The sequence below is a fragment of the Streptomyces sp. NPDC057287 genome (assembly GCF_042667905.1).
In the GTDB taxonomy this organism is placed as follows: domain Bacteria; phylum Actinomycetota; class Actinomycetes; order Streptomycetales; family Streptomycetaceae; genus Streptomyces.
This window is the reverse complement of sequence record NZ_JBHUYV010000004.1, coordinates 418,251-474,449: the sequence shown is the minus strand read 5'-3', so window position 1 is coordinate 474,449 and position 56,199 is coordinate 418,251. Positions and strand designations below refer to the sequence as shown.

Sequence of the window (56,199 nt, the reverse complement as noted above, 5' to 3'; positions counted from 1 at the left end):
GCCCGGCGCCTCGGTGAGCACGGCGGTGATCGGCTCCCCGGCCAGCGTGTCCGCGGTGACCTGCTCAGGGGAGAGCCTGGCCAGGACCGCCTTCTGCTCCCGGGTCGCGGGGGCGTCGATCCGGGCGTAGGCCGGATCGCCGAACCGGGCGGTGAGCTCGCCGTAGTGCTGGGAGGGGGTGGAGCCCGTGACGGCGGTGATCTCCGAGGCCAGCAGGGCGAGCAGGATGCCGTCCTTGTCGGTGGTCCAGACCCGGCCGTCACGGCGCAGGAAGGACGCTCCGGCGGACTCCTCGCCGCCGAAACCGAGGGTGCCGCCGAAGAGCCCGTCGACGAACCACTTGAAGCCCACCGGCACCTCCACCAGCCGGCGCCCGAGGTCCTCGGCGACCCGGTCGATCATGGAGGAGGAGACCAGGGTCTTCCCGATCCCCGTCCCGGCCGGCCAGCCCTCCCGGTGGGAGTAGAGGTAGCGGATCGCCACGGCCAGGTAGTGGTTGGGGTTCATCAGACCGCCGTCGGGCGTGACGATGCCGTGCCGGTCGGCATCGGCGTCGTTGCCGGTGGCGATGGTGTAGGTGTCGCGCTGCTCGATCAGGGAGGCCATGGCGTACGGCGAGGAGCAGTCCATCCGGATCTTCCCGTCCCAGTCCAGCGTCATGAACCGCCAGGTGGGGTCGGCGAGCGGGTTGACCACCGTGAGGTCGAGACGGTGGCGCTCGGCGATCCGCCCCCAGTACCCGACCGAGGCGCCGCCGAGGGGGTCCGCCCCGATGCGGATCCCTGCATCGCGTACGGCGTCCAGGTCGAGGACGGCCGGGAGGTCGTCGACGTAGCCGGTGAGGAAGTCGTGCCGGCCGGTGCTGTCGGCTGCGAGCGCCCGGGCGTAGGGGATTCTCCGGACCTCCTTCAGCCCGCCCTCGATCAGGGCGTTGGCACGGTCCTGGATCCAGGAGGTGGCGTCCGAACCTGCCGGGCCGCCGTGCGGCGGGTTGTACTTGAACCCGCCGTCGGCGGGCGGGTTGTGCGACGGGGTGACGACGATGCCGTCGGCGAGGCCGGCCGTGCGGTCCCTGTTGTAGGTGAGGATCGCGTGCGAGACGGCCGGGGTGGGTGTGTATCCGTCGTCGGTGTCGATCAGGACCGTGGCGCCGTTGGCCGCCAGCACCTCCACGGCCGTGATCCGGGCGGGTTCGGACAGCGCGTGGGTGTCCGCGCCCAGGAACAGCGGCCCGTCGGTGCCCTGCCGGGTGCGGTAGTCGCAGATGGCCTGGGTGGTGGCGGCGATGTGGTCGTCGTTGAAGGCCGCCGCGAGCGCCGAACCGCGGTGGCCCGAGGTTCCGAAAGCCACGCGCTGGCCGGGTTCGGCCGGGTCGGGGTGAACCGTGTAATAGGCCGTCACCAGCCGTGCCACGTCCACCAGGTCTCCGGGCTGCGCCGGCTGACCGGCCCGTTCGTGAACCATCGCTTCTCCTCTGTCCTCATCGGCCGTTCGCGGACCGTCACAGGGCGGACGATCATCACGAGTCGTACCCGATACTGCCTCGTCGGCAGCGCTCCCGGGTACGGGGCCTCAGCAGCAGTACACCCGGAGCGCGGTGGCTCCCGGGGCCGGTCCACCGCGACCGGCCGGTTCGCACGGAATGCACGCCGGGAGACGGACGGGGCGGGGGAATGCCGCACCCGAACGGCCGAAACGTGTCATCAGGAATTGTGCCGCTCAACTCGACCGGAATTGCAGCGCATTACCGCACGGGTATACACGGCCTCGTGATTCCAGCGGATGCGTACGGCAGCGTCATCATGCGATGCGGCCGCGGACAAGGGCAGGCATAGCCGTCTGACACGCCGCAGCATTCGCGTGACCGACTGCCGGAGACCTGACCTCACGATGCACGGAATCAGTGGTCGGAGGCCTGGTCGCAGGTGATCCAAAAGGACACGAGGGCGAGTCCTGCGCGTTTTCCCACTCATGGTCTGCCACAGTGCATTTCGGTTTTACCGCTTGATCTCCGCCACCATTTTCCTTGCCGCCGGTGTTTAACCGAACCGGCTCTTCGGGGGCTTGTGAAAGAGAGCCGTGCGTGCTGCAGAAGAGTTGCTCCGATGAAAGTCGCCTGACCGTCCTCCACTTGGTCCAGCCGGTGGAGGGAGGAGTCGCACGAGTCGTGACCGACCTCGTGGCGGCGCAGGTCCGGGCAGGGCTGCGGCCCGTCGTGGCCTGCCCTCCGGACGGGCCGCTGGCGGCCGGGGCGGCCACCGCCGGCGCCCGGGTCTGCGCCTGGCCGGCGGACCGCGCCCCCGGCCGTCGGCTGGGCCGGGAGGTATTCACGGCGGCCGGTCTCGTCAGGGACTGCGCTCCCGACGTGGTCCACGTCCACAGCGCGAAGGCCGGGCTCGCCGGGCGGCTGGCCGTGCGGGGCGCGGTTCCCACCGTGTTCCAGCCGCACGCCTGGTCGTTCGAGGCCCTGGAGGGCAGGGCCGCCGGACTGGCCGCGGCGTGGGAACGGTTCGGGGCACGGTGGAGCGACCGCATCCTCTGCGTCAGCGAGTCCGAACGCCGGACCGGGCAGCGCGCGGGCATCACGGCACGCTGGTCGGTGATCCACAACGGCATCGACCTCGGCCGCTTCCGGCCGGCCTGCGGGGACGCCGCCGCGTCGGCCCGTTCCTCGCTCCCGCTGCCCGGCGGGATCCCGGCCGGGGTGCCGCTCGTCGTGTGCGTCGGGCGCCTGAGCCGGCAGAAGGGCCAGGACGTGCTGCTGCGCGCCTGGCGGGCGGCGGCGGTGGGCGGTGCCCGGCTGGTCCTGGTGGGCGACGGGCCGCACGGGGACGAGCTGCGGCGCGCAGCCCCTCCAGGAGTGCTGTTCACGGGCTCCAGCGCAGACGTGCGGCCCTGGATCCAGGCGGCGGACCTGCTGGTCCTCCCTTCGCGCTGGGAGGGGATGGCTCTGGCCCCCCTCGAAGCCATGGCCTGCGGCACGCCTGTCCTGCTGACCGATGTCGACGGGGCGAGGGAGAGCCTGCCACCCGGACACCTGCCCCACTGCCTCGTGCCGCCCGAGGACCCCACGGCGCTTGCGGCGGCACTGACCACGCTGTTGAGCGACCCGGCGCTTCGGGCGGAGCTGGGCCGCACGGCGCAGAGCCGCACGCGGTCGGTCTTCGACGTGACGAAGACCGCCGGAGCGGTCCTGCGCCTCTACCAGGAACTTGTCGGCCAGTCCCGCCCCACGACGAGGAAGCGCACCCAGCGATGACGACGGAGAGTGCACCTGCCCCCCGAGCCGCCCAGGCGACTGCCGTACGGCGCGCGGCTTCCGCGATCCGCCCGCCGCGCAGCGGCGGGGAGGACGCTCCCGCCCCACGGAGCGCCGGAGGTGTCACGCGCCGGCGGGCCCCGGCGGCTCTGATGGTCTCCGACGCCTTCGCGCTCGGCCTGGCCGTGGCTCTGGTCGCCCCCGGGCCGTGGCCACCGGTCGTCGTCCTCCTCCAGGCCGCCGCCCAGCTGCTCCTGCACGCCTACCGGGGCCTCTACCGGACCGGACTGTCCCCGTCCGCTCTGGCGGAGCTGCCCGCGCTCGCCGGGCTGGCCGCGGTGCAGTGGTACGTGACCGCCGAGGCGGTGTCCACGTACGACCCGCGCCACGCCGCCGGGTGGGCGGCGCTCGGCTGCGCGGCCGGCGTCCAGATCCTCGTGAGCTGCGGAGCGAGGGCCGTCGTCCACCGGTCCCGCCGCTGGTCGGCCGCGCGCCATCCGCAGTCCACCCTGGTGGTGGGAGACGGCCCGGTGGCCGACCGGGTCATCGCGGTCCTGCAGGAGCACACGCGGTACGGGATGCGGCCGGTCGGCCGGGTCGTGGGCTCCGGCACGGAAGCGGACGAGGCGGCGGAAGCTCCGCCCGGCGAAGCGCCTCTGCCCGTCCTGGCCTCGGTGCAGGACGCCGGCCGGGCGGTCGTGCAGAACTCCGTACGGCACGCCGTCTTCACACTGCCGCCCGAGACCGTGCCGGACGGGGAGGAGCTCTTCGCGCTGTTCGCCAGGCACGGGTGCCAGGTCTGGCTGATCACCGATCAGGTATCGGTCGCACGGTACCGGACCGCGCCACGGCCGGACCACGTCTGGGGCTTCGCGGCCCATTCGCTGCACGCGGGGCCGGGCCGTCCCGCGGCCCATCGGGTGAAGCGCGCCATGGACGCCGTCCTGGCGGCGGCCGCCCTGGTCGCGGCGTCCCCGGTAATGGCGGCGTGCGCACTCGCCGTGCGGGTGTGCGACGGACCGGGCGTCATCTTCCGTCAGGAACGCATCGGGGAGTCCGGACGGCCCTTCGTCCTGCTGAAGTTCCGCACCCTGAGACCGGCCGACGAACACGAGTCGGCCACCCGCTGGAACGTATCTGCGGACGGGCGCATGAGCCGGGCGGGCAGATTGCTGCGCCGGACCTCGCTCGATGAGCTTCCGCAGTTGTGGAACGTCGTCCGCGGCGACATGAGCCTGGTCGGCCCCCGCCCCGAACGCCCGTACTTCGTGCAGCAGTTCAGCCGTATGCACCCGGGGTACCGGACACGGCACCGGATGCCCGTAGGCATCACCGGGCTGGCGCAGGTGCACGGCCTGCGCGGCGACACCTCGATCGAGGACCGGGCGCGCTTCGACAACCGGTACATCGAGACGTGGTCGCTCTGGCAGGACCTGTGCGTGCTGGCGCGCACGGCCGGCTCGGTGTTCCGGCTCGGAGGCAGCTGACCCGTGACCCTCACCCTGACCGCGGCGCCCGCCGTACCGACCGCCCGGGAGAAGGCGCCCCAGAGCGGGTGGCGCCGCCGACTGACCTTGCTGCCGCTGATCGCGACGGTCCTGCTCGTGGCCGTGCCGGCCGACGGCAGCGGGGCCGGGACCCTGTTCGGCGTGCCGGCGGCCGACCTCCTCTCGGGAGCGGCCGTGCTCGTCTGCGCGGGCCGCCTGCTGTACCTGCGGCGCCGCCCGCTCACAGCGGCGGCGGCGGTCGTGCTGGGACTGCCGGCGGTGGGCCTGGCCCTGGCCACGGTCACCGCCGCGGACCCCGTGGCGGCCCTGCCGGGATTCGTGCGGTACCTGCAGATCTTCGTCCTGGTGCCGGCCGCCGTCCTTCTCCTCGTCCGGGACGCCCAGGGGTTCCGGGCCGTCGCGGGGGCGCTCGTGCTGCTGGGGGTCGTGGAGGGCGCGACAGGCGTACACCAGTACGTCACGGGCTCCGGCGCCTCCTACATGGGTGAGGACATCCGCGCCGTCGGCACGTTCGGCCCCGGCGATGTGATGGGGATGGCGACGGTGGTCGGCTACGGGCTGATCGCGGCTGCCGCGTACGCGCTCCGTACCCCGGCCGGCACGCCTCGCCGCCTGAGGCCGTGGGCTCCGGTGACAGCCGCACTGCTGGTCGTCCCGCTCACGCTCTCCTTCAGCCGCGGGGCGTGGATCGCGACGGCGGCCGGGGCCCTCGCGGTGATCGCGCTGACCGGACTCCAGCAGGCTGTCCGGGCCCTCGCGGTGCTGGGCGCGGCCGGGGTCGTGCTGGTGGGGGGATTCGGCGTCGGGTCCGAGATGATCTCGCAGCGGCTCACCAGCATCACGGAGGTGACCAGCGCTCCCGACCGGTCCGTCAACGACCGCTACACGATGTGGGCCGCCGCCGCGGGCATGTGGCGCGAAGAGCCGGCGACGGGCGTCGGTCTGAAGGGCTTCCCGGCCCACCGGGACGGACACGCCTCCATCGGGCTCTCCTCCGGCAGCGACACCGCGGGGGCCGGGCAGGAGTTCCGCAAGCAGCCGCTGCTCTCCCCCCACAACATGTACCTGCTCGTACTGAGCGAGCAGGGGCTCATCGGCTTCGTCGCACTGGTGGGCTCCTGGGCCGCGCTCCTGGTCGGCGGGGTGCGCCGGCTCGTGCTCGCACGGGCCCGGGTGGCCGCGGCGGTCGACTGCGGTCTCGCCGCCGTCGGGCTGATGACCTGGCAGACGGTCGACTTCCTCTACGCGGACATCGGCGGCCCGTCCACCGTCCTGACCGGGATCGTGCTCGGCCTCGCCGCGTGGTGGGCCCTGGCCGGACCGGAGAGGACGAGCGCCGCGTGAGCGGGACCACCACCGGCAGGGCCGCGGAGGAGACCGTCACGGAGACGTCCGTACCCGACGCTCCCGCCCGGCCCGGAAGCTTCCTGGCCCGTGCGGCGGGCGGCGCCGCGGGACTGACCGTGGTCGCCGCCCTGTTGGGGCTCGTCCGGGACCAGGCCATCGCCAGGCTCTTCGGCGCCAGCCACGCCAGCGACGCCTTCCTGATCGCCTGGACCGTGCCGGAGATGGCGGCCACGCTGCTGATCGAGGACGGCATGGCGCTGCTGCTCGTACCGGCGTTCAGCCTGGCGCTGACCCGGCGGGCCGCCGGCGGCCACACGCCGGATCCGGTCCGGTCGCTGGTGGCCGACACCCTCCCCCGGCTGTTCGCCGCGCTGGCCCTCGCCGGCGGACTGCTGGTCTGGGGCGCCCCTTGGGCCGTCGGCGTCCTGGCACCGGGACTCGACGATCCGCGGCTCGCCGTGGACTGCACGCGCCTGACGGCCGTCACGGTGCTCACCTTCGGCGTCACCGGGTACTTCAGCGCGGCGCTGCGCGCGCACGGCCGCTTCCTGGCTCCGGCCGGTGTCTACATCGCGTACAACATCGGCATCATCGGCATGACCCTGGCGCTGCATTCCCTCTGGGGGGTGCGCGCCGCGGCCGCGGGCGTCGCCGTCGGCAGCCTGCTGATGATCCTCACCCTGCTGCCCACGTTCGTACGGCTGGTGCCGGGGCGGCGGGAGCCCGGACGGCAGGGGAGGAAGGCGGCGCGGGAGCGCGGTTCCGCCCTGCTGAGTGCCACGGTCCTGGCGCCGGTCGTGCTGTTCGTGGTGAGCCGTCAGTCGCAGGTCTTCGTCGAGCGGTTCCTCGCCTCGTCCCTGCCCGACGGGGCCATCTCCCACCTCAACTACGCGCAGAAGGTGGCGCAGCTCCCGATGGTGCTGTCCATGATGATCTGCACCGTCACCTTCCCGGTCGTCGCCAGGGCCATGGCCGCAGGGGACGGGGAGGGCGCTCGGCGGCGGGTGGAGCGCGATCTCGCCCTGGCCGGGACCGTGGTGCTGCTCGGCGCCGCGACGGTCCTCGGCTGCGCGCCCCAGATCGTCGAAGTCCTCTTCCAGCGGGGCGCCTTCGACGCTGCGGACACGGCCGCGACCGCCGGTGTGATGCGGGTCTACGCGCTCGGCCTGCTCGGCCACACGCTCGTCGGCGCCCTGTGCCGGCCGTTCTTCTCGGCAGGGCGACCCACCTGGTACCCCCTCGGCGCGATGGGAGTCGGCCTGCTGGTCACCATCGTCGCCGGGCTTCTCCTGACCGGCCCGTTCGGCGTCGACGGCATCGCCGCCGCCAACGCCCTCGGCATCAGCACGGCCGCCCTGCTGATGCTCCTGGGGCTGGGCTCACGGGCGGTCGCCGTCCGGTCCGGTGCCGTCGCCCTCTCCCTCGCCCGTCCGGCTGCCGCGGCGGCGGTCGCGGCAGCCGCCTGCCGGCTGGCCACCGGCCTCGTGCCGGGAGCGCCGGCCGGTCTGGCGGCCGGCTGCGTCGTCGTCCCCACGGCGTTCCTCCTCACGGGGCTCGCACTCCGAGCGCCCGAAGCCGTTCATCTGCTGGCACTCATCCGACAGAGGTTCCCTCATGGCCGCTGACACCTCGGCACCCCCCGCCCGGTCGCTCCCCCTCCGGTCCCGGCCGTGGATTCTGACCTATCACTCGGTCAGCGATCCCACGGACGACCCGTACGGCATCACCGTCTCCGCCGACCGCCTGGACGAGCAGCTGACCTGGCTGCACCGCCGGGGGCTCACCGGCACGGGGATCGCGGAGCTGCTGCGCGCGCGGGCCGCCGGACAGCGTGGGCTGGTCGGGCTGACGTTCGACGACGGGTACGCCGACTTCGTCGACGAGGCACTCCCGGTCCTGCTCGCGCACGGCTGCACCGCGACGGTGTTCGTCCTGCCCGGCCGTCCCGGTGGCTCCAACACCTGGGATCCGCTCGGCCCGCGCAGACCGCTGCTGACCGAGGAAGGCATCCGTACCGTCGCCGCGGCGGGAATGGAGGTCGGCTCGCACGGCATGCTCCACCAGGATCTGACGACGCTGTCCGACGACGAGCTGCGCCGGGAGACCCACGGAAGCCGGGAAGCGCTGCACCGCATCCTCCGGCAGGAGCCGTCCGGCTTCTGCTACCCGTACGGCACGGCCGACCGCCGGGTGGCCGACTCCGTCCGGGCCGCCGGATACACCTACGGGTGCGCCCTGGTCCCCGGCCCCCTGGCGGGCCCACTCGCTCTCCCGCGCACGCATGTCAGCCACGCCGACCGGGGTGCCCGGCTTCGGGCCAAGGAGGTGCGGCACCGGCTGCGGTACCGCTCCGCCGGGCCGGGTGCGGCCGGGTGAAGGCGCTCCACGTCATCACCGGCCTCGGTGTCGGCGGGGCCGAGCAGCAGCTGCGTCTGCTGCTGCGTCATCTGCCGGTGCGCTGCGACGTCGTGACGCTCACCAACCCGGGGGCGGTCGCGGAAGGGCTGCGCGCCGACGGCGTCCGCGTCCACGACCTCGGGATGAGGAGCAACCGGGACCTCGGCGCGGTGCCGAGGCTCGCCGGGCTCATCCGCCGCGGCTCGTACGATCTCGTGCACACGCACCTCTACCGGGCCTGTGTCTACGGCCGGATCGCGGCGCGCCTCGCCGGGACCACGGCGGTGTCGACGGAGCACTCCCTGGGGCGGGCGGAGATCGAGGGACGGCCGCTCACCCGCGGCACCCGCGAGCTCTACCTGCGCACCGAACGGCTCGGCGCGGCGACGGTCGCCGTCTCGGACACCGTCGCGGGCAGACTGCGCGCCTGGGGTGTACCGGCCGCCCGGATCCACACCGTGCCCAACGGCATCGATGTGGCCGCCTTCCGCTTCGACGCGGCGCGACGCCGCTCCACGCGGGCGCTGCTGGGCCTTCCCGAGCCGGCGTTCGTGGTGGGAGGCGTGGGCAGACTGGTCCCCGGCAAACGCTTCGACGTCCTGATCCGGGCCGTCGCCGCCCTCCCCGGCGCCTGGCTCGTCCTGGCCGGGGACGGCCCCGAGAAGGCGTCGCTGCGCGCCCTCGCCGCCCGGCTCGGTGCGGCCGGCCGCGTCAGGTTCCTCGGCGAGTGCGGCGCCCCGGGCGCCGCTCCGGGCATTCCCGAAGTGCTGAGCGCCGTGGACACGTTCGTCTCGGCGTCGCGCGAGGAGTCCTTCGGCCTCGCCGTCGTCGAGGCCCTGGCCGCCGGGCTGCCCGTGGTGCACGCGGCGTGCCCCGCCATCGAGGACCTGCCGGCCGGCCGGGTGCCGGGTGCCACCCGTATCGGATCCGCCTCCGGTGCGGCGGATGCCACGGACGAGCTGACGGCCGCGCTGCTGCACCGCATGGACGACGGCCACCGCCGGCTGCCTCCGCCCCCCGCCGTCGACCACTACGACATCAGGCTCAGCAGCCGACGCCTCATGGACGTCTACGCACAGGCCGTCGACACCGCCCCAGTCCCCCCGACCGAGAGAGCACACCCATGACCGAGTCGCCCGAGCAGCAGCCGGCCGTCCCCGGACGGTTCCGCAGGCTACGCCCCGCATCCGTACGGCCCAGTTGGTGGCCCCTGCCCGCCTGCATCCTGCTCGGAGCCGCCTGCGGATTCTCGTACGGAATGCTCGCCACGCCCCAGTACGCGGCCACCAGCTACGCCATGGTCACCGCCGGCAAGGACGTCGACCCGGCCGCGGCACTGGGGTACGCGCAGTCGTACGGGCGGCTGGCCACCAGTGACGCCACCCTCACCTACGCCAGGGGAGCAGCCGGGGAGCCGGTGCGCGAACTGCGCACCCATGTACGGTCCGAGACCTCCCCCGACTCGCCGATGATCGCGGTCACCGGCACGTCGGCGGACCGGAACCGTGCGGCGGACATCGCCAACGCGGTGGCCGAGGCCGTGGTCGTCAGCAGCGGGCACGTCGCAAAGGACACCGGGGTGAAACTGATCAAGTTCTCCCACGCCGTGCCGCCGGCCGACCCCGTGTCCCCCTCGGTGCCGCTCGGCACGGCCGTCGGTGCGAGCGCGGGCGGACTCGTCGGAGGGCTGGTCCTGCTCGTCCGCCCGCGTCCAGGGCGCCGCGACGTCACGGCCCAGGTACCGGGTCCGTCCCAGGGCGGCGCCGCCGAGGAACGGGAGCTCGTCCGATGAACACCGATCGTCGTGGGCGGCTCACCGTCACCCTCTGCCGGGACCTGCCGGACTTCGCGGACCTCGCGGCGGAGTGGGACGCGCTGCACCGCCGCTGCCCCACCGCCACACCGTTCCAGAGCCACGCGTGGCTCCACTCCTGGTGGCTCTCCTACGGGACCTCGGGCCGGCTCAGGGTCGTACTGGCACGCCGGGACGGGCGGCTGATCGGCGCGGCCCCGCTGATGCTGGTCCACCGCCCCATGCCGCTGCTGGTACCGATGGGCGGGTCCATCTCCGACTTCTTCGACATCCTGGTGGACGGCGACGACACGGCCGCGGCGGTGACCGCGCTGGAGCGCGGACTCCACCGGGCCGCAGCGCACACCGTCGTGGACCTGCGTGAGGTACGGCCCGACGCATCGGCGAACCTGCTGTTCGAGGCGTGGTCGGGCGCCCGGAGCAGCCTCACGGACTCGACCTGCATGGAACTGCCCGCCGAGCCGATCGAGGCCCTCATCGGCCGGATGACCGGTTCGCGGGCCCAGCGGGCCCGGGCCAAACTGCGCAGGATCGACACCCTGGGCATCGAGTGCCGCCCGGCACCGGTGCACCGGGTGGCGGGCGCGATCGGCACCCTGCTGCGCCTGCACGAGCTCCAGTGGCTCGGGAGAGGGGTCAACCCGGAGCACCTGCGGCCCCGCTTCTGCGCGCATCTGGTGCGCTCCACCCGCCGGATGGTGCGCGACGGCGAGGCCTCGGTCCGGGAGTTCCTCCTCGACGGGGAGGTGGTGGCGGCCGACCTGTCGTTCCGGTCCGCCCGGTTGACCGGGGGTTATCTCTACGGGGCCGATCCGCGCCTCAGGGAACGGAAGGTGGACGTCTCCTCGATGCTGCTCCGCGAGATCGCGCGGGAGGCCGAGGGGCTGGACCGGGGGGTGCTGAGTCTGCTGCGCGGCGCGGAGCAGTACAAGGGCAACTGGGGCCCCGTGCCGGTCGTCAACCAGCGTCTGCTGATGGCACGTTCCACGCTCCAGCCGCTGATGCGGCTCCGCGAGACGCAGGTGACGGTACGGGACCGGGCCGCGGACACGGTGAAGACCCGCTTTCCCGCAGCCCGGGACTGGCGTGGCCGGCTGAGTGAGCTCCCAGCCGCCGGGCTTGCGTTCATCGGCCGGAGTTGAGCCGGGATGATGACTTTTAAGGCGATCCGTTACCGTCTGTCGACTTCCGCGTTGTCCAGGCATACCGGCCGCAGCACGGCAGCCGGGTCCGAACTTCTCAAGGAGAACTGATGTCGCGTATCTCGAAGGTGGCCGCCGTCATGGCAGGTACCGGTGCCCTGATCGCCGGCGGCGCCGGCATGGCCACCGCCGACGCCGGTGCGGGGGCCGTCGCCGCCCACTCCCCCGGTGTCCTTTCGGGCAACGTGGTCCAGGTGCCCGTCCACATCCCGGTCAACGTGTGCGGCAACACAGTGAACGTCATCGCCCTGCTGAACCCGGCGTTCGGCAACACCTGCGCGAACGTGTCGGACAGCCACGAGGAGGTCCACGAGGACAGCCACGACGACAAGGGTGAGGGCGAGTACGGCTACGGCCACTGATCTCCCCGCAGCACCTTCCGGGCCTCCCCTCCCCGCCTCCGGGCGCGGAGGGGAGGCCCGGTCCGTTCCGCGCGTTCAGACGTACCGGTAGAACCGGGTGTGGTCCATGAGCCCCGAAGGCGCGACGTCCCAGGGCGGCATCGGCCGATCGAGCGCGAAGACCCACTCACCGTGCGGGTCGTCCGCCGGGAGCGCGCGGGCCGGCAGGTAGCGGGAGCGCGGATGCGCCCTCTGCCAGCGCGTCCAGAGCAGGTCGATGTACGCGTGATGCAGCCAGAAGACCGGATCGTCGGGCGACGCGGCACCCGCCATCGACCCGCCGATCCAGCGGTGCACCCGGTTGTGGTTGGCCACGCCCCTGCCGCCTCTGATGCCCCAGCCCTCGATCCTGTTCCGGAAGCCGGTGGCGCTGACGCTGTTCCAGGGCGCGGTGTCGTAGACGGGGTCGTCCAGCGCCCGGCCCACCTCCGCCGCGCCGGGCAGCGTGACGGGTGAGGAGGGCCGGCCGAGGTTGCGCCGCAGGAAGGGGTCGTCGGTGACGCCGCCGCTGATGCGCCAGTTCCCCTGCCGGAAGGCGAAGGGCCCGGTCATGACCTGCCGGTCACCGGGCCTGCCGTTGCCGCCGAGGAAGTCCTCCGCCCAGAGCGAGGCGCCCGCCGTCCGGTCCCGCGTCCAGTCCCAGTACGGGATCGACACACGGGGGTCGACGCTCTGCAGCGCCTCCTCGAACTCCAGCAGGTACCTGCGGTGCCAGGGGAAGAAGGACGGGGTCATGTGGGCGGGCCGTGGCCTGCTCTCGGCATCGGTGACGTAGAACTCCCGGTGCAGGCTGACGAAGTCGTCGTAGCGTCCCGAGCGCTTGAGCTCGAGGATCGCGTCGACGAGTCGTTTCTTCTCCGTGCGCGTGAGATCACGCTGATTCTTGCGGCTGTACACCCGTGCTCGTCCTTAGGGCTCAGATCGTGTGGGGGGAGACGGCGGACAGCTGGGCGGTGCCGAGCTCGTCGACCGCCGCGCGCGCCGTCTCGAGGAGGGTCGGGAACGACTCGTAGTGGTTGACGGTGCTGAGATAGCTGCCGTCGGCGCGCCGCATCACGTGCAGGGCCCGCCCGTCGACACGGACGTCGATTCCGGGCGCGGCGACGGCTCCCGCACCACCGGAGCGGGGCTGTGCTCCGGCCGGGACGACGGCCGTGGCGGTGCCGCTGATCTCGCGGCCCCGGTACAGCTCGGAGAACCGCTCCGGACCCACGGCGTCGCGTTCCTGGGCAGGGCCCGGGGACTCCGGGCCGTCGATGAGGACCGGGGCGAGCGCGCCGCCGGTGCCGGCGATCACGGCCGCGGTGAAGACGGTGCGCAGCACCGCGCGGCGGGCCGTCCGCGGGGCCCCGGCCGGCTTCCCGCTCGTGCCGGTGGTCGGTTTCATGCTGGGTGTACCTCCCTCTCGTCGGCTCCTGCGAGGTGTCTCGCTCGAATGCGCAACGAGACGGGGCGCGAACGGTTCTCGTCCGCCGGGGATCGGGCGACCGTGGGAATTCTCCGGCCCGCCCGGCCGTGTCGGCCGCTCCGCGCCGCCCGCCGGGCCAGCATGGCGGTCCGAGCTCCCGGAGGTTGTGATGAACGCGCCGACACAGGTGCCCACGGACCGCGTACGAGGGACGGCCGGTGCCGATCTGGCCGACCCGGCGTTCTGGCGACTGCCACGGTCCGAACGTCTGTCCGCGTTCGCGCGACTGCGGGAGCTCGGCGCGCCGGTCCGCTTCACGCCCCGCACCGGGTCGCGTACGCCGTTCCTCGCGCTGGTGACGCACGCGGACGTGAAGGCGGCCAGCCGTCAGCCGCAGGTCTTCGCCAGCGCACCCGGTGTCACCGTCCCGGAACCCGCCCTGTGGGCCAAGGCGGTGTTCGGCAACTCCATGGTCAACATGGACGGCGCCGAGCACGCCGGGCTGCGCAGGACCATCTCGCGCGCCTTCACCCCGAGGCTGCTCGCCGCGGCCGAGGAGAACATCGGGGCCGTGGCCCGGCGGCTGGTCGACGAGATGATCGCCGAGGGCCCGGGGGACTTCATGCGCTCGGCGCCCGCCCGCATGCCCTTCGAGGTGATCTGCGACCTGATGGGCATCCCCGCGCGCCATCGGGCCGGCATCGCCGCCCGGATCGACCACGCGTCGGAGTACGTGGGGGTGCAGAGGCGCGGGCGGGCCCGTCTCCGGGTGCCGGGACGCGGCCTGCGCTCACTGGCCCGCATGCAGCTGGAGATGGCCGGCATCGCCCGTGAGAGGCGCCGCGTACCGGCGGACGACATGATCTCCGCGCTGGTCCGTGCGGACGTCGGCGGGCAGGCCCTGTCCGCGCGTCAGCTCGGTGCCTTCTTCTCGCTGCTGCTCGTGGCCGGCGTGGAGACCACCCGGAACGCGATCGCCCACGGGATGGTCCTGCTGAGCGCGCATCCGGAACAGCGGGCGCTGCTGGAGTCCGACTTCGAGCGCTACGCCGACGGCGCGGTGGACGAGATCGTCCGCCACTCGACGCCGATCATCCAGTTCCGAAGGACCGTGGCAGCCGAATGCACGGTCGGCGGCCACACCTTTCTCCCCGGGGAGAAGGTCGTCCTCCTCTACGCCTCCGCGAACCGCGACGCGTCGGTCTTCGAGGACCCCGACGCCTTCGACATCACCCGGTCGCCCAATCCGCACCTGGGATACGGCGGCGGTGGTCCGCACCACTGCCTGGGGGCGCATCTGGCGAAATTGGAGATGAAAGCCCTCTTCCGCGAAATGCTCACACGGCTGGACGGCGTTCGGACATCGGGTGAACCGGGCCTGGTCGATTCGAATTTCGACAACCGCGTCGGATTTCTTCCCTTCACCTTCGGAAAAGATCACCCGAACGGCCCGCTCCGAATCTCCGCGTGTCGCTAATGGTCTATCCGCGGGTGGTCCCCCAGCCCATTGTCGAATCATTCTCCTTAGGGTCGACAGGGTCGGAGTCAGGCCGTAATCCAAAGGAGGAGCCGTGCCCGCACAGCGCCGTCTCATCAATTTCGGCATCGGGGCGACCGCCTTCTGCCTCCTCGTCGGCGGTGCGGTCCTCACCGACCACGACGCCGCGGACACGCAGGCCGGGAAGGGCGCCGCGCAGGGGGCGCCGGAGCCCGGGGCGACGACCGCCATCGGGGCCTATCTGGACTACGGGCCGAAGGGCGTCCAGCGGATGGCGGAGCTGTCGCGCTGGCTAGGCGGTACGGAGCTGCGCGTCGGGCACAGCTATCTGCCGGGCGACCTGTGGGAGAACATCGAGGGCCGCCCCGGCTTCCTCGCCTCGTGGGCGGCCTGGCGGAAAGCCGCCGATGACCGGATGTTCGTCCTCAACACGCCGATGCTGGAGCGGAACGAGGAGCACGTCTCCGACGACGAGGTGCGCGGCCTGCTGCGGGCCGGTGCCGCGGGACAGTTCGACGCGCACTTCCGCAGACTCGCCGAGCGCCTCGTCCTGCTGGGCGTCCCGGACACCGTCATCGTCCTCGGCTGGGAGATGAACGGGACGACGTACACGCACCGGTGCGGTCCCGACCCGGACGCGTGGAAGGCGTACTGGAACCGCATCGTCACCACCATGCGGTCCGTGTCCGGGCAGGAGTTCCGCTTCGACTTCGCACCGAGCAGGGGACGGGACGCCGTGCCCTGGACGGAGTGCTATCCGGGCGACGACGTCGTGGACATCATCGGGATGGACTCCTACGACCAGCCGCCGGCGCTGACCTTCGACGAGCAGGTGAACGAACCGTACGGGCTGCAGAAGCAGGTCGACTTCGCGGCCGAGCGCGGCAAGCCGATCTCCTTCCCCGAGTGGGGGCTGTTCCGCAACGGCGACAACCCCGAGTACATGCGCCGCATGCTGGAGTGGATCGAGCGTCACAAGCCGCTGTACCAGACGATCACGGACTACTGCCCGCACGGGGTGTGGCAGTGTGCGGAGAACCCGGAGTCCTCACAGGTGTTCCGCGAGATGCTGAGCGGGCTGCCGGACGCCCCCGAGCCCTCCGAGCCCGCCACCGACCCCAGCGGAACGCCGACGGCGCCCAAGCCGGACAAGCCCACGCCGACCGTACCCACGCCGGACACGAACGAGCCGGGATGGTGCATCACCGTTCCGCTGAGCGACTGGTTCGGCCAGTGGCTGACCGACCGTGAGTTCTGCGTGCGCTACTGAGCCGGGTCGCCCGCGATGTCACATCCGCGGCGGCGGCCCCGTCGTGGAGGTGCGCGGAGTCGGAAGGCGTCTGCCCGGGAACGGTGTTCCCGGGCACACGCCGGTGTACCGGCACCGGAGCTCGCGGGGCCGCGGGTCGAGCAGCTCGTCGACCTGGCGCGCCGGCTGCTCGCGGCCCGTCACGAGCGCAGGCTGATGGTGCCGGCGAGAGTTCCCGGCGCCACGGGCGCGGCCATGGCGGGCAACGGGCAGTTACCGACGGGGCCCGGACCGCGGGGCGGCCTGACCTTCGACGCGTGGCTGGCCGGCGCGCGCTGAGGGCGACGCGGCCACCGCCGCGGAGGCAGGCAGGCAGGCAGGCGGGGCGTCGCCGCACGCCTCCTCACCATCCGGTCCACAACAGGTGGTTGATCAGCAGCGCGAGGACGGCCTGGGCGGTGAGCCAGCCGCGCCGGCCCGTGTCGGGCAGCAGGGCGGCGGCCGGCAGCAGCCAGACCATGAACGGCTGCCAGATGCGTTCGGTCTCCGCCTTGCTCATCCCGGACAGGTCGGCGACGAGGAGTGCCAGGAGCGCGGTCAGGGTGACGAGCGCGAGCCGCTGCACGGCGGTCGTGGTGCCGGAGGGCAGGGCGCGTACGGCGGCGGGGGCGGCAGCCGCCGTACGGCGCAGACCGGCGAGGGTGGCGAGGCCCACGGCGAGGGTCGTGCAGGCGAGGTTCGCCCAGACCCAGTAGGAGTAGGGCCGGACGCCGCCCGCGCCCTGGTAGTAGCGCTCGACCAGCAGGTGGTAGGCCTCCCACCAGTTGAACCCCGCTGCCGTGAAGGCCACCGGAGCCGCGAGGGCACCGAGCAGGAACGGACCGAGCGGGCGTGCCGTCCGGGTGATCGCGAGGACCGCGACGAGCAGGGCCGCGGCGAGCGTCAGACCGTAGCTGAGGTAGCAGGTGAAGCCGAAGAGGAGTCCGGCGCCGAGCCCGGCGGCCGCGGGGAACCGGGTGGTGCGGGTGGCGGCCAGCGCCAGCAGGGCCACGGACCACGCGGCGACAGCGGCGAAGTAGCCGTCCGCCGAGGTGCCGGTCCAGACCGCGAAGGGGGCGAGGACGAGGAAGGGCGCCGCACGCCGGGCGAGGTGTTCGCCCGTCAGGGCGCGCAGGGCGACCAGGACGGCCACCGCGGCGGAGCCGCCGAGCACGATGCACCAGATCCCCGCCCAGGCCCCGCCCCCGAGTCCGATCCGGTCCAGGCCGACGAAGGTGAGGGTGGCGCCCGGCGGGTGCCCGGCGACGTGGGCCGGCCAGTTGCCTGGCGGGCCGATCACGATGTGGTCGGTGAATCCGCGCAGGGCGGCTCCCACGTCGTCGAAGCGGTCGATCACCCGCAGGTACTCGTGCTTGGTGGTCAGTCTGCGGGCGACTCCCCGGTACCAGCCCTCGATGAGGGCCAGCGAGAGGATCCAGGACACGGAGACGGCCCAGGAGCCCAGGAGCAGACGGCGCCAGGGGAGCCGGGCGGCCAGGCGGGGACCGTACGCGACGACCGCCACCGCCACGGCGAGCGCGGCGGGTGTGCCCGGGCCGAGATGCGGATCCCAGGAGGCCAGGAGCGGAGGCCAGTGGACCTGCAGGCTGCCGTTGCTCTCCTGGACGGCCCATCCCAGGACACAGGCCACGGCCACCAGCACGGCTCCCGCGGCCGCGGCCGTCAGGTCCCGGCGGTGGCCGGTACGGCCCACGCGCGTGGTGGGGCGGGCGGGTCCGGTGGGGTCGAGTGCCCGGACGGGGTCGCTGCGTTCCTCGGTCGTCACGCAGGCACGCTACGCATCGGGAGGGCCTCTGAGGCGGTACGACGCCGCCGCGTCACACAACCGTCAGATCCTGCGCCGCGGACACACCGCCGGACGGACGGCGACGTCAGACTTTCGTCAGGAGTCGTAACCGGCTCGGAGCGTTGTCCCCGGCATAACGTCGGCCTCATGGGCGACACACGTCGGAAAGCCGCAGCACACCTCTCCTCCCTGCCCCTGCCCACCGAGCCCGCCTTCTGGCGCAGTCCGGTGCGCGGGGTCAGGTTCACGGCCGTTCTCGGTGTGGTGCTCCTCGCAGGTCTGACCCTGCTGTTCGTGACGGGTCTGCTGTCGTACGCGGCGTACAACCCCGATCTGGCCGCCGTGAACGACAAGACTCCGGCGAAGGGGTGGCTGGGTTTCTACCTGTTCGACTGGCCCACGGGGCCCCACTGGCTGTACCGCCTGAACCAAGGGGTGCACGTCACGCTCGGCATCGTGCTCGTGCCGGTGCTGCTGGCCAAACTGTGGTCGGTGATCCCGAAGCTCTTCCGGCTGCCGCCGGCACGGTCGGTGGGACACGCCCTGGAGCGCGTCTCCCTGCTGCTGCTGGTGGGCGGTGCCCTCTTCGAGTTCCTCACCGGGCTGCTCAACATCCAGTTGGAGTACGTCTTCCCGGGTTCGTTCTATCCTCTGCACTTCTACGGGGCGTGGGTCTTCTTCGCCGCGTTCGCCGCCCATACCGCGCTGAAGCTCCCCCGGGCGCTGCGCGTGCTGCGTGACGGGATCCCTCCGGCGGAGAAGGACGAACTCGCCTCGCCGGATCCGGCGGAGCCGACCGTCTCGCGGCGTGGCGCCCTGACGATCGTGGGGACGGGGTCGCTCCTCCTCCTTCTGACCTCGGCGGGCCGGAGCTTCGACCCGCTGCGGCCGACCGCGCTGCTGACGCCTCGCGGCGGCGCCGAACCGGGGCCGGGGCCCAACGGATTCCAGATCAACAAGACCGCCGCGAAGGCCGGCATCGTGTTGGCCGACACGGGGGAGCGCTGGCGGCTCACGCTGGTCGGACCTGCCGGGGAGGTCCGCCTGTCACGGGATCGGCTCGCTGCCATGGAACAGTTCAGCGCGGCCCTGCCGATCGCGTGTGTGGAGGGCTGGTCGACGTCCGACCAGTGGTGGCGCGGGGTGCGGCTGCGCGATCTCGCCGCGCTCGCGGGCTTCCCGGACGACCCGCCGGGGGTGCTGGTGGAGTCCCTCCAGCGCAGCGGGCCCTTCCGGACGGTCGCGCTCCGGGACAACCAGGTGCGCGACGCCCGGTCGTTGCTGGCGCTGGGCGTCAACGGTGAGGCGCTGTCGCCGGACCACGGCTACCCGGCGCGCGTCATCGTGCCCGCCGCCCCCGGTGTGATGAACACCAAATGGGTGACCCGTCTGACGTTCGGAGAGCTGTGATGAGGTTGTTCCGCCGCTGGTATGGCGAAGGCCCCCTGCATCTGCTGCTGATGGCCGCGTCGCTCGCCCTCGCGGGCTATGCGGGGGTGCGGCTGCTGGACGGGGACACCTTCCTGATCCTGGTCTGGTTCATCGGAGCCGCGTTCGCCCACGACCTGGTGCTGCTGCCCCTCTACTCGTCCGCGGACCGCGCGCTGCGGGTGTCCCGCGCGCGACGGTCCGGTGTGGTCAACTTCGTGCGCGTGCCGCTCCTCCTGTCCGTACTGCTCCTGCTCGTGTGGTTCCCGCTGATCGTGGGCGGCTCGGAGCGTTACGAACTGGCGAGCGGGATGTCGTCCGACAGGTTCCTGGGGAACTGGCTGCTGATCACGGCCGCGCTGTTCTCCGTGTCGGCCCTCTGGCTCGTGCTGCGGACCGTTCGCGAGCGGCGCAGGGCCAGGAAGGGACGGCTGTCGGCCTCCCACTGATCCACGGGTTTCCAGCCGTCCGGCCGCGCGTAACCGAGCAGGGCGGACACACCTACCCGCGACCAGGGGAAATGGGGAGCGGCTCCGGCGTTCCCCCTGCCGTCGTCGAGCCGCACCTGGACGTGCTCGTCCACGTCGTGCGGTGCCGCCTCGGTGATGAGCAGTCCCCCGGGCGCGAGCAGGGACGCGACCCGGCGGAGCAGCGCCCGGGGGTCGCCGCCGATCCCGATGTTCCCGTCGATGAGCAGAGCGGTGCCCCAGCGGCCCTCGCCCGGCAGCGGTTCGAAGACGCTCCGGCGGAGCGCGGATCCGCCGAGCCGCTCGGTGTGTCCGATCGCCGCCTCGCTCACGTCGATGCCCAGGGCGCGGTGCCCCCGCGCGGCCAACGCCGCGACCAGCCGGCCCGGGCCGCAGCCGATGTCGATGACGGGGCCCTCGCTGCGGCGGAGCGCCGACAGGTCGGCGTCGTCGGCGTCCGCGCACCAGCGTTCGACGTCCAGCGGCAGCAGCCAGCCGTCCGCCCGGCGCAGGAAGAGCGGGCCGCGGCCCCTGCTCAGCGCCTGGGCGTACGGGTCGGTAGCCCAGGCGGCGTGGCCCGGGCCCGGGGCGGGTGTCACCGTGCTCATCGGACCACCGGCCGGCCCAGACGGGAGAGTGCGGCCGCGAACAGTCCGTCGGGGGCCTCGCCGGCGACACGCAGGGCGTCGTCGGCGGTGTCCACGTCGCGCAGTTCCGCGAGGTCCCGGACGGTGAGGCCCGCGTCCGCCAGTCGGGCACGCTGGAGTCCTCCCGTGTACGGGAGGGACATCGGGACGCCCCGTACGAGCCCGGGGTCGGGCGCGGCCATGCCCAGTGCCCAGAAGCCGCCGTCCTCGGCGGGTCCGAACCAGGCGTCGCAGCCGTCCCAGGCGTCGGGGGCGAGCGCGGGTGCGAGGTGGGGGGCGGTGATCTGAGGGGTGTCCATGCCGATGAGGAGGGCCGGTCCCGTACACCCGCCGAACGCCTCGGCGATCCGCCGGTCGAGCGTGCCGACGCTCTGCGGCACCACGTCGAAGCCCTCGGGCAGCCAGGGGCCGGGGCTCCCCTCGAGGACGAGGACGCGCCGCAGGGCGGGCAGGGTGAGCACGGTCCGCAGGGTGTCCTCGAGGGAGGCGGCGGCCAGCTCGGCCGCCTCCTCCGGGCTGAAGGGCGGTGTGAGGCGGGTCTTCACGCGGCCGGGAACCGGCTCCTTCGCGATGACCAGGAGCGTCGTCGCTCCGGTGGGAAGCGGGGCCACCCTCATCGTGACACCTCCGCCCGGACGTCGCGCACGGCCGGCCGCTGCGGCTCCCGCAGCACCGCGCGCATGTCCCGTACGGCGTGCCAGGTCCCGCGCCACGTACCCGTGACCTTGGACGTCCCGGTTCTGGGCACGTACGGCACGTCCGTCTCGGCGACGCGCAGCCCCGCGTCCGAGGCACGCACCACCATCTGCAGCGGGTAGCCGCTGCGTCGGTCCGTCAGGTCCAGTGCCAGCAGCGCCTCCCGCCGTGCGGCCCGCATCGGCCCGAGGTCGTGCAGCCGGAGGCCGGTGCGGCCGCGGAGCATCCGGGACAGGGCGAAGTTGCCGGCCCGGGCGTGCGGGGGCCAGGCACCGCGGCCCGTCGGGCGGCGTCTGCCGAGGAGCAGGTCGCACTCCCCCTCGGCGATCCGGCGCACGAAGCCGGGCAGCAGGGCCGGGTCGAGGGAACCGTCGCAGTCGCAGAAGCAGACGTACTCCGCTTCGGCGGCGAGCAGTCCGGCGTGGCAGGCGGCGCCGAAGCCGCGGCGCGGTTCGTGCACGACGGTCGCGCCGAGGGAGCGGGCGACTTCCGCCGACCCGTCCGTGGAACCGTTGTCGACCACGATGGCCCGCCATCCGGCCGGGATACGGGCCATCACCAGGGGCAGGGCCGCGGCCTCGTCGAGACAGGGCAGCACGATGTCGGCGCGGACGGGGTCTGTGGCGTCAGCCGGAGAAATGTCGGTCACGTCGATCACCCTACGGAGCAGAAACGGGCATTTCGGTCTTCAGGTTCTTACGAAACGTGGACGTCGACCGTGTGGCGGCCGTGAGCCGTCCGTCCGGGCGGCCCGGAGTGCCACAGTGGGCGGCATGCAGAACATCTCCTCCGCTCCGCACACGCGTGAAGCGTCGTCGCCGGGCCCCGCCCCCGGCGACGGCGCGTCGCGCGGACGCGTGCTCGTCGTGGACGACGATCCGACCGTCGCCGAGGTCGCCACCGGGTATCTGGAGCGTGCGGGCTACGACGTCGAACGGGCGGACGCCGGACCGGCGGCCCTCGCCCGCTTCACGGCGCGGCGGCCCGATCTCGTGGTTCTCGACCTGATGCTGCCCGGCATGGACGGCTTCGAGGTGTGCCGTCGGATGCGCGCGCACGCGGCGGTGCCCGTCATCATGCTCACCGCCCGCGGTGACGAGGACGACAGGATCCTCGGCCTGGAGACCGGGGCGGACGACTACGTCACCAAGCCGTTCAGCCCGCGCGAACTCGTGCTGCGCGTCGAGTCCGTCCTGCGTCGAGGACGCCGGGCCGGAGACCGCTCCCCCGCCGTCCTCGGGGGCGCCGGGCTCAGCCTGGATCCCTCGGCCCGCCGTGCGACCCGCGACGGCACGGACCTCGCCCTCACGCTGCGCGAGTTCGACCTGCTGGCGTTCTTCCTCGGCCACCCCGGCCAGGCGTTCACCCGTGAGGAGCTGATGCGGGAGGTCTGGGGCTGGGACTTCGGCGATCTGTCGACGGTGACGGTGCACGTGCGCCGTCTGCGCGGGAAGGTCGAGGACGACCCCGCCCGCCCCGGCCTGATCCGGACGGTGTGGGGTGTGGGGTACCGCCTGGACCTGCCGGCCGACCCCTCTGCCGGGAGCTGAGCGCGTGACCGACATCCTCCTCATCGCGATGTTCGCCTTCCTCGGCGCCGCCACGGCGGGACTGCTGGGCGCGCTCGCCCTGCGGCTGCTCCGCCACCGCCCCCTGGCGGTCTCCCTGACCGTCGTCGCCTCCGTCGCCGTGACGGCCATGCTCGCCGGGACCCTCACCGTGGCCTGGGCGATGTTCCTCTCCCCGCACGATCTGACGGTGGTGACGACGGTCGTCGCGATGGCTGCCGTGGTCTCCCTCGCGACCGCGGTGCTGCTGGGCCGCTGGGTGGCCGCCAGAAGCCGTGACCTGACGCTGGCCGCCCGCTCCTTCGGGGACGGAGGCACCTTCGCCGCCCCGGCGGAGCAGGCCACCGCCGAACTGGCCGCGCTCACACGCGAACTGGCGGCCACCAGCGCCAAGCTGGAGAACTCCCGGGAGCGGGAGCGTGCGCTGGAGACGTCGCGCCGGGAACTCGTGGCGTGGATCTCGCACGATCTGCGGACCCCTCTGACCGGACTGCGTGCCATGTCCGAAGCGCTGGAGGACGGTCTGGCCGTCGATTCCGGCCGTTACCTGCGCCAGATCCGGAAGGAGGTGGAGCGCATGAACGACATGGTCGGTGACCTCTTCGAACTCTCCCGGATCCACGCGGGTTCGCTCACCCTGGCGCCCACCCGGGTCTCCGCCCACGACCTGGTGGGCGACGCCCTCGCCGGGGCCCATCCGCTGGCCCGCGAACACGGCGTACGCCTGGTCGGCGACCGGATCGACGCCGTGCCCGTGGAGGTCGACAGCAAGGAGATGAGCCGGGTCATGGGCAATCTCCTGATCAACGCGATCCGCCGTACGCCCGCCGACGGAACGGTCGCGGTGGCCGCGCGGCGCTCACCGGACGGCGTCGTGCTCTCGGTCACCGACGGGTGCGGCGGGATCCCCGACGAGGACCTGGCGCGCGTGTTCGACACGGGCTGGCGGGGCAACCACGCCAGGACCCCGCCGGCGGGCGCGGGCCTCGGGCTCGCCATCGTCCGCGGGATCGTCGAGGCGCACTCCGGCCGGACGGACGTACGCAATGTGACGGGCGGCTGCTGCTTCGAGGTCACGCTCCCGGCGGCGGCCGGCGGAACGCCTGTCGTCGCCCGGGCGGGCGGCTGAGCCTCCGCTCTCAGCGCGCTTCGCCCTGCGCGCGTGGTTCTCCGGCGCCGCGCAGCGGCGCGGTGGCGAACTCCCGCATCCCCGCGGCGAAGTCCGTCTCCGGCTTCCAGCCGAGCTCCTCGCGGAGTCTGCGCGAGTCCGCGGTCACGTGCCGGACGTCCCCGAGCCGGTACTCACCGGTGACCACGGGGTCGGGACCACCGTGGGCCGCGGCCAGCGCCCGGGCCATCTCACCGATGGTGTGAGGTGAGCCGCTGCCGGTGTTGTACGCGTCGAACGTCCCCGGCCCGCGCTCCCCCAGGGCCGCGAGCGCCACCGCGTTGGCCGCGGCGACATCGCGCACGTGCACGAAGTCGCGCCGCTGACCGCCGTCCTCGAACACCCGGGGCCCCTCGCCCCGGGCCAGTGCCGAGCGGAAGAACGAGGCGACACCGGCGTAGGGGGTGTCGCGCGGCATGCCGGGGCCGTACACGTTGTGGTACCGCAGCGAGACGGCCCGCCCACCTGTGGCCCGCGCCCAGGCGGCGGCGAGGTGTTCCTGCGCGAGCTTGGTCGCCGCGTACACGTTCCGGGGATCCGCGGCCGCGTCCTCGGTGACGAGGCCGGGCACCAGTTCGGCGCCGCAGCCGGGGCACAGCGGCTCGAACCGGCCTGCGTCCAGATCGGGCGGCGTCCTCGGGCCGGGCCGGACGGTGCCGTGCCGGGGGCAGTCGTACCGTCCTTCGCCGTAGACCACCATCGACCCGGCGAGCACCAGGCCGCGGACCCCGGCCGCGGCCATCTCCGCGAGCAGGACAGCGGTGCCGAGGTCGTTGCATCCGACGTACTCCGGCGCGTCCGCGAAGTCCTTGCCCAGGCCGACCATCGCGGCCTGGTGGCACACCGCGTCGATCCCGGACAGCACCCGGGCGACCGCGTCCCTGTCCCGTACGTCCGCGACGGTCGTCCGGACACCGGGCGGAAGCTTTCCGGCCGGGACGGCTCCCGCCCCGGCCGGTCCGTGCGCGGAGGGCAGCAGTGCGTCGAGGACGACGGGCTCGTGCCCGCCGGAGACGAGGGCCTGGACGATGTGTGACCCGATGAAGCCGGCTCCGCCGGTGACCAGTACGCGCATGGCCGCCACGCTAGGCCGACGGGAGGCCGGGAGGGCGGCACGGCACGCCCACGTCACCGGACCGTAAGAACGGCCGGGACGGCCGGGGCTCCTGCCTCGCAGCCAGGACCGGAAGGTCCCGTTCCGTCGAGTCGCTTCCCGATCACCCGTGTCTCTTCGATACTGGTCGCCGTACGCACCTGAGAGAAGTCGACCGGTATCCACGCTGCCGACCGGTCACAACGATCGCCCGGTCGGCGCGCTCTTCCCTGGAGGAACAGTTGCGCATGCTCATCAACGCCCCGGAGACCGTCGTCGCGGACGGACTGCGCGGAATCGCCGCAGCACACCCTGAACTCGTCGTGGACGTCGAGAACCGACTCGTCGTCCGGCGCGATGCCCCGGTGGCCGGGAAGGTGGGACTGGTGTCGGGCGGCGGGTCCGGGCACGAGCCTCTGCACGCCGGGTTCGTCGGGCCCGGGATGCTGTCCGCGGCCTGCCCCGGGGAGGTCTTCACCTCGCCCGTGCCCGATCAGATGGTCCGGGCCGCCACCGCCGTCGACAGCGGCGCGGGGGTGCTGTTCATCGTGAAGAACTACACCGGGGACGTGCTGAACTTCGACATGGCCGCCGAGCTCGCGGAGGAGGAGGGCGTCCAGGTCGCCCGGGTCCTGGTCGACGACGACGTGGCGGTGGCCGACAGCACGTTCACGGCGGGCCGGCGCGGCACGGGGGCCACGCTGTTCGTCGAGAAGATCGCCGGTGCCCTGGCCGACGGGGGCGCGCCTCTGGAGCGGGTGGAGTCCATGGCCAGGCGGGTGAACGAGTCCTCCCGGAGCTTCGGCGTGGCGCTCAGCTCCGTCACCACTCCGGCGAAGGGCACACCGACGTTCGACCTGCCTGCGGACGAGCTGGAACTGGGCATCGGGATCCACGGTGAGCCGGGCCGGGAACGCCGCCCGCTGATGACGTCCGCGGAGATCGCCGACGCCGCGGTCGAGGCGGTGCTGGAGGATCTGCGGCCGAGCGGACCGGTGCTGCTACTGGTCAACGGCATGGGCGCGACGCCGCTGCTGGAGCTGTACGGGTTCAATGCCGAGGTGCGGCGGGTGCTGTCGGAGCGGGGTGTGACGGTGGCTCGTACGCTGGTGGGGAACTACGTGACGTCGCTCGACATGGCAGGCTGTTCGGTGACGCTGTGCCAGGTGGATGAGGAGATGGTGCGGCTCTGGGACGCGCCGGTAGAGACGCCCGCCCTCCGCTGGGGCCGGTGAACGTACTTTCCACCGTGTGTGAGGAACAGGAGATCTTGTGCTCGACACCGATTTCTTCCGTCGCTGGATGGCCGCCACCGCGGCTGCCATGGACCGGGAGGCGGACCGGCTGACCGAGCTCGACGCCGCGATCGGGGACGCCGATCACGGAAGCAACATGCGGCGCGGCTTCTCGGCGGTCGGCGACGTCCTCGGCAAGGAGGCCCCCGCCACGCCGGGCTCGGTGCTGACGCTGGCGGGCCGACATCTGATCTCGACGGTCGGCGGAGCCTCCGGGCCGCTGTACGGGACGCTGCTGCGCCGCACCGGGAAGGCTCTTGGCGACGCGCAGGAGGTGACACAGGAACAGCTGGCCGAGGCCCTCGGGGCGGGTGTCACCGCGGTGGCGGAGCTCGGCGGGGCCAAGGCGGGCGACAAGACGATGCTCGACGCGCTGCTCCCGGCGGTCGCCGTGGTGGGCGCCTCGTTCGACCGGGCGCGGGAGGCGGCGCTGGCCGGTGCCCTGGAGACCGTGCCGCTGCAGGCGCGCAAGGGCAGGGCCAGCTATCTGGGCGAGCGCAGCATCGGACACCAGGATCCGGGCGCCGCCTCGTCCGCGCTGCTGGTGGGGGCGCTCGCCGAGACCGCCGGAGCGAGCGGCGGTGGCGACGCGTGAGCGAGGAGGAGCAGGTCGGGATCGTGCTGGTCTCGCACAGCGGACTGGTCGCGGAGGCCGTGGCCGAGCTGGCCAAGGGCCTGGCGGCCGGTGGCGCGACAGCTCCGGTGGCGGCGGCGGGAGGCACCTCGGCCGGAGGCCTGGGGACCAGTACGGAACTGATCGCCGAGGCGGCCAGGACGGTCGACCGGGGCGTCGGGGTGGCACTGCTCGTGGACCTCGGCAGCGCCGTCCTCACGGTGAAGTCCATGCTCGCGGAGGGCGACGAACTGCCGGACGGGGCGCGGCTGGTGGATGCTCCGTTCGTCGAGGGCGCGGTCGCCGCGCTGGTGACCGCGTCGGCGGGGGGCGATCTGGAGACCGTGGAGGCGGCCGCCTCGGACGCCTACGGCTACCGGAAGGCGTGAAGGACTGCGCCGGGCGCCCCCGCGGGGAGGGTCGGTCGGCGCAGGGTGCCGCTGTCGGCGGTCCTGACGTCGGTGGCGGCCCTGCCGGATCACGGGTTCGCCGCGAGACGCGCCCGGCAGGCCCCGGGCGTGCACGGCTCGGCCGACGCGCCGTTGCCGCGGTTGCCGCCGGTGCCGCCGGTGCTGACGGTGCTGACGGTGCTGACGGTGCTGACGGTGCTGACGGTGCTGACGGCCGAGGAGAGCAACGGGCCGCGGTGCGGGAACGGCCCGGAACCGCCGCCGTACGGCTCCCGGGCCGGGTCCGGGAGCCGTACGGCGGCTCGGTGCGCGACGGGGCGTCAGGCGGCGGGCCTCACCGCCCCGGCGGCGATCCGGACCTGCGCCTGCCGGGTGACACCGTTGACGGTCACCGCGAGCGTGACGGTGCCCGGCCGGAGCGCGGTGAGCGTGCCCGTGGCCGGGTCAAGCGTCGCGATGTGGCGTCCGCGGGCACCGCCCGTCTCTCCGATGCGGACGTTCGGGGATCCGGTCCAGTCCACGCTGAGCGGGAAGGCGGCCGGCACGGTCCGCGTTCCCTGGACCACCTGCGCGCCGACCTTCGTGCGCTCCCCCGCGACGAGCGTGGAGGGGGCGTCCAGGGCCAGTTCGTCGACGTGCGCACGGGTCTGGACGGAGAGCCAGTCGGGTCCGCCCCGCCACGGCGCCAGACGCGCCGCCGCCTGCTCGGCGGGCGCCACCCGGTCGGCGCCGATCAGGGACCAGCCGGTGAATCCTCCCTGGTCCGCGGGTCCGGCCGGCGCCTTGCCGGAGTTCCCGTTGACCAGATAGGGAACGCCGTCGACGTGCGAGGCGTGGAAGACGCCGACGTGGCTGCCGACGAGGGCCGCGCCCTTGCCCGTCGTACGCCGGAAGTCGGCGAGCCACCGCTCGACGAGCGCCGCCTCCTTGCGGTCGCTCAGCCGGCTCCCCTTCTGCACGGTCGGATCGCGCGGCGGCACGTGCTCGATCAGCATCACGGAGCCGACGGACCTGTCCTTCGCCGCCGCGTCCAGCTGGGCACGCACCTCCTTGATCTGGGCGAAGCCGCCGCCGCGCAGGCTGAGGGAGGAGGTGTCGAGCGTGAGGACCCGGGTGCCCTTGTGGTCGAACGTCTGCTGGGCCGGACCGAATTGTGTGATGAAGTTGTCGATCTTCCCGCCCATCACCTCGTGATTGCCCGGCACGTAGTACCAGGGCAGCGCGTCACCGAGCTCCTCCTCGAGGACCTGGCGGGCGAAGGCGAGGTCCGCGGGCGACCCCTCGTCGACGAGGTCGCCGTTGACGACCAGGAAGTCGGGCGCCGCCGCCTTGATCTCGCGCAGGGTGCGGCGTGCCTGCGAGACGATGGCACTGTCCGGGTCGCGTGCGACGAACTGGGCGTCGGACATCACCGCGAACTGCCAGTCACGGCCCTCGGTCACCGCGGCGGGGTCGATCAACGGGTCCGCGTGCCGCGGCTGTCCGGGCAGCTCCACGGTGGGTGGGACCTGGGCGGTGAGGTCGTCGATGACGACCTCACCGGTGTACTGCCGGGCCGCGGCCGTCTCGGCGAGGTAGAAGCGCGACACCGACAACGGCGTCGCCGCGCCCGGCGGCACGGCGAAGGTGACCTGCCGCCAGCCGGTCCAGGTGATGTAGGGCCCCCGCAGCAGCTGGTCGGAGCCGGCGGCGTCCTTCAAGTGCAGCGTCGGCCAGGCGCCGTTGCCGTCCCCCTTGATCCACAGGGTGAACGCCTGCGGCTGCCCGGGCACGACGACGGGCTGCGGCGGGGCTGCGTAGGCGGCGCGTGTCGCCGTCGACCGGGTGAAGTCGTAGGTGAGCCGGAGGCCGGTTCCGGTGTGCCCCTCGGGTGTCGCGGCGAGTGAGCCGTCCGCGCGGGCCTGGCTGAACTTCCAGGATGCCGCGTCGTCGAAGTCGGACACGGCCTGCTCGGTGAGACCGACGCTCACCGCGAGCGTGGTGCTGACGCCCGCCACGGTGGCGGTGATCCGTCCCGCTCCGGAGCCGGTGAGCGACCGGACGGTGAAGGAGCCCTTGCCGTCGTCGTCGACGGTGAACAGGGTGCGGTCGTAGTCGAGGGTGATGTCGGCCGGCTCGACGGGCGCGCTCGTGCCGTGGGCGTCGAGCCCGACGATGCCGAAGGCGCCGGCGGCCTCCTCGTCCGCCAGTCCGACGCGCGCGGTGGTGGACCGGATCCGGTCCAGCCGGTCCAGGACCGTGAGCCGGGTCTCGCCGTGGGCGCCTGCCCTTTCCGCCCGCACGTCGGTCGTGCCGCCGCGACGGGCGGTGAACGTGCCCCGCGCATCGACGTCGCCCACAGCCGGACTGACGACGCGCCAGCGCGGGGCGCCCTCCGCGGGACCGCACGTCTCGTCGTAGCCGGCTGCCGTGAGCTGCCTGGTCAGGCCGGGGAAGACGCGCTCGGGGTGACCGCCGCCGACCGGGTCGTCGCCGGGGGCCGCACCGGCCGGCGTACGGGTCTCGACCCAGAACCCGTCGAGCCGTCCGCTGCCGTCGGGGGCCGTCAGGGCGAGACCGTTGGGTACGGTGCGTTCGCTGCCGTCGGACGGGCTGTTCTCGACCTGGAGCGCGTCGCTGCCCGGCTTACGTGCGACGAGGGTGGAGGAGCCTCCGCCGTCGAGGTTCAGGGCGCTGTACGAACCGGCACCGCGCATCATCTCGCCGAGCTCGGTGAGGGTGACGCCCCCGCTGTCCGTCTGCCGGCCGTCGACGGTGACGACCTGCATGGTCCGGCCGTCCTTGGAGAACCCGACGGCGGTGCGGGGCGCCGCGGTGTTGTTGCCCTCTCCGTCGTGGTTCTGCGCTGCTCCGTCCACGACGAGGAGCTCCCGGCCGCCCACCGCGGTGCGCGGCACGGCTCCGCCGTCGGTGCGTGTCCGGTACTCGATGCCGACCGGGTCACCGGGCTCCAGCGCGCTCAGCAGTCCGGCCCCGGCCTCGCGGCCGACGAGGACCACCGTGTCCTCGGGCACGGGTCCCGATCCCGGTGTGTCCGACACCGAGGCGACCTTGCCGTCACGCACCGCCACTTCGGCGACCGGCCCCGCGCCGTCGACGGTCAGCGCGCGGTCGGCGCTGCCCCAGGCCGAGGTGTACGCGCCCACTCCCCGGGCCGGTACGTCCGCCGCGTTGTAGGCCGCGAGCGTATGCCGGCCGGAGGGAAGGGTCAGCGCGCCCTCGAAGTACAGGTCGAGGACGCGGCCCGCGTCGCCCGGCCCGATGCCGACCGCGCGGTTGACACCCGGGGCCGGCGAGTGGGCCGTCCGGCCGTTCTCCACACCGGGTCCCAGGGGCGCGCCGGTCTGGTTGATGTCGAAGAAGTCGGCGTTGATCGCGGCGACGGTCCGGCGGCCCGGCCCCGGGTCGTGCCCGGCTGCGAGCTCGGAGACCGGGCGCCGGTCCGCGACCTTGCCCGAGGAGAGGTAGTCGGCCTGCACTCCGCTGCCGTCCAGATCGACGGAGAGGCTGTCGACCCGTAGCCACTTGTCGGACTCGAGCCGGTCGTACGAGCTCAGCCGGACTCCGGGCGCGACGGGGCGGGACGCGCGGGCGGTCTCGATGCCGTCGCCGTCCACGACGGATCTCGCCGCCCCGGAGGGGCCGCTCGCGGCCGGTGGGGCGACAGGTCTGAGGATCTCGGCGGTGGTGTGCGGGCGGGGGTCAGGCGTCGAGTCGGCGGCTGCGGGCGCGACGGCTCCGGCCGCCATCGCCGACACGGTCGCCAGCAGCACGAGTGGCCGCAGGGCGGCGGTGCGGAAGGTGCCAGGGCCCACAAATCCTCCTGGTGCGGAGCGGATTGCGCGCGGAATGCGCTGTCGGCGGACAGCATGACCGGGCTGGGTGGGACGCACCAGAGGACAACAGGGACATCAGGCGGAACAGCGTGCGGCGAAGGAGTGACCCGGTGGTCCCGGGCCTCCCCGGGGAGCGGCAGCCGACCGGTGGTCATCCGGGCGATCGCACCGCACACTTGACGACATGTCGACAGCCAAGCGCAGCGCGGGGATCCTGCTCTTCCGGGTCGTCCACGGCGAGGACGGCCGGCGGGACGCCGAGGTACTGATCGGCCACATGGGCGGGCCGTTCTGGGCCCGGCGTGAGGCGGCGGCCTGGTCCATTCCCAAGGGCGAGTACGGACCGGACGAGGAGCCTGCCGCCGCCGCACGCCGGGAGTTCGGGGAGGAGCTCGGGCTGCCCCTCCCGGACGGAGCCTGGGTGCCGCTGGGCGAGGCGCGCCAGTCCGGCGGCAAGACCGTGACCGTGTGGGCCGTGGAAGCCTGGCTGGACCCCGGCGAAGCGGTCCCGGGCACCTTCACCATGGAGTGGCCGAAGGGGTCCGGTGTGCTGGAGGAGTTCCCCGAGATGGACCGCTTCGCCTGGTGCACACCGGACGAGGCGCACGAACGGCTGGTGGCTGGTCAGCGTGTCTTCGTGGAGCGGCTGCTCGCCTACGTACGGGAGGGCCGCCCGCCCTCGGAGGGATAGGCTCCTGAGCCCTTCACGGCGCGGCCCGCCCGGAGTTCGAGACGCTCGCCGGTGAAGCGGCCGCGGAAGCTCCGGTCGTGCGAGACGACCACGACGGCTCCCGCGTACCGGTCGAGTGCGGTCTCCAGTTCCTCGACGAGGCCGAGGGCGAGGTGGTTCGTCGGCTCGTCGAGGATCAGCAGGTCCGCCGGGCGGGTCACCAGGCGTGCCAGGGCGAGCCTGCGCTGCTGTCCGACGGAGAGGGCCGCGACCGGCACGGTCAGGTCCTCCGGGCGGAACAGGCCGAGGGCCAGCAGGTCGTCCGCGTACTCGTCGGGACGTCCCGGCCGGCCCGCGGCGAAGACGGCGAGCAGGGTGCGGCGGGTGGGCCTGACGGGGAGCTCCTGCGGCAGGTAGCCGATCGCGCCCCGCCGCCGGACCGTCCCGGCGTCCGGCGCGAGGTCACCGGCCAGGACGCGCAGGAGCGTGGACTTCCCCGCGCCGTTGGGCCCGGTGACCAGAAGCCGCCGGCCCTGCTCGACGCGCAGGGAGGCCACGTCCAGCCGCGTGCCCACCAGGACGGAGTCCAGCTCGGCCACGGCTGCCCCCACCTCCGGGGGGCCACCCGTACGGGCGAGGGCCGGCTCGGCGGCGAAGCGCAGCGGCCGGGGAGGCGCGGGGACGGGTGAGCGGCGCAACTCCTCCAGGCGGGTCCTGGCGGCCCTGACCTGACCCGACAGCTTGGCCTCGTGCGACCTGCGGTGCTTGCCGAAGCCCTGCATGGGGTCCTTGCCGGTACCCGCGAGACGCCGGCCGGACGCGCTCACCAGCTCTTCGGTGCGGTCGACCTCGGCCAGCCACTCCTGGTGCTCCTGGGCCCGGCGTCGGAGCGCGGCGGCCCTCGCCGTGCGGTAGCCGTCCCAGCCGTCCCCGTACCGCGAGACGCTCCGCAGGTCACGGTCGACCTCCAGGATCACGGTCGTGATCCGCTCCAGGAACGCCCGGTCGTGGGTCACGGCGACGACGGTGCCCCGGTGCGCGCGGAGGTGGGCCTCCAGCCAGCTGACGGCGGCGTCGTCCAGGTGGTTGGTGGGCTCGTCCAGGAGCAGCAGTTCCGGCGCCGCGGCCAGCACGCAGGCCAGGGCCAGCCGGGACTGCTCACCGCCGGACAGGGTGCCGAGCTCGCGGTCCCGGGTGAGATGACCGAGTCCGAGGCCGTGCAGTGCGGCGTCGGTCCTGGCGTCCGCCTCGTACCCACCGCGCTCCTCGTACGCCGTCAGCAGGTCCCCGTAGTCGGCGAGCCGGGCGCCCGTGGGGCTGCCGTCGGACAGCGCCTCCTCCGCCTCGCGGATCAGGTGTTCGAGGGCGCGGAGTTCGGCGAGCGCGGAGTCGACGGCGTCCTGGACCGTGCGTCGAGGGCCGAGGGTGAGGGTCTGGGCGAGGTAACCGGTCCCACCGGGGAAGCTGACGGTGACGTCACCACTGTCCGGGGCCTCCGCCCCGGCCATCAGGCGCAGCAGCGTGGACTTCCCGGACCCGTTCTCGCCGATGACGGCTGCCTTCTCCCCGGGGCGGACGGTGAGGGACACCTGGTCGAGGACGGACCGGTCCCCGTAGGCCTTGGAGACGTCGTGAACGGTCAGTTGGGCGCGGGTGTGCTGAAGCGTCATGGGTGCTTTCCCTGAAGTGACATGTCCTCGGCTGCGCGCACATCGGTGTCACGGACGGAGGCGCGCTGCGGGAGCGGGGTGTCGGACGGCGGAGAGGACTGCGGCGCACGGCGTGACCCGGGGGGTCAGGGGTGGCGGGCGGCGTCCCGGCCGCGAATCAGAGAAAGAAGTAGTACGAACCCATGTCGCTCATTGTAGACACGCTCCTGGCTGCCCGGGCGAAAACGGCCCCCGTGACGCAGGCGAGCGGGCTCCCACCAGGGTTCCGTAGGAGAGTGGCGCGGACGCTACGTCGTGGGGGCGCTCGTCGCGGGGTCCCCGCGAGATCCCGCCTCGCTCTCGGCCGCCTGTGGCCTGTTCAGGACGAGAACCGCGACATCGTCCCGGCGCACTCCGCCGGAGAACGCCTGGAGGTCGGCCTGGAGCGCCTCCAGCACCTCGTCCGGCCCCTGCCCGACCCATCGGCCGAGCCGCTCGTCGAGCGGGTAGAAGACACCGGCGGCATCGCGCGCCTCGGTCACCCCGTCGGTGAAGACCATCAGCGCGGCACCCGGCGGAAAGCCGATCCACTCGGCGGCGCGCGCCTCGCCTCCGAGTGCGGCCAGCCCCAGGGGTACGGACGTCCGGTGCAGGGCGACCGGTGAAGCCGACCCGTCGTGCAGCAGCCGCGGCAGCAGATGGCCGCAGTTCACCGCCCGCACCCGGTCGCCGCCGTCGAAACCCAGCAGCAGGGCGGTGACGAAGCGTTCGGCCTCACCGGTCCCGGCGGAGAAGGCGTTGTGCCGGACGACCGCGTCCTCGACCGCGTCCGCCACTGCGGTGAGCTCGGGCTCCCTCACCGCCGCTTCCCTGAACGCGCCGAGCGCGGCGAATCCGACGCCGATCGCGGGCAGGCCCTTGCCCTGCACATCGCCGATGATCACTCGGGTCCCGTGGGGCGACTGCACCACCTCGTAGATGTCGCCGCCGACGAACCGGTCCTCCTCGATCGGCTCGTAGAAGCCATGGGCACAGATCTGCCGCGTGACGATGGGCAGGGGCCGCAGAATCTGCCGCTGGAGCGCGACGGCGGCCGAGCGCAGCCTCGCCACCTCCGTGGCGTGCCGGATGCGTGCGGCACAGGCGACCACGCCGAGAGCGCTGGCGAGCGCGGTGAAGCCGATGAGGAAGACCACGTCCCAGAAGGCACCGGTCGAGGCGATCCGGGACCCTACGACGACGAGCGTGACCCATACCGCCACACCGGTGGTCTGGCGGACCGTGCAGAAGACGGAGGCCAGCGCGGGGAGCACGACCAGAAGCGGGATGACGGGGAGGTCGTTGCCGGTGAAGGTGTCGAGGAGGACCACCACGACCGTCAGGAGGAGGAGCCACAGCGCGAGCGCCCAGCTCCCGATCCGGGCGTCGCCCGCCGCCGTCTCGGCCGGATCCGCCCCGGGCAGGGGTTCCCTGCGCGCCGCCCACGGGCGCCGGAGTCCCATGACCACGGCAGGCCTCCCGCATGTTCGTCCCTAACGCCCCACCTGTTCCAAGCTACCCGTCCCCCGGTCCCGGGTCCTGGCGTCGGCGAGCCGGTCCGCGCTCTCGGGGACGAGTGCGGACAGGAACGCGGTCCTCCGGCGCAGGGTGAAGCCGATGGACTCGTAGAGCCGGATGGCCGAGGTGTTCGACGCCGCGGCGTGCAGGAAGGGGGTCTCGCCCCGTTCCCTGATGCCGTGGGCGACGGCCCTGACGAGACGCGTCGCGAGCCCCTGGCCCCGGACGGACCCGTCGGTGCATACGCCGCTGATCTCGGTCCAGCCCGGCGGGTGCAGCCTCTCGCCCGCCATCGCGACCAGCACGCCGGAGCGGCGGATGCCGAGATAGGTGCCGAGCTCGACGGTGCGCGGCAGGAACGGCCCCGGGCGGGTGCGCTCGACCAGGTCCAGCATCTCCGGCACGTCGGCCGGCCCCAGGAGCAGCGCTTCGGGGTCGGGGGCGGCGTCCAGGGCGTCGTCGACCAGCTGGACGCCTTCGGCCTGGAAGACGATCTCCCAGTCGGCGGGCGGGGGCTCCCGGAAGGCGGTGAGCGTGACGGACGCGCCGGGACCCGCGAGCGCGGCGACGTCGGCCCAGTCCTGTGCGTCGGGCTCGTCCGGCAGGGCCAGCCAGGGGGTGACGTCGGGGCGGTAGCGCAGGATCCGGCCGCGCCGCTCGGCGAAGTGGGCGTGCGGACCGGTCAGCGAGGCGCGGGCGGGGTTGTCCAGCGGATGGGGCGGGGTTCCGCTCCCCCTGCCGGGACCGGGCCCGCTCGACCCCGTGGGGCCAGGGGCGGGGGTCTGCGCCACGGACGGGTCAGGGGCCTGCGACGGCGATGGGCCCGGAGCCTGCGACGGCGACGGGTTCGTGGGCAGGGGTGTGGCCTCGGGCATGGACTCTCTCACTCCGGTTGAATCGGCGGCCGGCGACACGGATGGAATGCCGATCCGCCCCGCGCCTATTCCCGGCCCGCCGTTCTGTTCACGAGCCCGCAATCAAGGCGCTCACCGGGCGCCGCGCCGCGGCCCCTCCGACTCGGGCGAGCACCTTCCGACCTGCGCCGGTCCCGCCGCCCCGTCCCCTCACCGCGAGGGGCCGGGGCCGAGCCCGGCGGCGCGTACACCCGGGCGGGTGCGGCGAATCGTGCGCCACTGGACGGGAACGGCCGGAACGGCCCCAACGGGCCTCGGCCTGTGGCACTCTGGGTACGACCGCCCCACCGGGCTCCCCCGTACCGGTGGGGCGGTTCTGTGCGCTCCCGCGACCACGGGAGCTCCGCCGCCACGACGCACGAGGACGATCACGTCCTTTTCCGGCCGAAGCCGCCACGGGTGTGGCTCAAATCAGCCTTCTCGTGCATGAGTTGCGGCGCACCGGGCAGGCGCCCACACCTCATGGCATCCAACCTGAGGAGCGTGACGGGATGACCGTGCACACTGCACAGACCGCCGGTGCGGAACGAGCAGGCGCACCGGACGGTCTCCCCTGGATCGAGGACGCCGGGCAGATCGCCCCACAGGACGCGCGGAAGCTGTCGAAGCTCTTCTTCGACCGCCTGCAGCTGCTCGAAGAGGGCACCCACGAGCACCAGTACGCCCGCAACACCCTCATCGAGATGAACCTGTCGCTCGTGCGGTTCGCCGCCGGACGCTTCCGCAACCGGGGCAGCGGCGACATGGAGGACATCGTCCAGGTCGGCACCATCGGTCTGATCAAGGCCATCGACCGCTTCGACCTCTCCCGTGAGGTCGAGTTCACCTCGTTCGCCGTCCCGTACATCGTCGGTGAGATCAAGCGCTTCTTCCGGGACACCACCTGGTCGGTGCATGTGCCGCGCAGGCTGCAGGAGCTGCGGGTGGACCTCGCGAAGGCCAAGGAGAGGCTGGCCGCCGACCTCGACCGGGACCCCACGGTGCGGGAGCTCGCCGAGGATCTCGGTCTCGAGGAGGAGGAGATCACCGAGGGCATCGTCGCGGCCAACGGCTACACGGCCGGCTCTCTCGACATGCCCGCCGACTCCGCGGATTCGGTGGGCCGCGCGTCGGGCACCCGGACCTACGCGGACGTTCTGGGTGATCCCGATCCCGCCATGGAGGCGGTGGAGAACCTCCACACGCTCGCCCCGCTGCTCGGCGACCTCGACGCGCGGGAGCGCCGCATCATCGACATGCGGTTCGGCCAGGAGATGACGCAGGCCCAGATCGGTGATGAGCTCGGCATCTCGCAGATGCACGTCTCCCGGTTGCTGAGCCGCATCCTCCGCAAGCTGCGCAGCGGGATGTTCACGCAGGACTGACCCCGAGCACCGTACCGGACCGGCCCCGTGGAACGCGGGGCCGGTCCGGCACGCTCTGTTGCGGCGGCATTGCAGCTTCGTGGCCACGTGGGCGAGCTGCTTCCGTACCGGCTCGGGCGGCCTCTACCGTCCGTAACCAGTACGCCGCCGCCGCGTCGCCACCGTGCTCGCGCGGGCATCCTCCGAACGACCGTGCGAGGTATGACATGAGCCAGCCCGTCGACTCCGTCACCGCGGGGCACACCCCCGAGGACCACGAGCGCCAGGAGGCCGGGGCCGCCTGGTCCTTCGAGACGAAGCAGATCCACTCCGGCGCGGCCCCAGATCCGACGACCGGCGCCCGGGCGGTGCCGATCTACCAGTCGACGTCCTTCGTCTTCAAGGACACCAAGCACGCGGCCGACCTCTTCTCGCTGGCCGAACCGGGCAACATCTACACCCGGATCCACAACCCCACGCAGGACGTCCTCGAACAGCGGATCGCCGCTCTGGAGGGCGGAGTCGCCGCCGTCGCGCTCGCCTCCGGCCAGGCGGCCGAGACTCTCGCGCTCCTGACACTGGCCGGCGCCGGGGACCATGTCGTCTCCTCGGCGTCCCTCTACGGCGGGACGTACAACCTGTTCCGGCACACGCTCCCCCGGTTCGGCATCGAGGTGTCGTTCGTGGAGGACCCGGACGACATCGAGGCGTGGCGGGCCGCGATCCGGCCCGGCACCAAGGCCCTGTTCGCGGAGACGCTCGGCAATCCGCGCGGAGACGTCCTCGACATCCGGGGTGTGGCGGACGTGGCGCACGCTGCGGGGCTCCCGCTGATCGTCGACAACACCGTGCCCACGCCCTACCTCCTGCGGCCGCTGGAGCACGGGGCGGACATCGTGGTCCACTCCGCGACGAAGTTCCTCGGCGGCCACGGCACCACGCTCGGCGGCGTCGTCGTGGACGGCGGCACCTTCGACTTCGGCGCGCACGCCGAGCGCTTCCCCGACTTCCACACCCCCGACCCCAGCTACCACGGTCTGCGGTACTGGCCCGATCTCGGGCACGGCGCCTTCGCGGTGAAGCTCCGGGTCCAGCTGCTGCGCGACCTCGGCCCCGCGCTCGCGCCCCACTCCGCCTTCCTGCTCCTCCAGGGCGTGGAGACGCTGAGCCTGCGCCTGGAGCGGCACACGTCCAACGCGCTGGCGCTCGCCCGCTGGCTGGAGGGCCGCGACGAGGTGTCCGCGGTGCATTACGCCGGCCTCGAGTCGAGCCCCTGGTACGAGACGGGCAGGCGGTACCTGCCGCGCGGCGCCGGAGCCGTGCTCGCCTTCGAGCTCCGGGACGGGGTGGAGGCCGGCAAGCGCTTCGTGGACGCGGTCGAGCTGTTCAGCCATCTCGCCAACATCGGCGATGTGCGAAGTCTGATCATCCACCCGGCGTCCACCACGCACAGCCAGCTGACCGAGGAGCAGCTCGCCGCCACAGGGGCCACCGCGGGGCTGGTGCGGCTCTCCGTCGGCCTGGAGAACCTGGACGACCTCAAGGCGGACCTGGAGGCGGGGTTCCGCGCCGCCAAGGCGGCGTCCTGAACCGGGTGGCCGCTCCCCCCGCGCTCCCTCTCCCGCCGGCTGCCGGAGGCTGGCGGGAGGGGGACCCTCCCGGCCGCCGCTCGTGGGTGGTGCTCGACGGTCCGCTCGGGCTGGAGTCCGGTGCCGTGCTGCCGGGTGTCCGGCTCGCGTACGAGACCTGGGGCCGGCTCGCGCCGGACGGTGCCAACGCCGTGCTGGTCCTGCACGCGCTGACCGGCGACAGTCACGCAGCGGGTCCCGCCGGGTCCGGCCATCCCTCGGCCGGCTGGTGGGACGCCCTGGTGGGGCCCGGCCGTGCGCTGGACACCGACCGCTGGTACGTCGTGGCGCCGAACGTCCTCGGCGGGTGCCAGGGCAGTACCGGGCCCTCCTCGCGGCGGCCCGACGGCGCCCCATGGGGCGCCGCGTTCCCGTACCTGACGGTCCGTGACCAGGTGGCGGCCGAGGCGCGGCTCGCGGACGCCCTGGGGATCGACAGGTGGGCCGCGGTGATCGGTGGCTCGATGGGCGGCATGCGGGCGCTGGAATGGGCGGTCGGCCGCCCCGGCCGTACGGGATCGCTGCTGGTGCTCGCCGCGCCCGCCGCGTCCGGTGCCGAACAGATCGCCTGGGGCAGCACGCAGATCGCCGCGATCCGGAACGACCCGGGGTGGCAGGACGGCGGCTACCACGACGCGCCGCCCGGAGCGGGGCCCCACCGGGGACTCGGGCTGGCCCGGCGGATCGCCCACGTCACCTATCGCGGCGAGGCGGAGCTGGGGACGCGGTTCGGCCGCCGGGCGCAGCACGGTGAGGTTCCCTCGCGGGGCGGGCGCTACCAGGTGGAGTCGTATCTCGACCACCACGCGGCCAAGCTGGTACGCCGTTTCGACGCGGGCAGTTATGTGACGCTCACCGAGGCGATGAACGGGCACGACGTGGGCCGGGGCCGCGGTGGGGTCGCGCGGGCACTAGGCCGGGCGGACATGCCGGCCCTGGTCGCGGGCATCGATTCGGACCGGCTCTACCCACCCGCACTGCAGGAGGAGACCGCCGCGCTGCTGCCCGGCGCGGACCGCCTCCGGATCATCGAATCCCCGTACGGGCACGACGGCTTCCTCATCGAGACCGCCCAGACCGGCGCCCTCGTACGGGAGTTGCTGTCCGGTTCATGAACTGATCCCCCTGACCCACTTCCCCCTGGAGCACCCATGAGTTCGCTGCCGACGTCCGAAGCCGCCTACGACCGGAGACGTCTCCACCAGTGGACCCGCGGCCGTGCGAGATCGGCCGGGATCGACCGCCGTGATCTGCTGAAGCTGATCGCCGCGGCCTCGGCCGCCGTCCCGCTGATACCGGCCGCCGCTACCCCCGCCCGCGCGGCGGAGGGGCTCCCGGGAGTGGTGAAACCACTGCCCGCCGAGCTGTTCACGCTGCGCGGAACCAACGCCGAGACGAACTTCGCGGCCCTGCGCGGCACCGGGCTGCTCACCCCCGCCGACCGCTTCTTCGTACGCAACCACACCGCGACACCGCTCCTCGACGCCGCCGGATGGAAGCTGACGGTCTGGGGCAGCGGGCTGACCGGCGAGCCGGTGGACTTCTCCTACGCGGCGCTGCGCGCCCTGCCGTCCGTCACCCGCACCGCGTTCGTCGAGTGCGCGGGCAACGGCCGGAGCTTCTTCGGCTCGCAGCAGAGCCAGCAGGTCAGCGGCACGGCGTGGACGCTGGGGGCGATCGGGACGGCGCGCTGGCGCGGTGTGCGCCTGGCCGACGTGCTGCGCCGGGCGGGCATCGGCCGGCACGCGGTCGACGTACTGCCACGCGGCCTGGACGCGGAGGTCATCAGCGACGGGACGAACCTGGGCCGGGTGCGCAGACCGCTGCCGGTGGCGAAGGCGCTGGACGACGTGATCCTCGCGTACGAGATGAACGGCGAGCCGCTGCCGCCCGACCACGGCGCTCCGGTCCGGCTGATCGTGCCGTCCTGGGTGGGTATCGCGAACATCAAGTGGGTGGGCGACATCGAGGTGAGCGCGGAGCCGCTGCTGAGTCCGTGGAACACGGGCCTGTACCGGCTGTTCGGCCCCGGACACCCGCCCGAGGGCAGTGCGCCGCTGACCCGCCAGACGCTCAAGAGCGCCTTCGAGCTGGCGCAGGGCGCCTCCTTCGCGGCCCACCGCAGGCATCTGCTGACCGGCCGGTCCTGGTCGGGCGGCGGCCCGGTGCGTTCGGTCGAGGTCAGCACCGACGGCGGCGTTCGGTGGCGCCCCGCCCGGCTGCGGGACGAGCCCCGGTCCGGGAGCTGGGTCCGGTGGACGGCCGACTGGGTTCCGGAGGCGGCGGGCCCCGGAGTCCTGCTCGCGCGGGCGACGGACCGCTCGGGCCGTACGCAGCCGGCCACCACCGCCCACAACACGCAGGGTTATCTCTTCGACGCGGTGGTGAGGCACCCGGTGACCGTGGTCTGACCCGTCATTCGGGACGGCCCGCGTAGTACGTGGCGATCATGTCCTGGCCGCCGTGTCCGGCCGCCTCCGCCCGGCTGAACCGCTCCGCGGAGGCGGCGACCAGGTCGAGCCGCACCCCTGCGGCCTCGGCGGCTTCGAGGATCAGCCGCGTGTCCTTGAGCGCGGTGGAGAGCGCGAAGCTCGGGCTGAGATCGCCGGAGAGCACCGCCGCCGACTTGCCCTGGAGGTAGGGCGTGTCGAGCGGGCCGCCCTTCATGGCGTCCAGGAACAGCTGCGGGTCGAGCCCGAGTCCCTCGGCGAGATTGAGGCACTCCGCCACACCGTTGACCATGTTGATCACCCAGGTGTTGGCGACGAGCTTGAGCCGGGTGGCGGCCCCCGGTTCCTCCCCGACCCATACGGTGCGCTGGCCGATGGCGTCCAGGACCGGCAGCACACCGGCGCGGGCACCGGACGGGCCGGAGACGAACACGGTGAGCGCGCCCTGCTCGGCGGGCTGCTTCGTGCCGGAGACCGGTGCGTCCAGGTAGACGAGCCCCAGTGCGGCGGCCCGGTGGGCCAGGTCGGCCGTGGCGTCGAGACCGACGGTGGAGCTCTGCAGCCAGATCTGGCCGGCTCGCAGTCCCGGGGCGGCGGCGGTGAGGGTCTCCGCCACGGACGGGCCGTCGTTCAGCGCGGTGAGGACGACATCGGCTCCGCGGACCGCCTCCTCGGGCGTGTCCGTCACGGTGGCGCCGTGGCCGGCCAGTGGCTCGGCCCTGGAGCGCGTGCGGTTCCACGCCCGGACGGGGATCCGGTCCCTGAGCAGGCTGCGGGCCATCCCCGACCCCATGGTCCCGGTGCCCAGGACAGCGACGGTCGGTGTGCCGGAGGCGGGCGACGCGGTGGTCATGGATGTTCCCTTCGTCGGGCGGACGGTCCCGGGACCGGTGGGCTTCAAGACTGCCGCAGGGCGCTCTCCAGAACGGCGCGGTGCACGGATCTGGCGAGTCGCGCTCCCCACCGCGAGCGCGGTCCGGCGAAGGGTTCGGCCGGCTGCCCTCCCGGGTCGGGCGCGGCGACGCACACCGCGTCCGTAGGAGTGCCGGAGCAGTCGAGTCCGGCGTCCAGGAGTGCCTGGACCTTCGCCTCGGTGGCGGTGGCCACCGCGTTGACCAGGGCCGCGTCGGAAAGCGCCACGGGAACGACGACGACGATGTTGACGGTGCCCGGGGGGAGCGGGCCGTCCGCGCCCTCGTCCGGGGCGGCGGCCCATCCCCGGACGCCGAGTCCGCTGGTGACGGTCGCGGTGACGCCACCGTCGTCGGCGACCGTGTACGCGGTGACGTCCGCGGCGGTCATCAGTCCGGCGCCGGGGCCGTCGAGATCCTCTGCCGCCGCGATCTCCGCAAGGTGCCGGTCCGGGTCGAGCCGGGGATAGCCGCCGGGCACCTGGGCGTTCAGGATCCAGGCGCGTGCGCCGATCCCGCCGCCGAGCACCGCGCTGCTGCACACCCTCCAGCCGGGGCCCAGCCGCCAGACCAGATGGTGAAGCCCGGCACCGTCCTCCTGGCGGGCGAGCAGCACGCCACGCTGGCGGGGCAGCCGGATGCCTGCGGATCCGATGGCGCACCCCCCGTGACCGGCCTGCCGACGGTCGGCAGCGGAGCGTCGATCATACGGGCGGGCCGGCTCCGCACATCAGGCGCACCCGGGCGAGTGCTCACCCGAATGGCGTAACGCCTGTGGCGGGCGGATATCCGCGTGGAGCGGGGCCACCGCCCTTCCCCGGTGTCCTGGGCCGCCCGCCGTCCGGACCGGGAAGTTGCACCGTCCAACCGGGTGAGGCGCGATGGAAGCCGGACGCGCCTCCCCTGCTGGGCCCACCCGCAGGACGCGCCCGGGCGAGGAGGAATCGGCCATGGGAGCCGCTGACGGTTTCACGGATTCCGGAGAGCTCGACGGTCTGACCGTCTACGACAGTGACGGGGAGAAGGTCGGCACGGTGGGGCGGGTGTACGTCGACGACGACACCGGCAAGCCCGACTGGATCACGGTCAAGACCGGCATGTTCGGCATGAAGGAGAGCTTCGTACCACTTGCCGGAGCCCGCCGTGTGGGCTCCGACCTGCACGTCTCGCATCCGAAGGACACGGTCAAGGACGCCCCTCGGGTGGACGCGGACGCGCACCTCTCCGTATCGGAGGAGGAGGAGCTCTACCGGCACTACGGGCTGACGAGGAAGGGAGCCGGGCACGGCGGAGCGGGCGGCGACGCGCGCACCACGTCCGGGACCGGAACCGCAGCCATGGGCGCGGCGGGTGCCGCCGGGGCAGCCGGTGCCGCCGGCAAGGCCCGGACCACCTCGGGCGGCCAGGCGAAGGCCACCGGCACGCCGGCCGGCATGGGCACCACCGGTGCCGGAGCGGGCAGGCACCGCGACATGGACACGTCCTCCACGTCGCGACCGCTCGCGGGAGCCGGAGCCGAGCGGTCCGCCACGGGCGCCGGGGGCCGGGAGGAGATGATCCGGTCCGAGGAGCAGCTCCAGGTCGGCACGGAGGAGTACGAGAGCGGAAGGGCGCGCCTGCACAAGTACGTGGTGACCGAGAACGTCACGCGGACGGTGCCCGTGTCCCACGAGGAGGTGCGCGTGGTGCGCGAGCCTCTGCAGCCGGGCGAGAAGGGAGTGGGCACGAAGGGGCGGAGCGAACTCGGCGAACAGGACGTCGAAGTCACCCTGCACGCCGAACGAGCCACCGTCAGCAAGGAGGCGATCCCGGTGGAGCGGGTCCGTCTCGAGACCAGCAAGGTCACCGAGCAGAAGGAAGTCTCCGCCGAACTCCGCAAGGAGAAGATCGACTACGCGGACGGCAAGGAGATGGGCAGCGACAAGGACATGGGCGGCGAGTTCGGCCAGGGACGTCGTCGCTGACCCCCTCCCACAGCGGCGAGAGGCCGCATGACAGTTGCGAGGGGCGGACCCGGATATGGGCCCGCCCCTTCGTCACGGCTGATCCCACCGGACGGATCAGCCGGGCAGGAACCGCACCGACGGCCGTCCGTCCGGCCCGTCCGGCGTGACCACCGCGCGTACCCGGTAGACGTCCGCGATGAGTTCCTCGGTGATCACTTCCGAGGGCGTGCCGCCGGCCACGACGCGGCCGTCCTTCATGACGGTGACCCGGTCGCAGAACATCGCGGCCAGATTGAGGTCGTGCAGCGCTACCACCGCGGTGACGGGCAGCGCGGCGACGAGGGCCAGCAGCTCCAGCTGGTGCTGGATGTCCAGGTGGTTCGTCGGTTCGTCCAGCAGGAGTTCGCGGGGCTGCTGGGCGAGGGCGCGGGCTATCTGGACCCTCTGGCGCTCGCCCCCGGACAGGGTGTGCCAGGACTGCGCGGCGCGGTCCTGGAGCCCGGTGCGCGCGAGCGCCCCGCGTACGGCCGCCTCGTCCTCGGGGCCGGGCGCGGACCAGGCGCGCCGGTGCGGGATGCGGCCGAGGCGTACGACGTCCAGCACGCTCAGGTCGACCTGGGTGACGGCGTGCTGGTCGACGACGGCCACACGACGGGCCACGCCCCGTCGGCCGGTCTCGGAGAGGGTGCGGCCGTCGAGTGTGACGACGCCCGCGCCGGGGGCGAGCACACCGGCCATCACCCGCAGCAACGTGGTCTTGCCGGAGCCGTTCGGCCCGAGGAGCCCGACCGTGGTGCCGGGCGGCGGCGCGATGCTCACCCCGTCGAGGACGATCCTCCCGCCGGCCTCGCGGCTGACCCGCGCGGCCCGCAGGCCCTCGCGGGGCGTTCCCGTTCCGTGCTCCACCCGCGTCACGAGCTCCTCCGGGTGCGGTAGAGGACCAGGACGAAGGCGGGCACCCCGATGAGGGAGGTGACCACGCCCACCGGCACCTCCTGCGGGTCGAGGACGGTCCTGGCCAGGGTGTCGACCCAGACCAGGAAGACCGCTCCGGCGAGCGCGGTCACCGGCAGCAGCCTGCGGTGCCCCGAACCCGTCAGCGCCCGGGCGGCGTGCGGCAGGACGAGCCCCACGAACCCGATGGCGCCCGCCGAGCTGACGAGGGCGGCGGTCAGCAGCGCGGTCGTGCAGAGCAGCACGATCCGGGTACGGGCCACATGCACCCCGAGGGCCGCGGCGGCGTCCTGGCCGAAGGCGAAGGCGTCGAGGGTGCGGGCGTGGGAGAGGCAGACGCCCAGGGTCACGGCCAGCACGGCGGAGCACATCCACACGTCGCTCCAGCCCACTCCGCTCAGCGAGCCGAGCAGCCAGAAGAGCACGCCACGGGTCTGTTCGGCGTCGGCGGCGGTCATCACGACGAACGAGGTGAGCGCGGAGAAGAGCTGCATCGCCGCGACCCCCGCGAGCACGACCCGGTCGGTGGAGCCACCGAGGGTGTGGCTGAGCAGCAGGACGAGGGCGAAAGAGCACAGCGCCCCGGCGAAGGCACCGCCCGAGACCGACACCGCTCCCCCGCCGACGCCCAGGACGACGACCACGACCGCACCCGTCGACGCGCCCGAGGAGACGCCGAGGACGAACGGATCGGCCAGCGGGTTGCGCAGCAGTGACTGCATCACGGTGCCGCACACCGCGAGCCCGGCGCCGCACACCGCGGCGAGCAGGGTGCGCGGCATGCGCAGGTTCCAGATGATGCCGTCGCGGATCGGCGTCAGCCGCGCGTCGCCGAGGCCGAGGTGCGAGGCAACGGCGGACCAGACGTCAGGGACGGATATGCGGGCGGGCCCGATGGTGACGGCCACCGCGACGGACAGGAGCAGGAGGGCTGCTCCTGCGCTCCACAGGAGGCCGTCGCGCAGGACGCGCGCTCCGGCGGCCGTCCGGTCCGCGGAGGGTTCCTCCACGCGGGTCTCCGGTACGTCGTCGGTCCTCGTCACCCCGCGAGTCCGAACGAGCGCAGTCCCGCCGCGACCCGCTCCACGCCCTCCACCGTGCGGATGGTCGGGTTCATCGCCTGACCGCTGAGCAGCACGTACCTCTTGTGCCGGACGGCGTCCAGGTTCCTCGTGGCGGGGTTGGTCTCCAGGAACTCGATCTTCTTCTCGGCGCTCTCGGCCGTCTGCGACTTGCGGGTCAGATCGCCGATGACCAGGACGTCGGGGTTGCGGTCGGCGACCGTCTCCCAGTTGATCTGGGGCCATTCCTCGTGCGTGTCGTCGAAGACGTTCTTCGCGCCGAGTTCCCCGGTGATGACGCCGGGTGCACCGCAGCAGCCCGCGAGGTAGGGGGCCTCGGCGTTGGCGAACCAGTAGAGCAGGGTGGCATCGGAGGCGTCGACGTCCGCCGTCGCCCTGTCGATGCGGCCCCGGAGGCTCGTGACGAGCTTCTCGCCCCTCTCCGGGACGCCGAACACCTTGGCCAGGTCGCGCACTTCGTCGTAGACGGGGTCCATGGTCAGGGGCTCGGCGCGGGAACCGTCGCCGCTGCCCGAGTTGTCCTTGCCCACGCAGTCGGAGGGGGCGAGATAGGTCGGTACGCCCAGGTCCTCGAACTGGTCGCGGGACGCCACACCGCCCTTGCCGAGGGTCGATTCGAACGAGGCGCTGACGAAGTCGGGTTCCTCGGCGAGGACCTTCTCGGAGGAGGGCTGGTTCCCGGCGATGCGGTCCACCGTGGCCTCGTCCTTCTCCAGGCCCTTCATCACCGGGTCGGTCCAGGTCGCGGTGGCGGCGAGCCGGTCGGCCAGGCCCAGGGAGAGCAGGATCTCCGTGGACCCCTGGTTGAGGGAGACGGCGTGACGCGGTGCGGCGTCGACGGTCACCGTCCGGCCGCAGTTCTTCAACGTCACGGGGAAGCCTGCTGCGGAACCCCCCGGCGCCGCGCCCCCGGTGGTGCTCCCTCCGCCGCAAGCGTTCAGCAGGACAAGTCCCGCGACGAGCAGGGCGGTTCGGCGTACGGTGCTGGCTATGGGCGGCACAAGGTCCCTCTGCGTCTCTGGGCTCATGCGCGGAGCCCGGTACGGAGTTCCGCTCCCGGCAGGGAGGCGGGTGCCAGCAGGTCTTCGGACTCGGGTTCGTCCGGACGAAGCGCCTTCCCGGTCCACCCGAGGGTGTGCCAGTGGCCTTGGCTCCGCCCGTCCCCCTCACCGCTGCGCGTCAGCTCCGGATTCGCACCGGATTCCCTGACTCCACGTGGAGTGTGACTGGCGTCTGCAAGCTATCACGCGGTGCGGCGACGGCTTCGGGGGCCGTCGCCGCTGCCGCGGGCCTGCCTCGGCGCCTGCGTGCAGGCCGGCCGTCGGCCGGTCAGCGCTTGGGGTGAACCGATTCGCCGCCCTACGTCTGCGGGTTCCCGGTCAGGCGGGCCAGCACGGACACCGTGCCCCAGTACGCCAGCAGGACCACGCGCAGGCCCAGGATCTCCAGGCGCTCCCCCAGGCGGCCGCGGACCGTCCGCGCCCCGTGTACGGCGCTCACCGGGCGTCCGCCGGGGAGGTGGTCCAGGGTCCCCGGGGATCGTCGTACGCGTCCGCGTAACCCGGCCCGGCGATGGGCCAGTCGGCGAGCAGTTCCTCGGGAAGGGCGAAGGAGTCGGCGAGTTCCCTGGAGTGCGCGGCGACGGCCGCGATCAGCTCCTCCCCGGTCTCCGCCAGCGCGTCCACCTGATCGCCGCTCAGGAGCCCGGCGGCCAGCAGGTCGCCGCTGTTGCGGGCCACCCACTCGACGGCGAACAGCCGCTCCAGCTCACCCAGCCGGTCCCTGGCGGCCCCCTCGGGCAGCGCGGCGCGGGCCTCGGCGTAGGCCTCGGCCGCCTGCCGGTACGCATAGGCCTCGACCCCGCGCAGGGCGGGGCCCGAGGCCGCGTTCCAGCGTCCGAGTGCGTCGGCCCCCGCCGTCGCCAGCGCGCGCTCCCTGGCCCGGGCGAACCAGATGTCCTGGACCGAGGCGAGGAGCCGGCGCAGGAAGCGCGGATCGGCCAGGTCCCCGGGACGCGGGACCCGGCCCGAGCCGCCGCCGTCCCCGCCGGAGCTCCCGGCGAAGAGCATGTCGGCCGCCGCCTTGGCGTACAGGGCGATGTTGTCGCCCTCCGCGGTGATCGCCCCCTCCACACCCGTGACGAGTTCGGTCATGCCGTTGTTCTCGAGCAGCGCCTGCGCGCCGCAGCGTTCACGGCTCTCGACGATGACCTCGCGGGCCCGCCAGGTGATCCACGCCTTGGCGACGTCGACGAGTCTCGCCGCCTCCGTCCGGCCGTCCTCGTCCGTGCGGGCCTCCCAGCGCTCCTGCGCCCTGCGGTAGAGCAGGCTCATGGCGAAGACCGTGGCCATGGCCGAGGCGAGCGGTCCGTGATGGGTCCGGTGGGCGTCGACCGGCACGGGCGAGGCACCCCGGGCACCGGAGATCAGCCGGTGGCCCCCGTAGCGCACGGCGACCGCGAGGGTCGCGCGGGCCGAGCCGGCCGCGCACGCGCTCATGGAGATCCGGCCGGGGGTGACCCTCCCGATCGAGGTGAGGAACCGCCGCCGTCTGTCCCCGGGGCCGGTGCGGAACTCTCCCGGTCCACCCCCCTCCTCCCCGGATCCCAGCAGGGCGTCCCGCGCCACGAACAGCCGGTCGAACGAGGTCAGGCAGTGGTCCACGGGGCTTCCCATCCGGGCGGGCAGCCGCCGCACCCGGATGCCGGGGAGGGGCCGTACGTCATCGGTGAGCGGCACCAGGAAGAGGCGCACCCCGTGGTCGCAGCCGTCGGCGACCAGGCGTGCGGCGACCAGTCCGGACTTGGCCCCGCCCGCCGGGCTGGTGTTCGGCATGAACTTCTGCGCGCCCGCGTTCGGGGTGTGCAGGACGAAGCCGTCCCGTTCGCGGTCGTACGTCGCGGTGGTCTCCATGGCCGCCGCGTTGTTGCCGTGCGCCACCTCCGTGCAGAGGAAGGTGCCGATGCGCCGCATCGTCAGGTAGTCGGACAGGTCGCGGCGGCCTACGCACCCGTGGTCGAGGAGGCTGCCGAGGAAGAGGTTGTAGTGGATGCCCGCCACGGTCGTCAGAGCGGGGTCCACCGGGCCGAGCCAGGCGTGCAGGGCGGCCAGGGCCCGCGGGTCGGAGGCGAGGCGGGCTCCGCTGTCGAGGGAGTGGTTGAGGATCCGCAAGCGGTCGTAGGCGAGTTCCAGTCGCTCGTCGGGGGTTCCGCCGACGGGGCGGCGGAACGGTTCTGTGCTGATCAGCCGCTGCCAGAAGCCGTGCTCGCGGCGGAATTCCGGACCGAGGAGGACCCCGGTCAGCAGTTCCGTCGTGGACGGTGGGGCGGTGTCGGTAAGGGGCACGGTCATAACGAAATCAACGACCGTGGTACGGCGGAGGACACCCCCTGGAGGCGCTACCGCTCCGGGACAGGCGTGCTGGTCAGGGCCGCTGCCAACTCGTCCTCGTCGGGGGGCAGCGCGCCGGCCCGTGCGACGGTCACGGCGGCCGACGCCACGGCGTGGCGCAGCACGTCGGTCAGAACGGCCGGGTCCAGGGAGCGCAGCCGCGTGCGGCCCCGCGCTCCGAGCAGTCCGTGGGAGGCGAGGGCGTGAAGCGTGCCGGACATGAAGGCGTCGCCCGCGCCCACCGTGTCCGCGACCGGGACGGGCGGCGCGCCGATGCTCACCCTCGCACCCGGCAGGAAGGCCAGCGCCCCTCGGGGCCCCCGGGTGACCAGGACGACCGACGGTCCGGAGCGCAGCCACCGCTCGGCTGCCGCCCCGGGCTCCTCGTCCGGGTACAGCCACCGCAGGTCCTCGTCGCTGGCCTTGACGACATCGCTGAGCGCGACGCAGCTCTCCGCGCGGCGTACGGCGCGGCCGTGGTCCCCCATCAGTGCGGGCCGCACATTGGGGTCGTAGCTGACCGTGGCGTCCGCCCCGAGCGAGCGGACGAGGCCGAGTACGGTGTCCGCGCCGGGCTCCAGGGCGGTGGCGACGGACCCGGTGTGGACGTGGCGGGGCCCCACCGGCGGCTCCACCGGGCCCAGCGTCCAGGTGATCTCGAAGGTGTACGCGGCCCTGCCCGCCTCGTCGAGATCCACCACGGCCGCCGGGGTCGGCGCCCCGCTCCCGTCCGTCAGGACCCGCACCCCGGCCGAGGCCAGATGGTCCCCGATCAGCCGCCCGTGGGAGTCCGGGCCGAGCTGGGTGATCAGGGTGGTGTCCCGTCCCAGCCTGGCCAGGCCGTACGCGACGTTCGCGGGGCTGCCGCCGGGGTGGACCCGGTCGGGCGCGCCCGGCAGCCGGACGACGTCGGCGACGCATTCGCCGATGACCAGCAGGGCGGGGCTGTCGGGCATGGGGCGGGTCTCCTGGAGGACGCGGGCGGGGCGCCCGGTGCGGCACGGCTGCCGCGCACGGGTGCCGCCGATTCTGCCCGTGCCCGGTGAACCGCGGGGACCCGGGGCTCAGGCCTCCTCGCCGTAGCGCTTCTCGAACTTGGCGACCTGGCCCTCGGTGTCGACCACCCTTGCCTTCCCGGTGAAGAACGGATGGCTCTCGGCGGAGATCTCCACGTCGATGACCGGATAGCTGTTGCCGTCGTCCCAGTCGATCGTCTGCTCGCTCGACGCCGTGGACCGGGTCAGGAAGGCGTACCCGGCGGAGCGGTCGCGGAAGACCACGGGACGGTACGGCGGGTGCTTGTCCTCTTGCATGTCTGCTCCTGGGGGTACGGGGATCTCGCGTCCCGGCTTCGGGCCAGCCTCGCCAAGGGAGGCAGCGGGCGCGATCCGGGGCGTCCGTACGGGTCTCACTCGGACGCGGGGGCCGGCACGGCCGCGGACGCGGCGGGGGCGCGCCGGGCCCAGAGCAGCGTTCCGGCCAGGAGCACGACGGCGCCGAGAAGCCACGGCAGCGGGCCGGCGGGCAGTACGCCGACGGCGAGGCCCGCCGCCGCCCCGACGAGCTGCTGGGCCAGCGACTGCACGGAGAGGGCGGTCGCCCTCCCCGAAGCGTCGACCCGTCGGTGCAGGAGGTCGTTCTCGCTGGGCCCGGCGGCGCCAAGACCCAGGTACACCAGCCCGTAACCGGCGGCGGCGAGCGCCGCCGGGAGTCCGCCCGTGGCACTCACGGTGGTGCCCAGGGCCAGCAGGCCGGCCGTGCTCACGCCGAGGCTCACCAGGACCGCGCGTTCCCCGTCGCCCGCGAGCCGGGCGACGAGCGGCGCCAGTCGGCTGCCGAGCGCGGAGCAGACGAATCCGGCAGCGGCGAGGCCCGCGAAGAGCACCGCCCCGGACTCCGGTGACCCGGTCAGCGCGGCGGCGCGGCCCGGGGTGAGCAGTTCGACGGCCGCGAGTGCGGTGCCGGCTGCGCCGGTGGTCATCAGGACGCGGCGGACGAGCGCGTCCCCGGTCCCGAGGCGCAGCCCCGCGCCGATGGCACCGGGAACGTCCCGCAGGACACCGCGCAGGGTGGCGGCGGGGCGGGGAGGTTCGGTCAGCGCGGTCAGGACGTGGAGGACGTAGAGGAGCTCGACGGCCACGCCCAGCAGGAGGGGGACGGAGAGCGGCAGGACGAGCCCCGAGGTGAATTCGCGCAGCGCGGATCCCGCGTCCGGGCCGAGGCCGAGCAGCCAGGGCAGCGCACCGCCGAGCAGGACACCGATGGCGACGGCGCCGGAGGACGCGGCGGCCCCGCGCGCCAGCCCTGTACGGAGTTCGGCGTCGGGGCCCGCGTGGGCGTGCACGGTGTCGACGTACCAGGCTTCGGCGGGGCCGCTGGACAGGGCGCGCCCCGCTCCCATCAGGGCCATGCCGAGCACGATCACCCACGGGGCCGTCCCGAGGCCTATGAGTGCCAGGGCGCAGGCGTTGAGTACGCCCGCGCCGGCCAGGACGGTGCGGCGGCCGATGACGTCGGCGAGTCCGCCGGTGGGGAGTTCGAGGGCTGCCACGGTCAGGGAGTGGGCGGCGTAGGCCGCGGCGACAGCGGCGAGCGTCAGGCCGCGCTCGGTGAGCAGCAGCACCATGGGGGCCATCGCGAGGCCCGCGGGCAGCCAGAAGAGGAACGACACCGTGACGTATCCGCGGAGCGCGGAGCGTTCCCCGGGCCCGGGGAACGTCCCGGAGCCCGACGGCCGGCTCACGTGGCGGTTCCGGTGCCGGAGGTCCCGTCACCGGCCGGCGCGTCCGGCCCGGCCGGAGCCAGCGGGAGTCCGGCGGTGAGCAGCACCACCTGCTCGGCCCGGGGGTCGTGCTCGTCGCGTGCGGTCAGCTCCGCCACCTTGGCGTCGATCGCGTCCCGGAGCTCACGGAGGGACTCCGGCGTGAGCCGCGGCATGAGGTCGTCGATCCCCGAGGGGTCGTGCCACTCCTCTCCGAGCCGGCCCGCCTCGATGTCCGCCTCGTGCCGGTCCACCGACTCCTGCAGGTGCTCGATCTGGCGGCGCCTGCCCAGCACGAGCATGGACCGGCCCGCCGGGGTGGCCAGCATGGCCGCGTTGCTCGCCGAGGTGACGGAGTGCACGGCCGTCCAGCGGCGCTCACGTCCGTCCCGGTGCTCCGCCTCCGCGACGAAGGCGTACTTGGCCAGCACCCTCAGGTGGTAGCTGGTCGAGGCGGAGGACTCCCCCGTCCTGACGGCGAGCTCGCTCGCGGTGGCCGGTCCGTGCTGCCGCAGCAGGCCGAGCAGCCGCAGCCGCAGGGGGTGGGTGAGCGCCTTCAGCGCCGCCGAGTCGCGCTCGGCGTCGAGTACGCGGTGTGACGCGTCGCTGTCCATGGCCGCAGCCTAGGGCCGGTCCACCCTTTGCCAAAATACTTTTGCAGAATTTTTTTTGGAAAATTCTCAGCTGTTCGCCGCCGCCTCCAGCGCCTCCGCCACGAGCCCGAGGAATCGGGCGTGGGCCTGCGGACTGCACAGGGGTTCCGGATTCCACGGCACCGTCCGCGCCTGCCTTACCGCACTGTCCCAGACGGGGGCGGCGATCTCGTCGAGCGGGATCGCGTTGGACCTGATGTCCGTCAGGACGACGCCTGGCTCCAGGGCCGCCGCCTCCGCCCAGTCGAGGGTTGCCCAGTTGACGCCGGTCCCCTCGGGCGGGGACACGAGCGCGACCCCCAGCTCGGCCAGGACGCGCAGCTCGGGCCACATGTGCGGTCGCGCCGCATACGCCTGCTCCTGACTCGCGGGCGAGAGGGCCACCACCCCGGGCCCTCCTGAACCGGCTGCCGCACGGAGTCGCTCTCGGGCCGCGTGCAGGTCGTCCGCCGCGCCGGGGGCCGGCGCGCCGCCGAGCGAGCGCGCCAGCTCGGCGAAGCGCTCTGCGACCCGGTCCAGGGTGCGGGCCTGGCCCACGTCGATCACGACGACCGGAACGCGCTCCTCCAGGTGCTTGGCGGTGTCCGGGTCCAGTCCGTAGAGCTGGCCGTGGCCGTAGCTGACGGCGACGACCAGGTCGGGCCTGCCCCGTAACAGCGTGTCCACGTCCAGGTCGTCACCCGCACCCCGGTAGTCCAGGGCCTCCAGCGGGAGCGTGCCCGTCTTCGCACGGTCGGGTTCCGCGCCGTCGTGCCCGGAGCCGAAGATCCCCTCCGGGCGTACCCCGTAGTCCCACAGCGTGGCTCCCGCCTGGACGTACGCGAGCACCCGGGACGGCGGGCGGTCCGCCACCACCAGCCGGCCCCGGTCGTCCGCGAAGCCCCATGCGCTGTCCTCGGTCATGCCGCTCACCCCTCCGAACCGGCGGCCCGGGCCCTCTCCCGGGCTCGCCACCCACTACCTGCCCAGCTCTACGCCCCCACACCCGCCGTGGAACGCCCGAGATAGGTCAGCGGCCCGGGATCGGGCACGTCGATCACCTGGAATCCGAGCCGGTCGTAGAAGGCCCTGGCCGGGGTGTTCGCCGTCAGCATGGACAGATGAGCCGCCCGGACACCCTTGTGGTGCAGCGCTCCCAGGAAGGCGCCCATCAGCTCCCTGCCGTGCCCCCTTCGCTGCCACGGCGGGAGCAGGTCGATGTGCAGGTGCGCGGGGTGTCCGTCCAGCTCGGGGAGGACCATGCGCTCGGGGCGGTGGAGGAGGGCCGTCATCGCCTCGGTGAGGGTGCCGGGTTCACCCTCGGGCTCGGGGAAGCGGTCCGTGACCCGCGGGAGCCAGGTCGCGCGGAAGGCGTCCACGAACCCCCGCGTGTCCGCGGTCCCCAGGACGTAGCCGACCGCGCGGCCGGAGCCGTCGTCCAGGACGAAGGCCAGCTCCGGTTCGAGGTGGGCGTAGGGCGCGGCGAACAGGGCGGGCATCAGGCCGGGGTCGGGGTACAGATGCGTGCTGTCACCGCCGTTGTCGGCCGTGCGGACACAGATGTCCGCGAGGGCCTCCTCGTCGGCGGGACGGTAGGGGCGTACGTACGCGGTCCTGTTCATCGCCCCATCCTTGCTTTTTGGGAGCGCTCCCACAAGGCCCTCGGGCCCCTCAGGACTGGTCCTCCCGGCTTTCGGCAGTCCGCGCCAGCTCGACGTTGAACTGGGCGCCGGTCAGGAGAGCCAGGTTGGTGAACCAGATCCAGATCAGGAAGACGACCAGGCCGGCCAGCGAACCGTACAGCCTGCTGTAGCTGCCGATGTGGGTCGCGTACAGCGCGAATCCGGCCGAGGCCACCAGCCACAGGAACGCCGCGAGGACACCGCCGGGCAGCCCTTGGCGCACCCCGCGCGCGGAGCGCGGGCCGGTGCTGAAGAGGACCACGATGAGGCAGACGACCAGACACAGCAGCACGGGCCACTTCAGACCCGCCCAGAGTGTCTCGCCCGCCTGGGCCAGGCCGAGCCGGCGGCCGAGCCAGCGAGCCAGGGGCCCGGTCATCACGAGGGCGAAGGCACTGGCCATCAGCAGGACGAGGAGCCCGACCGCGGAGGCCACGATGATGTGCGCCTGTCGCAGCGGGGGCCTGGTGTCCTTCACGTGGTGCATCGTGTGCATGGCCCTGCGGAAGACCGCGAGATAGCTGGAGGCCGACCAGACGGCGCTGATGCTTCCGGTGGCGACGAGCAGCCAGACGGCGGTGCGCTCCTGGGTGGCTGCCTCCAGGGGCCGGCGCAGGGCCGCCCCGGACTCGGCGGGCGCGAAGGCCGTGATGTCGGCGATCAGCGCGTTGGTGGCATCGGGGTTGGCCAGGCCGATGACGGAGACGGTGACCAGGAGTGCCGGGAGCAGGGCGAGGATGGCGTAGTAGGTGAGGGCCGCCGCCCAGTCGGAGAGGTCGTCGCTCCACAACGACACGGGGGTGCGGCGCAGAGCGGTGCGCCAGCGCCTCGCCCGGGCGGCGCGCCCTGCCGGGGGTGCGGCCGGTTCCGCGACGGGGTCTTCGGTCCTGCTGGGCACGCGGATACTCCGGGGGACGTAGGAAGGGCGGGCGGTCAGGACACCGGCACGGATGTGCCCGGCGTCCCTGCTGCCTCCCTTTCTCTCATGCCTCGGTCCCGCCGTTGTACTCCCGGCCTGCTCAGTCGTTGACGGCGGTGAGCAGCACCACCGCGTCCTCCAGGGCCAGCAGACCGTGCCGCTCCTGGGGGATGGGGTGCAGCACGCCCGCCGCGAGGTCCACGTCACCGGATCCCGCCGTGAGCCGGACCGTGCCGCGCAGCACCTGGAGCGACGCTGCGGGCGGCGCGTTGTGCTCGTCGAGGGCGGAGCCCCCGGTGAGCGCGATCACCGTCTGCCGCAGCGGCTCCTGGCGCAGCAGCAGGTGCGCGCTGCGGCCGTGGGCGTTGGCGCGGGCTGCGGCCAGGTGCTCGTCGGCGAGAGCGTCCAGATCGTCCATACGACCACTGTGCCGCAGCCTCCGCTCCCCCGCTATCGCTTCCCGCGCAGCCAGGCCGCGGTATCACCCGGGAGCAGACCGGAGGGGTCCAGCGGGGCGCTGGTCAGCAGGATCTCGTCATGGTCCGGCAGCGGGACCGGGCTCC

At 73.3% G+C, this 56,199-nt stretch carries 51 protein-coding genes and 1 riboswitch (2 of these 52 running past the window's edge); of the genes, 23 read left to right on the top strand and 28 right to left on the bottom strand.

Going from position 1 to position 56,199, the window contains the following annotated elements; translation table 11 throughout:
• Positions 1-1,464: the 5' portion of a phosphoglucomutase (alpha-D-glucose-1,6-bisphosphate-dependent) gene (gene pgm / locus ACFUNE_RS10900; RefSeq protein ID WP_383564964.1), read on the bottom strand. Its footprint begins 183 nt before the window's first position; the window shows 1,464 of its 1,647 coding nt (coding positions 1-1,464); it begins with the start codon at positions 1,462-1,464; its stop codon lies off the left edge, out of view.
• Positions 1,465-2,083: 619 nt separating this feature from the next.
• Between pgm and ACFUNE_RS10895 the strand changes: the two genes are divergently transcribed.
• The 9 genes from ACFUNE_RS10895 (at position 2,084) to ACFUNE_RS10855 (ending at position 11,888) form a co-directional block, all read left to right on the top strand.
• On the top strand, positions 2,084-3,259 hold the full coding sequence (locus tag ACFUNE_RS10895; protein WP_383564962.1) for a glycosyltransferase family 4 protein: 1,176 nt from the start codon (positions 2,084-2,086) through the stop codon (positions 3,257-3,259).
• The gene (locus tag ACFUNE_RS10890) at positions 3,256-4,746 is read left to right on the top strand and encodes an exopolysaccharide biosynthesis polyprenyl glycosylphosphotransferase (RefSeq protein ID WP_383564959.1); all 1,491 of its coding nucleotides are present in this window, start codon (positions 3,256-3,258) and stop codon (positions 4,744-4,746) included. The genes ACFUNE_RS10895 and ACFUNE_RS10890 overlap by 4 nt, the downstream gene beginning before the upstream one ends.
• A 3-nt stretch (positions 4,747-4,749) precedes the next feature.
• Positions 4,750-6,111, top strand: a complete 1,362-nt coding sequence (locus ACFUNE_RS10885) for an O-antigen ligase family protein (RefSeq protein WP_383564957.1) — start codon at positions 4,750-4,752, stop codon at positions 6,109-6,111.
• Entirely contained in the window at positions 6,108-7,739 is a 1,632-nt protein-coding gene (locus ACFUNE_RS10880) for a lipid II flippase MurJ (RefSeq protein WP_383564955.1), read from the top strand. Before ACFUNE_RS10885 ends, ACFUNE_RS10880 begins: the two co-directional genes overlap by 4 nt.
• Positions 7,729-8,490 carry a polysaccharide deacetylase family protein gene (locus ACFUNE_RS10875; RefSeq protein WP_383564953.1) on the top strand — a complete coding sequence of 254 codons (762 nt, stop codon included), beginning with the start codon at positions 7,729-7,731 and terminating at the stop codon, positions 8,488-8,490. Before ACFUNE_RS10880 ends, ACFUNE_RS10875 begins: the two co-directional genes overlap by 11 nt.
• Positions 8,487-9,638: a glycosyltransferase gene (locus tag ACFUNE_RS10870; protein ID WP_383564951.1), complete on the top strand. Its 1,152-nt coding sequence runs from the start codon at positions 8,487-8,489 to the stop codon at positions 9,636-9,638. Before ACFUNE_RS10875 ends, ACFUNE_RS10870 begins: the two co-directional genes overlap by 4 nt.
• The gene (locus ACFUNE_RS10865) at positions 9,635-10,303 is read left to right on the top strand and encodes a lipopolysaccharide biosynthesis protein (protein WP_383564949.1); all 669 of its coding nucleotides are present in this window, start codon (positions 9,635-9,637) and stop codon (positions 10,301-10,303) included. Before ACFUNE_RS10870 ends, ACFUNE_RS10865 begins: the two co-directional genes overlap by 4 nt.
• A complete protein-coding gene (locus tag ACFUNE_RS10860; protein WP_383564947.1) occupies positions 10,300-11,466 on the top strand; it encodes a GNAT family N-acetyltransferase in 1,167 nt (388 codons plus the stop codon). The genes ACFUNE_RS10865 and ACFUNE_RS10860 overlap by 4 nt, the downstream gene beginning before the upstream one ends.
• A gap of 110 nt (positions 11,467-11,576) precedes the next feature.
• Positions 11,577-11,888 (top strand): chaplin, encoded by a 312-nt coding sequence (locus ACFUNE_RS10855; protein WP_329225453.1) that lies wholly within the window; start codon positions 11,577-11,579, stop codon positions 11,886-11,888.
• Between the two features lie 75 nt (positions 11,889-11,963).
• Here ACFUNE_RS10855 and ACFUNE_RS10850 read toward each other — a convergent pair whose 3' ends face one another.
• Positions 11,964-12,824 carry a tyrosinase family protein gene (locus ACFUNE_RS10850; RefSeq protein WP_383564945.1) on the bottom strand — a complete coding sequence of 287 codons (861 nt, stop codon included), beginning with the start codon at positions 12,822-12,824 and terminating at the stop codon, positions 11,964-11,966.
• Positions 12,825-12,843: 19 nt separating this feature from the next.
• Positions 12,844-13,314 (bottom strand): tyrosinase family oxidase copper chaperone, encoded by a 471-nt coding sequence (locus ACFUNE_RS10845; RefSeq protein WP_383564943.1) that lies wholly within the window; start codon positions 13,312-13,314, stop codon positions 12,844-12,846.
• Positions 13,315-13,504: 190 nt separating this feature from the next.
• On the opposite strand from ACFUNE_RS10845, the gene ACFUNE_RS10840 reads away from it, so the two are divergent.
• Both ACFUNE_RS10840 and ACFUNE_RS10835 read left to right on the top strand, forming a co-directional pair.
• Positions 13,505-14,812 (top strand): cytochrome P450, encoded by a 1,308-nt coding sequence (locus tag ACFUNE_RS10840; RefSeq protein WP_383564941.1) that lies wholly within the window; start codon positions 13,505-13,507, stop codon positions 14,810-14,812.
• A 94-nt stretch (positions 14,813-14,906) separates the two neighbouring features.
• Positions 14,907-16,103 (top strand): glycoside hydrolase family 26 protein, encoded by a 1,197-nt coding sequence (locus ACFUNE_RS10835; protein ID WP_383564939.1) that lies wholly within the window; start codon positions 14,907-14,909, stop codon positions 16,101-16,103.
• 382 nt (positions 16,104-16,485) lie between these two features.
• Here the strand turns inward: ACFUNE_RS10835 and ACFUNE_RS10830 are convergent, their stop codons facing one another.
• On the bottom strand, positions 16,486-17,907 hold the full coding sequence (locus ACFUNE_RS10830; RefSeq protein WP_383564937.1) for a hypothetical protein: 1,422 nt from the start codon (positions 17,905-17,907) through the stop codon (positions 16,486-16,488).
• A 168-nt stretch (positions 17,908-18,075) separates the two neighbouring features.
• Between ACFUNE_RS10830 and ACFUNE_RS10825 the strand changes: the two genes are divergently transcribed.
• A complete protein-coding gene (locus ACFUNE_RS10825) occupies positions 18,076-19,338 on the top strand; it encodes a molybdopterin-dependent oxidoreductase (protein WP_383564935.1) in 1,263 nt (420 codons plus the stop codon).
• Positions 19,339-19,648: 310 nt separating this feature from the next.
• Here the strand turns inward: ACFUNE_RS10825 and ACFUNE_RS10820 are convergent, their stop codons facing one another.
• Genes ACFUNE_RS10820 through ACFUNE_RS10810 form a run of 3 tightly spaced genes read right to left on the bottom strand, consistent with a single transcriptional unit; the run spans position 19,649 to position 21,815 of the window.
• Positions 19,649-20,431, bottom strand: coding sequence for a class I SAM-dependent methyltransferase (locus tag ACFUNE_RS10820; protein ID WP_383564933.1), 783 nt, complete (start codon positions 20,429-20,431; stop codon positions 19,649-19,651).
• Positions 20,428-21,087, bottom strand: coding sequence for a DUF2064 domain-containing protein (locus tag ACFUNE_RS10815; RefSeq protein WP_383564931.1), 660 nt, complete (start codon positions 21,085-21,087; stop codon positions 20,428-20,430). Before ACFUNE_RS10815 ends, ACFUNE_RS10820 begins: the two co-directional genes overlap by 4 nt.
• Positions 21,084-21,815, bottom strand: coding sequence for a glycosyltransferase family 2 protein (locus tag ACFUNE_RS10810; protein WP_383564928.1), 732 nt, complete (start codon positions 21,813-21,815; stop codon positions 21,084-21,086). Before ACFUNE_RS10810 ends, ACFUNE_RS10815 begins: the two co-directional genes overlap by 4 nt.
• 124 nt (positions 21,816-21,939) lie before the next feature.
• Between ACFUNE_RS10810 and ACFUNE_RS10805 the strand changes: the two genes are divergently transcribed.
• A complete protein-coding gene (locus ACFUNE_RS10805) occupies positions 21,940-22,716 on the top strand; it encodes a response regulator (RefSeq protein WP_383564926.1) in 777 nt (258 codons plus the stop codon).
• A 4-nt stretch (positions 22,717-22,720) separates the two neighbouring features.
• Positions 22,721-23,863 (top strand): sensor histidine kinase, encoded by a 1,143-nt coding sequence (locus tag ACFUNE_RS10800; protein ID WP_383564925.1) that lies wholly within the window; start codon positions 22,721-22,723, stop codon positions 23,861-23,863.
• A 10-nt stretch (positions 23,864-23,873) separates the two neighbouring features.
• Here the strand turns inward: ACFUNE_RS10800 and ACFUNE_RS10795 are convergent, their stop codons facing one another.
• Positions 23,874-24,977: an NAD-dependent epimerase/dehydratase family protein gene (locus ACFUNE_RS10795; protein WP_383564923.1), complete on the bottom strand. Its 1,104-nt coding sequence runs from the start codon at positions 24,975-24,977 to the stop codon at positions 23,874-23,876.
• 260 nt (positions 24,978-25,237) lie between these two features.
• On the opposite strand from ACFUNE_RS10795, the gene dhaK reads away from it, so the two are divergent.
• The 3 genes from dhaK to ACFUNE_RS10780 are packed head-to-tail and all read left to right on the top strand — an operon-like array spanning position 25,238 to position 27,292.
• Positions 25,238-26,230, top strand: a complete 993-nt coding sequence (dhaK, locus tag ACFUNE_RS10790; RefSeq protein WP_383564921.1) for a dihydroxyacetone kinase subunit DhaK — start codon at positions 25,238-25,240, stop codon at positions 26,228-26,230.
• Positions 26,231-26,267: 37 nt separating this feature from the next.
• Positions 26,268-26,885 (top strand): dihydroxyacetone kinase subunit DhaL, encoded by a 618-nt coding sequence (gene dhaL / locus ACFUNE_RS10785; protein WP_383564918.1) that lies wholly within the window; start codon positions 26,268-26,270, stop codon positions 26,883-26,885.
• Positions 26,882-27,292, top strand: coding sequence for a PTS-dependent dihydroxyacetone kinase phosphotransferase subunit DhaM (locus ACFUNE_RS10780; RefSeq protein ID WP_383564916.1), 411 nt, complete (start codon positions 26,882-26,884; stop codon positions 27,290-27,292). The genes dhaL and ACFUNE_RS10780 overlap by 4 nt, the downstream gene beginning before the upstream one ends.
• 341 nt (positions 27,293-27,633) lie before the next feature.
• Here the strand turns inward: ACFUNE_RS10780 and ACFUNE_RS10775 are convergent, their stop codons facing one another.
• Positions 27,634-31,062, bottom strand: a complete 3,429-nt coding sequence (locus tag ACFUNE_RS10775; RefSeq protein ID WP_383564994.1) for a phosphodiester glycosidase family protein — start codon at positions 31,060-31,062, stop codon at positions 27,634-27,636.
• Positions 31,063-31,333: 271 nt separating this feature from the next.
• Between ACFUNE_RS10775 and ACFUNE_RS10770 the strand changes: the two genes are divergently transcribed.
• Positions 31,334-31,840 carry an NUDIX domain-containing protein gene (locus ACFUNE_RS10770; RefSeq protein WP_383564914.1) on the top strand — a complete coding sequence of 169 codons (507 nt, stop codon included), beginning with the start codon at positions 31,334-31,336 and terminating at the stop codon, positions 31,838-31,840.
• Here ACFUNE_RS10770 and abc-f read toward each other — a convergent pair.
• The 3 genes from abc-f to ACFUNE_RS10755 form a co-directional block, all read right to left on the bottom strand.
• The gene (abc-f, locus tag ACFUNE_RS10765; RefSeq protein ID WP_383564912.1) at positions 31,804-33,489 is read right to left on the bottom strand and encodes a ribosomal protection-like ABC-F family protein; all 1,686 of its coding nucleotides are present in this window, start codon (positions 33,487-33,489) and stop codon (positions 31,804-31,806) included. The two genes, ACFUNE_RS10770 and abc-f, sit on opposite strands and share 37 nt — an antisense overlap.
• A gap of 287 nt (positions 33,490-33,776) precedes the next feature.
• Positions 33,777-34,976, bottom strand: coding sequence for a PP2C family protein-serine/threonine phosphatase (locus ACFUNE_RS10760; protein WP_383564910.1), 1,200 nt, complete (start codon positions 34,974-34,976; stop codon positions 33,777-33,779).
• A gap of 24 nt (positions 34,977-35,000) precedes the next feature.
• On the bottom strand, positions 35,001-35,816 hold the full coding sequence (locus tag ACFUNE_RS10755) for a GNAT family N-acetyltransferase (RefSeq protein WP_383564908.1): 816 nt from the start codon (positions 35,814-35,816) through the stop codon (positions 35,001-35,003).
• A 614-nt stretch (positions 35,817-36,430) separates the two neighbouring features.
• On the opposite strand from ACFUNE_RS10755, the gene ACFUNE_RS10750 reads away from it, so the two are divergent.
• From ACFUNE_RS10750 to ACFUNE_RS10735, 4 genes are all read left to right on the top strand, one after another.
• Positions 36,431-37,303 (top strand): RNA polymerase sigma factor SigF, encoded by an 873-nt coding sequence (locus ACFUNE_RS10750; RefSeq protein WP_383564906.1) that lies wholly within the window; start codon positions 36,431-36,433, stop codon positions 37,301-37,303.
• 206 nt (positions 37,304-37,509) lie between these two features.
• Positions 37,510-38,871: a bifunctional o-acetylhomoserine/o-acetylserine sulfhydrylase gene (locus tag ACFUNE_RS10745; protein ID WP_383564904.1), complete on the top strand. Its 1,362-nt coding sequence runs from the start codon at positions 37,510-37,512 to the stop codon at positions 38,869-38,871.
• A complete protein-coding gene (locus tag ACFUNE_RS10740) occupies positions 38,868-40,025 on the top strand; it encodes a homoserine O-acetyltransferase (protein WP_383564992.1) in 1,158 nt (385 codons plus the stop codon). The genes ACFUNE_RS10745 and ACFUNE_RS10740 overlap by 4 nt, the downstream gene beginning before the upstream one ends.
• A gap of 36 nt (positions 40,026-40,061) precedes the next feature.
• Positions 40,062-41,321 carry a sulfite oxidase gene (locus ACFUNE_RS10735; protein ID WP_383564902.1) on the top strand — a complete coding sequence of 420 codons (1,260 nt, stop codon included), beginning with the start codon at positions 40,062-40,064 and terminating at the stop codon, positions 41,319-41,321.
• Positions 41,322-41,325: 4 nt separating this feature from the next.
• Here the strand turns inward: ACFUNE_RS10735 and ACFUNE_RS10730 are convergent, their stop codons facing one another.
• A complete protein-coding gene (locus tag ACFUNE_RS10730) occupies positions 41,326-42,213 on the bottom strand; it encodes an NAD(P)-dependent oxidoreductase (RefSeq protein ID WP_383564900.1) in 888 nt (295 codons plus the stop codon).
• A 44-nt stretch (positions 42,214-42,257) separates the two neighbouring features.
• Complete coding sequence (locus ACFUNE_RS10725) at positions 42,258-42,887, bottom strand: adenosylcobinamide amidohydrolase (RefSeq protein WP_383564897.1); 630 nt, start codon at positions 42,885-42,887, stop codon at positions 42,258-42,260.
• 334 nt (positions 42,888-43,221) lie between these two features.
• Between ACFUNE_RS10725 and ACFUNE_RS10720 the strand changes: the two genes are divergently transcribed.
• Positions 43,222-44,235, top strand: coding sequence for a PRC and DUF2382 domain-containing protein (locus tag ACFUNE_RS10720; protein ID WP_383564895.1), 1,014 nt, complete (start codon positions 43,222-43,224; stop codon positions 44,233-44,235).
• A gap of 96 nt (positions 44,236-44,331) precedes the next feature.
• On the opposite strand, the gene ACFUNE_RS10715 is transcribed toward ACFUNE_RS10720, so the two are convergent.
• The 14 genes from ACFUNE_RS10715 to ACFUNE_RS10650 all read right to left on the bottom strand — a co-directional run.
• Positions 44,332-45,123: an ABC transporter ATP-binding protein gene (locus ACFUNE_RS10715; protein ID WP_383564893.1), complete on the bottom strand. Its 792-nt coding sequence runs from the start codon at positions 45,121-45,123 to the stop codon at positions 44,332-44,334.
• Between the two features lie 5 nt (positions 45,124-45,128).
• On the bottom strand, positions 45,129-46,214 hold the full coding sequence (locus ACFUNE_RS10710) for a FecCD family ABC transporter permease (protein WP_383564891.1): 1,086 nt from the start codon (positions 46,212-46,214) through the stop codon (positions 45,129-45,131).
• Entirely contained in the window at positions 46,211-47,281 is a 1,071-nt protein-coding gene (locus tag ACFUNE_RS10705) for an ABC transporter substrate-binding protein (RefSeq protein WP_383564889.1), read from the bottom strand. Before ACFUNE_RS10705 ends, ACFUNE_RS10710 begins: the two co-directional genes overlap by 4 nt.
• Positions 47,282-47,311: 30 nt before the next feature.
• A riboswitch (cobalamin riboswitch) is annotated at positions 47,312-47,499 on the bottom strand.
• A 113-nt stretch (positions 47,500-47,612) separates the two neighbouring features.
• Positions 47,613-47,753, bottom strand: coding sequence for a hypothetical protein (locus ACFUNE_RS10700; protein ID WP_383564888.1), 141 nt, complete (start codon positions 47,751-47,753; stop codon positions 47,613-47,615).
• Positions 47,750-49,603, bottom strand: a complete 1,854-nt coding sequence (locus ACFUNE_RS10695) for an acyl-CoA dehydrogenase (protein WP_383564887.1) — start codon at positions 49,601-49,603, stop codon at positions 47,750-47,752. The genes ACFUNE_RS10700 and ACFUNE_RS10695 overlap by 4 nt, the downstream gene beginning before the upstream one ends.
• A 47-nt stretch (positions 49,604-49,650) precedes the next feature.
• A complete protein-coding gene (locus ACFUNE_RS10690; RefSeq protein WP_383564885.1) occupies positions 49,651-50,598 on the bottom strand; it encodes a carbohydrate kinase in 948 nt (315 codons plus the stop codon).
• A gap of 108 nt (positions 50,599-50,706) precedes the next feature.
• A complete protein-coding gene (locus ACFUNE_RS10685; protein WP_383564883.1) occupies positions 50,707-50,955 on the bottom strand; it encodes a type B 50S ribosomal protein L31 in 249 nt (82 codons plus the stop codon).
• A 95-nt stretch (positions 50,956-51,050) separates the two neighbouring features.
• Positions 51,051-52,385 carry an MFS transporter gene (locus ACFUNE_RS10680; protein WP_383564881.1) on the bottom strand — a complete coding sequence of 445 codons (1,335 nt, stop codon included), beginning with the start codon at positions 52,383-52,385 and terminating at the stop codon, positions 51,051-51,053.
• A complete protein-coding gene (locus ACFUNE_RS10675; RefSeq protein ID WP_383564879.1) occupies positions 52,382-53,017 on the bottom strand; it encodes a helix-turn-helix domain-containing protein in 636 nt (211 codons plus the stop codon). The genes ACFUNE_RS10680 and ACFUNE_RS10675 overlap by 4 nt, the downstream gene beginning before the upstream one ends.
• 66 nt (positions 53,018-53,083) lie before the next feature.
• Positions 53,084-53,959 (bottom strand): ABC transporter substrate-binding protein, encoded by an 876-nt coding sequence (locus ACFUNE_RS10670; RefSeq protein ID WP_383564877.1) that lies wholly within the window; start codon positions 53,957-53,959, stop codon positions 53,084-53,086.
• Between the two features lie 68 nt (positions 53,960-54,027).
• Positions 54,028-54,657 carry a GNAT family N-acetyltransferase gene (locus tag ACFUNE_RS10665; protein WP_383564875.1) on the bottom strand — a complete coding sequence of 210 codons (630 nt, stop codon included), beginning with the start codon at positions 54,655-54,657 and terminating at the stop codon, positions 54,028-54,030.
• A gap of 49 nt (positions 54,658-54,706) precedes the next feature.
• Positions 54,707-55,615, bottom strand: a complete 909-nt coding sequence (locus ACFUNE_RS10660) for a YihY/virulence factor BrkB family protein (RefSeq protein ID WP_383564873.1) — start codon at positions 55,613-55,615, stop codon at positions 54,707-54,709.
• 121 nt (positions 55,616-55,736) lie between these two features.
• Positions 55,737-56,054, bottom strand: a complete 318-nt coding sequence (locus ACFUNE_RS10655) for a cupin (protein WP_383564871.1) — start codon at positions 56,052-56,054, stop codon at positions 55,737-55,739.
• A 32-nt stretch (positions 56,055-56,086) separates the two neighbouring features.
• Positions 56,087-56,199, bottom strand: partial view of a glycoside hydrolase family 13 protein gene (locus tag ACFUNE_RS10650; protein ID WP_383564869.1) — the 3' end only. Its footprint extends 1,522 nt past the window's final position; 113 of the gene's 1,635 nt are visible here — the last part of the coding sequence; its start codon lies beyond the right edge, outside the window; its stop codon occupies positions 56,087-56,089.

Excerpts from the sequence above, each read along its gene's own strand:
- ACFUNE_RS10890 (WP_383564959.1), top strand. The coding sequence starts at position 3,256 with ATGACGACGGAGAGTGCACCTGCCCCCCGAGCCGCCCAGGCGACTGCC.
- ACFUNE_RS10875 (WP_383564953.1), top strand. The coding sequence starts at position 7,729 with ATGGCCGCTGACACCTCGGCACCCCCCGCCCGGTCGCTCCCCCTCCGG.
- ACFUNE_RS10865 (WP_383564949.1), top strand. The coding sequence starts at position 9,635 with ATGACCGAGTCGCCCGAGCAGCAGCCGGCCGTCCCCGGACGGTTCCGC.
- ACFUNE_RS10860 (WP_383564947.1), top strand. The coding sequence starts at position 10,300 with ATGAACACCGATCGTCGTGGGCGGCTCACCGTCACCCTCTGCCGGGAC.
- ACFUNE_RS10855 (WP_329225453.1), top strand. The coding sequence starts at position 11,577 with ATGTCGCGTATCTCGAAGGTGGCCGCCGTCATGGCAGGTACCGGTGCC.
- ACFUNE_RS10845 (WP_383564943.1), bottom strand. The coding sequence starts at position 13,314 with ATGAAACCGACCACCGGCACGAGCGGGAAGCCGGCCGGGGCCCCGCGG.
- ACFUNE_RS10840 (WP_383564941.1), top strand. The coding sequence starts at position 13,505 with ATGAACGCGCCGACACAGGTGCCCACGGACCGCGTACGAGGGACGGCC.
- ACFUNE_RS10825 (WP_383564935.1), top strand. The coding sequence starts at position 18,076 with ATGGGCGACACACGTCGGAAAGCCGCAGCACACCTCTCCTCCCTGCCC.
- ACFUNE_RS10820 (WP_383564933.1), bottom strand. The coding sequence starts at position 20,431 with ATGAGCACGGTGACACCCGCCCCGGGCCCGGGCCACGCCGCCTGGGCT.
- ACFUNE_RS10815 (WP_383564931.1), bottom strand. The coding sequence starts at position 21,087 with ATGAGGGTGGCCCCGCTTCCCACCGGAGCGACGACGCTCCTGGTCATC.
- ACFUNE_RS10805 (WP_383564926.1), top strand. The coding sequence starts at position 21,940 with ATGCAGAACATCTCCTCCGCTCCGCACACGCGTGAAGCGTCGTCGCCG.
- ACFUNE_RS10795 (WP_383564923.1), bottom strand. The coding sequence starts at position 24,977 with ATGCGCGTACTGGTCACCGGCGGAGCCGGCTTCATCGGGTCACACATC.
- ACFUNE_RS10775 (WP_383564994.1), bottom strand. The coding sequence starts at position 31,062 with ATGGCGGCCGGAGCCGTCGCGCCCGCAGCCGCCGACTCGACGCCTGAC.
- ACFUNE_RS10770 (WP_383564914.1), top strand. The coding sequence starts at position 31,334 with ATGTCGACAGCCAAGCGCAGCGCGGGGATCCTGCTCTTCCGGGTCGTC.
- abc-f (WP_383564912.1), bottom strand. The coding sequence starts at position 33,489 with ATGACGCTTCAGCACACCCGCGCCCAACTGACCGTTCACGACGTCTCC.
- ACFUNE_RS10750 (WP_383564906.1), top strand. The coding sequence starts at position 36,431 with ATGACCGTGCACACTGCACAGACCGCCGGTGCGGAACGAGCAGGCGCA.
- ACFUNE_RS10745 (WP_383564904.1), top strand. The coding sequence starts at position 37,510 with ATGAGCCAGCCCGTCGACTCCGTCACCGCGGGGCACACCCCCGAGGAC.
- ACFUNE_RS10735 (WP_383564902.1), top strand. The coding sequence starts at position 40,062 with ATGAGTTCGCTGCCGACGTCCGAAGCCGCCTACGACCGGAGACGTCTC.
- ACFUNE_RS10730 (WP_383564900.1), bottom strand. The coding sequence starts at position 42,213 with ATGACCACCGCGTCGCCCGCCTCCGGCACACCGACCGTCGCTGTCCTG.
- ACFUNE_RS10720 (WP_383564895.1), top strand. The coding sequence starts at position 43,222 with ATGGGAGCCGCTGACGGTTTCACGGATTCCGGAGAGCTCGACGGTCTG.
- ACFUNE_RS10705 (WP_383564889.1), bottom strand. The coding sequence starts at position 47,281 with ATGAGCCCAGAGACGCAGAGGGACCTTGTGCCGCCCATAGCCAGCACC.
- ACFUNE_RS10695 (WP_383564887.1), bottom strand. The coding sequence starts at position 49,603 with ATGACCGTGCCCCTTACCGACACCGCCCCACCGTCCACGACGGAACTG.
- ACFUNE_RS10690 (WP_383564885.1), bottom strand. The coding sequence starts at position 50,598 with ATGCCCGACAGCCCCGCCCTGCTGGTCATCGGCGAATGCGTCGCCGAC.
- ACFUNE_RS10685 (WP_383564883.1), bottom strand. The coding sequence starts at position 50,955 with ATGCAAGAGGACAAGCACCCGCCGTACCGTCCCGTGGTCTTCCGCGAC.
- ACFUNE_RS10675 (WP_383564879.1), bottom strand. The coding sequence starts at position 53,017 with ATGGACAGCGACGCGTCACACCGCGTACTCGACGCCGAGCGCGACTCG.
- ACFUNE_RS10670 (WP_383564877.1), bottom strand. The coding sequence starts at position 53,959 with ATGACCGAGGACAGCGCATGGGGCTTCGCGGACGACCGGGGCCGGCTG.
- ACFUNE_RS10665 (WP_383564875.1), bottom strand. The coding sequence starts at position 54,657 with ATGAACAGGACCGCGTACGTACGCCCCTACCGTCCCGCCGACGAGGAG.
- ACFUNE_RS10655 (WP_383564871.1), bottom strand. The coding sequence starts at position 56,054 with ATGGACGATCTGGACGCTCTCGCCGACGAGCACCTGGCCGCAGCCCGC.